Source organism: Pseudaeromonas pectinilytica (genome assembly GCF_054780855.1).
The window spans coordinates 1-57,671 of the sequence record NZ_BAAGVN010000360.1 but is presented as its reverse complement, the minus strand read 5'-3'; the positions used below and the strand labels follow the sequence as shown (position 1 = coordinate 57,671).

The window sequence follows — 57,671 nt, the reverse complement described above, 5'->3', positions numbered from 1 at the left end:
ACGCTCTCGCCGACTTGTGCGGCCAGTTCACGGGTTGGGGTCAACACCAATGCCCGCACGCGGTTGGGGGAGACTTTCTTGCGAGGCTGATCTGAAGCCCCCATCAGACGTTGCAACATAGGCAAGGTAAAACCAGCGGTCTTACCGGTACCGGTCTGGGCCGCCGCCATCAAATCACGACCATCCAGCACAGCTGGGATCGCCTGTAACTGGATCGGAGATGGGGTTTCATACCCCTGCTCGGCAACGGCGCGCAGCAAGGATTCGGAAAGACCGAGGGAGGAAAAACTCATAACAACCTACTTGAGAGTAATAAGGCAGCTCCGCCCCGTGGACGGATGATGCCGGACAAAAGAGGAAGTCCGGCCCTTTCTGCGGAATGGATCCGGGAGGAAGAGAAGACTTCAATCAACACAGTGGGGGGCTTGATTGATCGCAAAACATAGGGCGAGTTCAACCAGGCGCAGTATCAGCGAGGATACCCAGTGCGCGCGCAAGCTTACTCCCTTTGGCTTGGCGTGACGAGAAAAATGTGATCGCCTTCATTGTTTTGTCGTCAACCACAGGATCTCACGACACATCGGCTCAGATGTGACAGTAACAACATAGTTACTGTTCATGTGGATTTATCCTTTGTGTGGTGGCAGCACAGGATCCCAATCCAACCCATCATCAGACCTGATTCCCCACAAGGAGCTCATTCATGGAACCGACTCCGCAGCCATGGCACGCACAGGACTACGGCGCTATTTTGTCGACGCTAGAGAGCCATCCCGCAGGGTTGAGCCACGCCGAAGCGCAGTCGCGTTTGGCCACCCAGGGTCCCAACCGGTTGACACCGGCACCAGGAGTTCCCTGGTGGCAACGTTTTGCTCGCCAATTCCATAATCTGTTGATCTATGTTCTGTTATTCGCCGCCCTCTTAAGCTGGCTGTCCGGACACTGGACCGATGGTCTGGTGATCCTCGGTGTCGTGATCATCAATGCCATAGTCGGTCTGATCCAGGAAGGAAAAGCCGAACACGCTCTGGCGGCTATCCGCCAATTATTAAAAATTCGCTGCATGACGCTACGGGAGGGGCAACACCATCAGCTGGATGCCGAGCGGCTGGTCACCGGGGATATCGTTTTGCTGGAGTCTGGAGACAAGGTTCCAGCCGATCTGCGGCTGATGGAGGTCATCAACCTGCTGGTTCAGGAGAGCGCACTGACCGGCGAATCGCTGAGCATTAGCAAACAAGTTCAACCCCTGGCGGCAGAGACTCCGTTGGCCGAGCGTACCAACATGCTGTATGCCGGAACCCTGATCACACAAGGCCGCGCCAAAGCGGTGGTGGTCGCTACTGCCGATAACACCGAATTGGGACAGATCGGCCAGTTGCTACAGCACGTTGAACCCATGATCACGCCATTACTTCAGCAACTGGAGAGGTTAGCACGCCAACTCACCACCTGGATCCTGATCCTGGCCGTTACCACCTTTGCATTTGGCTGGCTGTGGCGTCACTACCCACTGGATCAACTCTTCATGGCAGCGGTCGGATTGGCTGTTGCCGCTATTCCAGAAGGACTCCCGGCCGTCATCACCATCACGCTGGCCATCGGGGTGCAACGGATGGCCAGCCGCAATGCCATCGTGCGCAGACTTCCGGCGGTGGAAACTCTCGGGGCTGTCACCATCATCTGTAGCGATAAAACCGGCACTCTGACCCGGAACGAGATGACGGTACAGCAAGTGGCGTTACCCGATGAACAGATCGCAGTGACCGGGGTTGGCTATTCGCCACAAGGTGAACTCAATAGCGCACACCTCTTACCCAACATCACGAGCCCCAAACTCACCGCCTATGAGCCTCGGCGCCTAGCGTCACCGTCAAAACACTCAGTGTCATCGTCCACAGGGGATACCCCTGACGCCCTTGGGGCGCTCCTTGAGGCGGCCATATTATGTAACGATGCCCGTTTCGAAGCCCAGGGCCAGGATGCCAAGCACCCACATCAACTCCATGGCGATCCGACCGAGGGAGCCCTGTTGGTGCTGGCAGCCAAAGCCGGAGTCGATGATCGGCAGTTACGGGCTGCCAATCCACGCCTGGCCGAATTGCCGTTTGAATCGACGATCGGCTATATGGCCACCCTCAACCAGCAACAGAATGGGCAGCAGCTGTTCATCAAGGGAGCACCGGAGCGGATCCTTCCACTGTGTGAGTCACCCGATACTTCCTCGCCGCAGACCCCGAGTTGGCAGCAACGAGCCGAGAACATGGCCGCAGAAGGCCTGCGCATACTGGCTTTTGCCACCTATCAAAACTACGACCCCACCACGCCTGTCGCAGGCCACCTTGCCAGCGAACAGCTCCCCGACAGCGGCTGGGAATTATTAGGTCTAGTCGGCATGGCCGATCCGGCCCGCGCAGAGGCTAGAGACGCGGTAGCCGAATGTCAGCGCGCCGGGATCCGCATCCTGATGATCACTGGCGATCACGCCGTCACTGCCCGCGCCATCGGCCAGCAGTTGGGATTGGCGAAAGACCCGATCGTCATCACCGGCTCCGAGCTGGATCAACTCTCCGAACCCGAGTTAGCGCAACGACTCAACGAGGCCCATATCATTGCCCGAGCAACACCAAGCCATAAACTACGCCTGATCAAGGCATTGCAAGCGGCAGGCCACGTGACCGCCATGACGGGTGACGGGGTCAATGATGCGCCGGCCCTCAAACGTGCTGATATTGGTGTGGCCATGGGGTTACATGGCACGGAAGCGGCGAAAGAAGCAGCCAGCATGGTGTTGGCTGATGATAATTTTGCCACCCTCCGTGATGCCGTGAGTGAAGGGCGCACCATCTATGAGAATCTGCGCAAAGCCCTGGTCTTTCTGCTACCGACCAATGGCGCCCAGGCGCTGGTGTTGCTGTCGGCCATCCTGCTGGGGATTGCCTTACCCATCACCCCGGTGCAGATCCTCTGGGTCAATATGGTCAGTGCTATCACCCTCTCGTTGCCCCTGGCATTTGAAAAACCCTATCCGGCCTTGATGTTACGACCGCCTCGCCGCGCCGATGAAGCGCTGCTATCTCCACAGCTCTGGTTACTGATCGTTGTCAGCGCGCTTCTGATGAGTGTGCTGACGCTGGGGATCTACTACTGGACTGTGCTGCAAGGCGTGGCCCTCGCCACCAGTCGCACAGTGGCGATCAATACGCTGATCGCGGCGGAAATGTTATTCCTGATCAATTGTCGCCAATTAGAAGCCCATACCTTCCACTGGCGGGCCTGGGCCGGCAATCATCTCGTGTGGTGGGCCATTGGCACCCTGCTACTGCTGCAAGGCGTGCAAACCTATGTCCCGTTGATGAATCAATTATTCGGCACAACCCCACTATCCTGGACACTCTGGATCTCTATTTTCTTGGCGGCATGCGGTTACTACCTAGCGATCGAGGGGGTGAAGTGGTTATTCAGGCGACTGACCCCGGCGACGCCGACTGGCAAGGCTTGAGCCATAGCAGCACAGTCGATACACTGCGCGCGCCTAGTTCAGGCCATTCTCGTCAATCAGCAAGGTTTTTATGTCTGCAGCACCAACCCCGATTCCACTCGAGATCGCCATCATTGGTGGTGGTCCCGCCGGCTTGATGGCCGCCGATCACCTCAGCGCCCGGGGATATAGCGTCGATCTGTTCGATGCCATGCCCTCGGTGGGCCGAAAGTTCCTGCAGGCAGGTAAAGGAGGCATGAACCTGACCCATGCCGAGCCCTTTGCTGAGTTTGTACAACGCTATGGCGACGCCGCAAGCTGGATCCGTCCTTTACTGGCCGATTTTGGTGCCGAGCAACTGCGGCAATGGGCACTGGGACTTGGTTTTGAAACCTTTGTTGGCTCCTCGGGCCGAGTCTTTCCGACCGACATGAAAGCGGCCCCCCTGCTGCGAGCCTGGCTGCAACGCCTGCGTGAGCAAGGGGTGCGTTTTCACGTTCGCCATCAATGGCAGGGAACTCTAGACAAAGATCGGCTGAGTTTTATCACCCCAGAGGGTATTCAGCACTATCAGGCGCGGGCGGTGTTATTTGCCTTGGGCGGGGCCAGTTGGCCGCGTCTGGGATCAACCGGTGCCTGGGTTGCTCCCTTCAGCGCCCATGGCATTGCGATGATGCCCTTGAAACCGAGTAATTGTGGCTTCGAGATGGCCTGGAGCGAGCATTTCCGTGACAAGTTTGCCGGAGCACCGCTCAAGAGCATAGTGCTAAGCCATACCAATGCGGCCGGAGAGCTGATCACTCGCCAAGGCGAATGTGTGATCACCCAGCATGGCATGGAAGGCAGTCTGCTCTATCCCTTCACACCCGCCTTGCGTCACGAGCTGGAGCAAAACGGTAGCGCCTGTTTCTATCTGGATCTGTTACCAGGGCGTTCCTTGGCGCGGGTTGAGCAAGAGCTGCGCCAGCCGCGGGGCTCCAAATCAATGGCCAATCACCTGCGAAGCCGCTTGAGCCTTGAAGGTGCAAAGGCTGGGTTATTGCGAGAATGTACCAGTGCCGAGGTGTTTGTCGATCCCACATTGCTGGCGGCCCACATCAAGGCGTTGCCCATTCATGTCCGCGCCACACGGCCGATTGACGAAGCCATCAGCAGTGCCGGTGGCGTACGACTCAATGGTTTGACCGACCAGCTGATGCTGGCAAATGAGCCCGGAGTCTTCTGTGCCGGTGAAATGCTGGATTGGGAAGCGCCGACCGGAGGCTATTTGCTAACCGCATGCTTCTCCACCGGCTTGCGTGCCGCATTAGGGATCGAGCAGTGGCTGCAACACCGTCCGACCGCCTGAGTCGTCAAGTTGTCATACTGATCGGCCATGATCAGTACAGGCTGATCTGACAGATCCCGACACCGTGATCGCTTATTGATAAGTTACTCGATCCAGGTCGCAAAAGTGGGCCCCCGCAGGCTTGTGATTTTGACAGTGAAGCCAATTTGTACAATAAAGATACGACTCAACCAAAAGAGGGATAACCGATGCAACGAATTGACTACCCACGCCTGAAAGACCAAGTGTTCGACGTGCTGGACAATTGTGGTTCTCCCTATCAGGAGACCAAGACCCTGTGTATCGACAATAAGCTGCCATTCGGCCTCCGCGAAGAGGAGATGGTTTCTTTGGCGATCAGTGAGTACCACGGCTGGCATTCAACCTCCCAGACCAGTTTCATGGGCTAACCTGCCCGCTCCTTTCATCGTGTTGAACATATGAAGAGGCTGCGCCTCTTCTTTTTTTGTCTGCGATTCAGACTCTCATCCAGTTCTATTGTCGGTAGAGGGTCCAGTAACCTGCGGCGAGGATCGGCAGACCGAGTCGGCCGTGTTAGAATCAGCAACCAATGTCTGTCGGTTTCTGACCCCAAACGCTCACCATGAACTCCGAGCAGAAACCCTTAACTTGTAGACGAGCAACCGCCGTGAATAACAGCCCGCAGCCCACATTCTACTTCCACGATTACGAAACCTTCGGCATCCACCCGGGACGAGATCGCCCAGCACAATTTGCAGGTATCCGCACGGATGCCGAGCTCAATCCGATTGGCGAGCCGCTGATGATCTACTGCCAGATGCCAGTGGACTATCTGCCCGATCCGGAAAGCTGCCTGATCACCGGGATCACCCCGCAGGTCGTGAATCAAAGCGGGCTCCCGGAAGCAGAATTTATGGCGCGGATCCACGCCGAGTTCAGCCAGCCCGAGACCTGCATTCTGGGTTATAACAACATTCGTTTTGACGATGAATTTACCCGCTATGGCCTGTATCGGAACTATTTTGATCCCTACGCCTACAGCTGGCAGCGCGGTAATTCACGCTGGGATCTACTGGATGTGGTACGCGCTTGTTATGCACTGCGTCCGGAAGGGATCAACTGGGTGTTTGATGGGGAGGGCAAGCCGAGTTTTCGCCTCGAACTGCTGACCAAAGCCAACGGCATTGGCCATGAACAGGCTCATGATGCCCTCTCCGACGTCGATGCCACCATCCAGATCGCGAGGCTACTGCGCACCAAGCAGCCGAAGTTATTCAACTACTTGTTCAGCATGCGCCAGAAAAACAAGATCAAAACCATGATCGATGTGATCGGCATGAAACCTCTGGTCCATGTCTCGGGCATGTTTTCGCCCTGGCAAGGCTGTGTCAGCTGGGTATCGCCGGTGGCATGGCACCCGACCAATGCCAATGCGGTGATCGTGGTGGACCTGAACAAGGATGTCAGCCCGCTGGTCACTCTCAGCGCGGAACAAATTCGCGAACGTCTGTATACCAAACGCGATGAGCTGGGTGATGAGCGCCCTATTGGTGTCAAGTTGGTGCATATCAACAAGTGCCCGGTACTCGCCCCTGCGGCCACCTTGAGTGAGCAACGAGCTGATGAGCTGGGCCTAGATCGGCAACAATGCCGGCAAAGTCTGAACCTGCTGCGCCAACATCCCGAGATCCGGGAAAAACTACTCGAGGTGTTTGCACCCTCTCCGGAGCATGAGGATCCGGTACAGCAAGAAGCAGAATTGCAGCTGTATGCCGGTTTCTTTCAGGATGGGGATAAAGCCACCATGGAGCTGGTACGCTCCACACCTCCCGAGCAACTGGCGGAACGTACGTTCGTCTTCAATGATGCCCGCTTGCAGCAGATGCTGTTCCGCTACCGTGCCAGAAACTACCCGTTGGGCCTATCGGCCAGCGAGCTGGCGGTGTGGCAACGTCATTGTGCGGATTATCTGAATCAACATGCCGATCAGTATGTCTTCAAACTGGAGTTACTGTTGGAGCAGCATGCCCAGGATGCCCGAAAAATGGCGATCCTGAAGGCGCTGGCTCGTTATCTGCAGCAACTCTAGCTTCCTTAGCTGATAGTCAGTCCCGCCAAGCGCGGATAAATAAGCCCGAAGTTTTGCTTCGGGCTTTTTCTCATCCGGCAGAATCAACGCATCAGGCTTGGGTTTTCTCTTTCCCCAGCTCAACCAGCTTCTGGCTCAGCTCGCGGCGCTCCTTGGAGAGCTCGGCATTGACGATGACATATTCATCGACCCGATCTTCATAATCGCTCTTCATGCTGGCGATGATGGCCTGGATTTCTTCAACACTCATGCCCGGCTTGATGTAATCAGAAAGGTTTTCCAGCAACAGCACCCGTTTCTGGTTGTCACGGATCTTCTTCTCGTTATCGACGATTTCGCGCTTCAGCTTGTTTTTGCGACGAGACATACGCACATATTCCAGTACATCGGTAAAAGTTGATTTGCTTACTTGTTCCATAGTAACCCCATGAACGATTGTGGATGCGGCGAACACAGCACACCCTGGCGATTGGAAAGCTTTTCAATACTACTTTAGGAAACAGCACCTTGAGCCGGAATGTCCCTTACTTTACTGAGTTTTTTGCTGGATACAACCAGGGCGCCAGACCATAACGCCTCTGTCATGTACCACCATAGCAAAAATGGCACGGTAAGCCTGCCATCGTTACCACAGCTTTGCGCAGTGTTACCTTTTGATACGCAATACAGCAGCTAAAAACGGCGCCTGCCCCAGACCCGATATCCGCCTCTGCTTGCCTCGCGCCAGCAGACCCCTATAATTCAGCGCCAGCAATAGGCAAGAGCATAAGGGGATCTTGATGAGTGAATTGAAGTTTCTGGCAGGATACCCGGCATCGATCCAAGCCCAGGTCCAAGAATTGATCTCGGCAGGTAAACTCACGGACTGGCTCACCCAGCGCTATGGGGGGCAAATCCACCCCATCAAGAGCGACAAGGCGTTGTACCAGTACACCATAGAGTTGAAAAATCAATATCTACGCAGCTCAGCGCCGATCTCTAAAGTTGCATTTGATAGCAAGATCAACGTGATCCAGCATGCCTTGGGTCTACACACCGCCATCTCCCGCGTTCAGGGTGGCAAGCTCAAAGCCAAGGCCGAAATCCAGATCGCCGCGCTTTTCAAGGAAGCACCGGCGCCATTTCTAAAGATGATTGTGATCCACGAATTGGCTCATCTGCGCGAGAAGGAGCACAACAAGGCCTTCTATCAGCTGTGTGAACATATGACGGCCGACTACCACCAATTAGAGTTCGACTTGCGCCTGTATTTGACCCAACTGCAACTCTTTGGTCCACTCGTTTAATACCCCCATCCTCTCTGCTTCGCCGGATAGAGGCGGATAAATTCCCGATATAGCTCTCACGCCGAAGCATAAACTCCGCTCTGCGCTTTGCAGCTTCGCCCTCGCCATCAATACTCATCGACAGACAGATCTGACCGCCATTACCCTGGCTACGGCAGGAGTTGCAGATGGAGAAGACTCGCTATGTCATCGCGCTGGATCAAGGCACCACATCCTCCCGCGCCATGCTGTTTGATCACGATATTCAGGTCATTGCCAGCGCCCAGCGGGAGCTGACCCAGTACTATCCGCAACCGGGTTGGGTCGAACAAGACCCCATGGAGATCTGGGCCAGCCAATCCTCCGTCCTGACCGAGGTCCTGGCCAAGGCCAATATCCATAATCAGCAGATTGCCGCCATCGGTATTAGTAACCAACGCGAAACCGTGGTGATCTGGGACAAAGAGACGGGCAAACCTGTCTATAACGCGATTGTCTGGCAATGCCGCCGCACCACAGCCCTGTGCGATGCACTCAAGGCTCAAGGACATGAGCCCATGGTCCGTGACCGTACCGGCCTGCGTTTGGACCCCTATTTTTCCGCCAGCAAGTTGCGCTGGATCCTCGACCAGATCCCGGGGGCGCAGGCCCGCGCAGAGCAAGGACAACTGCTCTGCGGCACGATTGATTGCTGGCTGCTGTGGAAAATGACTCAGGGCGAGGTGCACGCCACTGATCCGACCAACGCCTGCCGAACCCTGCTGTTTAACATTCACACCCAAAGTTGGGATCCACAGTTATTGCAGCTGTTTGGCATACCGGCGGCCATGTTGCCAGAAGTCCGCCCCTCCTCCGGGATCTTCGGACATACCCGTCGCGGCGGCGGCGCCGATATTCCCATTGCGGGTATGGCCGGTGATCAACAAGCCGCGTTATTTGGTCAGTTGGGTTTTGAGCCGGGGATTGCCAAGAACACCTATGGCACCGGCTGTTTCTTACTGATGAATACCGGCACCACCCCCATTCACTCCCGGCATGGTCTACTGACGACCCTGGCTATCGGCCCGCAAGGCTCGATTCATTACGCCCTGGAGGGCGCCATCTTCATGGAAGGAGCCACCATTCAATGGCTGCGGGATGAACTCAGGCTGATTGATGATGCGCGGGATAGCGGCTATTTCGCCAGTAAAGTCGAAGATACCGGCGGCGTCTATCTGGTTCCGGCCTTTGTCGGTCTGGGTGCTCCCTACTGGGCACCACATGCCCGAGGGATGCTGGTCGGTCTGACGCGAGGAACCAACCGCAACCATCTGATCCGCGCCGCGCTGGAGGCGATTGCCTATCAAAGCCGCGATGTTCTCGATGCCATGCAACAGGATGCCGGTATCAGACTCCATCATCTGCGGGTCGATGGTGGTGCAGTCGCCAACGATTTCCTGCTGCAATTTCAGGCGGACATCATGGGCACGCCGGTGATTAGGCCGCGACAGATTGAAAGCTCGGCCCTCGGAGCCGCCTTTCTAGCTGGATTGGCCGTCGGATTCTGGGCCAGCACCGATGAACTGGCTAAAAAATTTGGTGTGGACAAGGAATTCAACCCGCAGTTGAGTGCGCAGCAACGCCAGGCGTTGTATCAGGGCTGGCAAGTGGCGATCCAGTGCGCTCGACAATGGCCAGAGCCTGAGAGCACAACGGAATAAATAGTTACACTGCGGGTTTGACGAGAAACACTATGGCCGACAAACGTATCCCCTCGACGCCAGGAAGAACCAGCAAAAAAGCCGCCCGAGGCGGCTTTCCTTTGTCCGTGACAGTCGAGCATCAGAGCAGAATACGCGCCCGAATGGTTCCGTCGATCCCCTTGAGCATGGCCAGAGCTTCTTCACTGCGCTCACTTTCGATATCCACCACCACATAGCCAATATTGGCGCTGGTTTGCAGATATTGGGCGGCGATGTTGATCCCTTCGCTGGCGAAGGCCTGGTTGATGCGATTGAGCACGCCCGGCTGATTGTGATGGATGTGCAACAAACGGCTAACTTGGCCCTGTATCGGCAATGATACTTCCGGAAAATTGACCGCCGTCAGCGTGGAGCCATTATCGGAATAGCGGATCAGCTTGTTGGCCACTTCCGAGCCGATATTTTGCTGGGCTTCAAACGTCGAAGCGCCGATATGGGGTGTCAGCAAGACGTTGTCAAAACGCTGTAATGGCGAGCTGAATGGATCCTTATTGGTGGCAGGCTCCACCGGGAAGACATCGATCGCCGCGCCGGCCAGATGACCGCTCTCCAGCGCCGACACCAGAGCATCGATATCCACCACGGTCCCCCGGGACGCATTGAGGAAGATAGCCCCGGGTTTCATGGCCGCAAACTGCTCAGCCCCCATCATGTCCCGTGTTTCTGGTGTTTCCGGCACATGCATACTCACCACATCCGCCTTGGCCAGCAACTCGTGCAGGCTGGAGACTTGGCGAGCATTCCCCAAGGAGAGCTTGTTTTCGATGTCGTAATAACAGACCTGCATCCCCAAACTCTCGGCGATGATCCCGACCTGGGTGCCGATATGACCATAACCGACGATCCCCAAGGTTTTACCCCGCGCCTCGACCGAGTTGGCCGCACTCTTGTCCCACTCACCGCGATGAGCTTTGGCGTTCTTGGCCGGAATACCTCGGAGCAGCAACAGGTACTCCCCGGTCACCAGCTCAGCCACGCTGCGGGTATTGGAATAGGGTGCATTGAACACCGGGATCCCCCGCGACTCCGCCGCGCCCAAGTCCACCTGGTTGGTGCCGATACAGAAGCAACCAATCGCCACCAGCTTTTCCGCCCGGGACAATACCTCTTCAGTCAGGTGAGTGCGGGAGCGAATGCCTAAAAAATGCACATCGCGAATTTTCTCCTGCAATTCAGCATCATCCAGGGCGCCTTTGAGATATTCCACCTGGCTGTAGCCAGCCTGATGAAATAATTCAACGGCGCTCGGGTCTACTCCTTCGAGCAATAGCACTTTGATCTTGGATTTATCCAGGGAATAACGGGTCATCTGTGTTCCTCAACTGAGTTTCTGGTCGTGAGGCGCCGCTAGGACGTCTTTTGGTAAATTTACGACAGTTTGTATCCCTACTCGGCGGCTCACCACCCGGCAAGAGCCGCCATTTTCGTGTCGGTGATTCCGGTTTGGTAACAAAAAATAAGAATCACCTTTGAAATTACCTTGTCACAGCAAGATGTTACCCCCCAATTTAGGCACCAGGCACCTATGTTTGACAAGTAAAAATTTCATCCGCCATACGAGCTCTATGTAGTTGCGGGACGCCGGAAGGCGACAAATACTTGTAATCGAATTACATTTTGTCGTCATATCGTATAGCTAAAGGAGGACGCATTGCGTCATCGACGCTGTTTTCCCTGGTGGTTCACACTTCTGCATCCCGAACTCGGCTCGCACACCATAACCACACCATACTGACAACAGAACTGCGTCGGACAAGGAGGCTCGCATGGGGACACTCACATCGATCCCAGCTCATGGCTTGACAACCTCGCACTACGATGTGGTGGTGATTGGCGGTGGCATCAATGGCACCGGTATTGCCGCCGATATGGCAGGTCGCGGCCTGTCGGTTGCACTCTTTGAAGCCGACGATTTGGGTTGCGCAACATCTTCGGCGTCCAGCAAATTACTGCACGGCGGTCTGCGCTATCTGGAACATTACGAGTTCCGCCTGGTTCGTGAAGCCTTGGCAGAGCGGGAGATCTTGCTCGCACGCGCGCCCTATCTGGCGAGAGGCTTACGGTTTCGCTTGCCTTATCGAGCCCAATTACGCCCGGCCTGGCTGATCCGCATCGGATTGTTTATCTATGATCATTTAGCTAAACGGATCAGCCTGCCTGCCAGTCATGGTATTCGTTTTAGCCCCGAGGATGGTCTGAGAGCCGATGTGATAAGCGGTTTTGAGTACTCAGATGCCTGGGTTGATGATGCCCGGCTGGTGGTACTCAACGCTCTCGCGGCTCAAGAGCGCGGCGCACACATCGCCACTCGCACCGCATGTACTCGCGCCATTCGGCATGGCGATCACTGGCAGCTGGAGCTGATGTCGCAACCAGGCGGCCAAGCCAGAACCGTAACCTGCACGGCATTGGTCAATGCCACCGGCCCCTGGGTGCAAAACTGGTTCGAAACGGCGCTGCAAGCCCCATCACCCCGCCGGATCCGGCTGATCAAGGGCAGTCATATCGTCGTTCCCCGCTTGCACCCGGGACCCGAAGCCTACTTGCTGCAACATACCGATCGCCGCGTGGTGTTTGTGATCCCTTTCTTGGAGCATTACTCACTGATCGGGACTACCGATATGGAATATCAGGGGGATTTGCGTCAGGTGGTGATCAGCGATGATGAAATCCAGTACCTGTGTCAGGTGGTGAATAGCTACTTTAGGCAGCCGACCACACCGCAGGATGTGGTTTGGAGTTATGCCGGTGTGCGCCCGCTCTGCGATGATGAATCTACATCCCCCCAAGCCATCACCCGGGACTACACACTGAGCCTGCAGGATCGAGATGGAAAGGCCCCCTTGCTATCCGTGTTTGGCGGCAAGCTCACCACCTTCCGCAAGTTGGCGGAGGCAGCCAGTCACCAACTCGCCCCTTACTTTTCGGCTATGGGGCCAGACTGGAGTGCGCAACAGTTGCTGCCGGGCGGTGATTCGGCTCCGCTGGCCACCTTGATTCAGGAGTATCAGCACCATGCTCCCTGGTTGGACAGCGCCCAAGCGACTCGGATCGCAACGGCCTATGGAACTCGAGCCAGACTCTGGTTACCTCAGCAGCCGGTCCGATTATTAGGTGGCTGCTTGGCGCAAGAGGAGGTGGATTACCTGATGCAGCACGAGTGGGCGCGTAGCCCCGATGACATTTTGTGGCGACGTAGCAAACTCGGTTTGCAATTTCCCACGCCAGCTCGTGCAGAGTTAGTGGCCTATCTTGCTGCACGATCATAGGAAGCGAGCTGAGTCACTTCATCATGGGCACGCCTGAGCCGGGATTAACACACCCGCCAGGCTACCTTGTGATGTTGCATCAACTGACACAGGGTTTGCGGCGGTTCCGCATCGGTAAATAGCACATCCACCTGTGAAATAGAGCCCAGACTGACCATGGCATGACGGCCAAACTTGGCATGATCGGCCAGCATAAATAACGTGCGGGAGTGTTCCATGATGGCTTTTGTTACTCGCACCTCGGGGTAGTGGTGATTCAGCAGATCCCCCAGAGCATCGATTGCCGCGATACTCACGACACCAAAATCCATGCGAAATTGTGCGATAAAATCCCGCGTGGACTCGCCCACAATGCCTCCATCCCGGCTGCGGATCTCACCACCGGCGATGATGACAGTGAAGTCATCCCGCGCCGTCAAGATACTCGCCACATTCAAGTTATTGGTCACGATCCGCAAGTCGCGATGATCCAGTAAGGCTCTGGCCACCGCCTCACAGCTGGAGCCGATATCGATGAACAAAGAGGCTCCATCCGGAATCCGGGCCGCAACCAGCCGGGCAATACGTTCCTTTTCTTCCCATTGTGGCACCTGATGAGTGGCATACAGGCTGACGTTGCTAGAGCTTAGCGAAGCCCCGCCATGATGGCGCTGGATCTTGTTTTGCTGCGCCAACTCGTTCAAATCCCGGCGAATGGTCTGCGGGCTGACATCAAAATGCGTAACCAACTCTTCGGTCGATGCAAATCCACACTGACTTAGCAGCTCGATAGTTTCCTGATGACGCTGCGCTTGTTTCATTGCGGCCTCTCCTCCTATCACCCATCGGATGATTCACTACACTCACCGAATATCCATTCGGATGCGGGCACCCGCCCCGGGCTATGGTACCCCCGGCGCCTTGCTCCGCAAAGCGCCGGACAAAACAGCAGCACTTGGCCTGCTGCGCCAGAGATCGTAACATAGGGACCAGAACAAGATGCTAGACGACTGGTCTAGTCGTCAGCTAAAGTAGTCACTATGAATACAAAAACTGAATTCACCGACACCCGTCTGCACCTGCTGGAAACCGGTACCCGACTGATCCTGGGTAAGGGCTTTTCAGCCGTTGGCCTTGCCGAAATTCTCAGTACCGCAGGCGTTCCGAAAGGCTCGTTTTACCACTACTTTCGTTCCAAAGAGCAGTTTGGTATCGAGCTGGTGCAACACTATTTTTCTCTGTATCTGAGTCGTCTTGAGGCACTGTTTCAGGACGCAAGTCTGACGCCGAGTCAACGGATCATGGCCTACTGGACACGTTGGCACCAACTCTACCGGGATGGTAGTTGCGAGGAGCAGTGTCTGGTCGTCAAGCTCAGCGCCGAAGTCGCAGATTTGTCCGAACCCATGCGCCAAGAGTTACTGGCCGGAACGCAGCAGATAGTGACCCATCTGGCCAGGATACTGGAGCAGGCGCAGGCCGTGCATGAGGTGATTCTCCCTACTCCGCCTCGGGCGATGGCCGAAGAGCTCTATCAGCTCTGGCTTGGCGCCAGCCTGCTCACCAAGCTCAGACGCGATGATTCGGCACTCAGCGCTGCCTTGCTCAGTAGCCAGCGCTTGCTCGGCATTACCGGCTGATCCACCGAGTAATATCACGCTCACTGTGCTAGTTCCTTATTCGTCGGAGCTAATACAGTGAGCAAGCCGATATGGTGAACAATCAAACTTTACTACGACGTTCGCGTCGTTTTTTTAACGAAAGGCACTAGGCGACCGGTCTAATGCGTTAAGGCAAACTCGGGACCGCAGGCTAGCCACTATATTCAGCAGCAACTCCATTCAGATCAAGGAATCACCATGACTCAGAACTATCAACGCATCGTATTGGCATCCCGTCCTCATGGCACACCAACGCTCGATAATTTCCGACTGGAAGAGCTGCCACTGCCCGAGCTGCAAGACGGCGAGGTATTACTCAAGACTCTGCACCTGTCACTGGATCCTTATATGCGCGGCCGCATGAGCGAAGGTCCCTCCTACGCCGCCCCTGTGGCGTTGGGCGAGGTGATGGTCGGAGGGGCCATCAGTGAGGTGATCGCCAGTCGACATGCTGAATTTGCAGTTGGCGATCGGGTATTGGGCTATACCGGCTGGCAGAGTCATACCATCAGCACGGGTAGCGGTTTAACCGTCTTACCAGCCACCTTGGCTCAACCTTCCTGGGCTCTGGGCGTGCTGGGAATGCCGGGTTTCACCGCCTATATGGGGCTGCTGGATATCGGTCAGCCGAAAAGCGGAGAAACGGTTGTGGTTGCCGCAGGAACCGGAGCTGTCGGATCTTTAGTCGGGCAAATTGCTAAGCTCAAAGGCTGCCGTGTGGTCGGAATTGCCGGCGGTACAACCAAGTGTCGTTATGCGGTGGAAGAGCTGGGCTTTGACGCCTGTGTGGATCACCACAGCAGTACCCTACCAGCCCAACTGGCGCTGGCCTGTCCCGATGGGATCGACGTCTACTTTGAAAATGTTGGCGGCCCGGTGCTGCAAGCCGTGGTGCCGCTACTCAATACCAGCGCTCGTATCCCGCTATGCGGCTTGATAGCTCAATACAACAGTACCGAACTGCCCGCCGGGCCAGATTTCTCCCCTCTGCTCCTGCGCACCTTGCTCACCCGTCGGGTGACCCTCAAGGGTTTCATCATCTTTGACGATTACGGCCACCGCTACCCGGAATTTGCCGCACAAATGGGGGCCTGGTTACAAGAAGGGAAAATTCGCTACCGTGAAGATCATGTCCAGGGATTCGCCAGCGCCCCGCAAGCCTTTATCGGCCTGCTGGAAGGCAAGAATTTTGGCAAATTGGTCATCGATCTTTAAATTTTGAGGCTAATAACAAGGGCCGCACTTGGCGGCCCTTGCTTGACTGGACAACGACTGGCTCAGCGACGACGTGCGACCACGGCATCGGCCAGTTGACGCAGTAGTTGCTCGGTGTCGCCCCAACCGATACAGGCATCCGTGATGCTCTGACCATAGGTCAGATCGGCAGCTTGACCTTCAACCAAATCCTGACGTCCGGCCACCAGATGACTCTCCACCATGACACCGAACACCACCTGGCTGCCATGCGCTACTTGATTGCAGACATCGGTACAGACATCCATCTGTTTCTGGTACTGCTTGGAGCTGTTAGCGTGGCTGAAATCCACCATCACTTTTTGTGGTAAGCCGGCTTTGGCCAGATCGGTCGCCACCGCCGCCACATGTTCGGCGCTGTAATTGGGCAACTTGCCGCCACGCAGGATGATATGACAGTCCGGATTGCCACCGGTTTGTACAATCGCCGAGTGGCCAAACTTGGTCACCGACAGGAAACAGTGTGACGCGCTGGCAGCATTGATGGCATCAATGGCAACCTTGGTGGTGCCATCGGTGCCATTTTTAAAACCCACCGGACAGGACAAACCGGAAGCCAGCTCGCGATGCACCTGGGATTCTGTGGTTCTGGCGCCAATGGCTCCCCAGCTCATCAAATCCGCCACATATTGCGGACTGATCATATCGAGGAACTCGCTCGCTGTTGGCATCCCCAACTCGTTGAGATCCAGCAACAACTTGCGACCGATGCGCAGACCATCATTGATGCGATAGCTGCCATCCATGTACGGGTCATTGATCAACCCTTTCCAACCCACGGTAGTGCGTGGCTTTTCAAAATAGACGCGCATGACGATTTCCAGGCGGTCTTTGAGCTCTTCACGCAGAGCCAGCAGCCGCTGGCCATACTCGATACCGGCTTTGGGGTCATGAATGGAGCAAGGGCCGATCACGACCAGCAGACGATCATCGTCACCGGTCAGAATGCGGTGGATGGCCTCCCGAGCCTCAAAGACAGTATTGGTTGCGCGCTCGGTAGCGGGGTACTTTTCCAGTACGGCGATCGGTGGCAACAGCTCTTTGATCTCTTTGATACGAACGTCATCGGTTTGATGCTGCATGTTTACTACTTCCCATAGGTTTGGTGCCGCATAGAGCCCATACGAGGGTCAACCGGGTTCCAGTTACTCCGGGCTCCAATCACTTAAGTGCAACAGCGAAGTGAACGTCAGGTCACCGGGTTACGGGCAAACGCCCCAACCGGACCGACAACCGCGTTGCAACCCAGTATCAGAAGCCGAAATAGGGCTCTGCTCCCTGGCGACAGTGTCAATCGAAGGGACAATCTAGAAGTTTTGCCGCGCCGCTGTCAACGCCATTACCGAACCAGAGGGGCGAATTCATCGGGTTCCGGCAAGAAAAGTCGCGCCACCTTTCCCCATGTCGTAGAATAGCGGCGTTATTTCTAGAGCCCTTTACCATGAGTGGCGAGCGTCGTCTCATTGCCGATGCCTCGCGATTCTCAAGACCATGCGTCTTTTTACTTCGGAGTGTTACCTTGCGTTTTGACGAGCTGTCATTGAATCCGCGCCTGTTGCAGGCCATTAATCATCTGGGCTTTATCGAAGCCACCGAAATCCAGCAACGCGCAATTCCTCAAATTCTGTCCAGCCATGATTTGGCGGCCTCGTCGAAAACCGGATCAGGCAAGACCCTGGCCTTCTTGCTGCCCATGGTACAACGGCTGATGACCAGCAAGGTGCTGAGCAAGCGTGGACCGCGAGCCTTAATTCTGGCGCCAACCCGTGAACTGGCCAAACAGGTTTATGGTCAATTGCGTCTACTACTGGCAGGCACCAACTACAAGGGCGCGCTGATCCTGGGTGGTGAAAACTTCAACGAGCAGATCAAGCAATTGCAACGCCAGCCCCATGTGCTGGTCGGCACGCCAGGGCGTATCGCCAACCATTTGAGTGAACGCAGTCTGTTTATCGATGGTCTGGAGATGCTGATCCTGGATGAAGCGGATCGGATGCTGGATCTCGGCTTTGCCAACGAGCTGAAACAAATTCATGAAGCCGCCAACCACAGGTTGCGTCAGACCCTGATGTTCTCAGCTACTTTGGCTCACACCGAATTTGAAGAGTTGGCCACGGTACTGCTGGATGCACCACGCCGGATTACTGTGGGTCAGGAGCTGGCGCCACACGAGGACATCGAACAACGCTTCTTGTTATGTGACCATCTGGATCACAAGCAGGCACTGCTAGAACATCTGCTCAACCATGAGTCTTATCAGCAAGCCATCATTTTCACCGCCACCCGCGCCGATACCGAGCGTCTGGCGCAACTGTTCCAGGAAAAAGGGCTGAGTACCGCGGCCCTGTCCGGCGAGCTGAAGCAGACGGCCCGTAACAACATCATGGATGGCTTCAGCCGTGGCCATTATAAGCTGTTGTTTACAACCGATATTGCATCCCGGGGACTGGATCTGGTCAATGTCTCTTTGGTGGTCAACTTCGACATGCCCAAGGCGGCGGAAGAGTTTATCCACCGTATCGGCCGGACTGGCCGCGCTGGTGCCAAAGGATTGGCCATCTCCCTGGTCGGTGCCAAAGATTGGGCCAGCTATCAGGCAGTGAAGAACCTGTTGCAGTTGGAGATCCCGTTCAGTGAAATCCCCGGTCTCAGCGGCAAGTTCAAGGGCGTCTTCAGCGCTCCCCGTCGAGGCCCCAAAGCGGCACATCCACTGTTGGCCGCCAAGGAGCCGAAAGCCGGCAAGAGCAAGCCGCCCGTGCGCAAGGCCCGACCAGCTAATGAAAAAAATCGCCCAGCCAAACAACAACCCAGAGCCGAGCTGGAGCAGGATGGCTTTTCCCCACTGCGTATACGCAAACCCAGCCTCGAAGCCTGACATCCAGACTCTTGGCAATCACCAAAGAACAACCAGAAGGGCCCTCGGTGGCCCTTCTGCCGTTGTATTCGGCTTCAACTGACTTCATGCATTAAATTTACTGCTTCAATTTCGGGTATCAGACCACCAAGCTAGCCAGCCTTCGTTACACTCAACTCAAGAATGTCATCGCCTTACGGAGTGTCGTGTGCTCAGCTATCTGCATGTCACCGGCCGCACCCTGATCATGGGGGATCTGCACGGCTGTTATCAGCAACTCCTCACTCGCCTGAGTCGCTTGGACTTTGCCCCCGAGCAGGGTGATCGCCTGATCGCGTTGGGGGATCTGACCGACCGTGGAGCAGATAATCTGGCCTGCCTGCGACTGCTGCGACAACCCTGGTTTCATAGCATCCGTGGGAATCATGAACAGTTGATGCTGCTGGCTTTGCTGGGCGGCAGCCGTCATGCCAGACAACTATGGTTTAGCAATGGTGGCTGTTGGTACGAACAACTCGCCGAAATCGAACAGGCTGAAGTGATGGCCTTGTGTCAGGAGCGGATCCAGCACCTCTCGTACGCCATGGAGATCACCAGCCGCGACCGCCACCGGATTGGTCTGGTGCATGCCGATCCAGTCTTCAACCAGTGGCAACAATTGGTAGAATGCTTGCGCGCACCCAGTCCGGATCCCGCCATTCTGGAGCAACTACTCTGGCAGCGAGAGCGACTGAACCAGTTGCGACAATTGCCCCGGGGGCCGCATCACACGCCATGCCTTTCAAAGACCGACCATTTCGACCTCGACCGGATTGCCGGAATTGACTTGGTCTGTATGGGACATACCCCACTGAGCGGTGAAGCGCCTTGGGGGACAGGCAATATGCTCTGGCTGGATAATGGCACCTGCGCCGGATTTGAACTGGTGCTCCTGGATGCCGATGACTGGCTCAAACATCACCCCCAATCCAGCGCCACTAACACGCATGCGTATGGCTAAAAACAGCAAAGCCCCGCATGGCGAGGCTTTGTTTGGCTGTAACCCGATATCGAGCAGAGACGACCCGGAAAGCAAGAACGATAAACAAGATGACAAAGAGTGCGACAGTTTCAGACACCAATTGCGACTGTCAACACACCAAGAATCCGCATGAAACGATGTCTCCCGCTGAAACTTGTTTCTCCCTACTGAGATTAGTCACGCCAGAACGGTTTGTTGCTCTCGACGAATCGATCGGACTCGGTCAGGCCAATATCCTTCAGCAAGTGCGGCGGCAACTCGGCCAGCTCGCGACGGCTGCGGGCCCGTTCGAACCAGGTCATCAACATCATCTTGCCGCGATTCAACAGACTGCTGGTATCCAGGGATTGTACGCTATGGGTGCTCATGTGAGTTGCCATTTTTAAATCTCCACTCTCTTGGTCTGCAGAAAGTCTAGTCGTCATCCCCCGCCCTCACAATTGACCTTTTTTCCACTTTCGGATTAGATTTTTTAATGGGTGAGCACGTTCACACTTTACCGGAACTCGGTCCAATGAGCGCGACACCAATCTCATATGGCAATCTTTTATTGCTTATATAGGTTATTGATTTAGTTAATGTTGTGTAAATGAAACAGGCTGAACGTGATGTAAGTCAACAAAGTGTATTTATTCTAGTGCAAATAGACCACTCATCTAGCATCCGAGCTTCTCGATTAAAAAATAACTATTTAAAATGCACGAGCTCTCGTCGCCACCCCGGCTTGCTCGGGCCACACTCATAAAATTAATGGATAACAGGCATGGACACTGTCGCGCTGTATCATCACACAGAAACCGGCTCAACCGCCCACCACTCCCCCAGTTGGTGGGTCAAGCAGACTACCCGTCTACGTTTTAATGGCAAGATGGGTTTCCTGTTAATTTTGGTATTGCTCTGTACGTTACTCGGTAATCTCTACTCGGCTTTTTCGACTCGGGACGCAATCCGCGAGTCCATCGATGCAGGCCTGATCGCTCAGGTCAGCGGAGTCCACCAATTGCTGCAGCAACAGTTGAGCAAGGATCCGGTGCATTTTTTACAAACCAGCCGTGAATTGCTCACCGGATTACGCTGGGGCGAACAGAATTCGGGCTACTTTTTCCTGGCCGATCGTCAGGGGCGCCTGCTGATCTATCCGCCCAAAGCGGCTAAAGAAGGCAACTTCCTGGATCCGGTACAAGTCATCGAGACCAATGAAGAGGTTTCCCAAGCGTTTGCTCGCATTGGCCGGGGTGATGAAGCCACACTCATTCACTATCCCTATATCAAACCGGGTAGCACCACCAAGACTCTCAAGGCTGCCTATGTAGCCCCCATCGGCGATTACTTGCTGATTTCCGGGGTCTATATGGATGCGGCTGATACCGCCTTTAGCCAGTATCTGATCAACAGCTCGCTGGTTCTGATCGCCACTTTGCTGGTCATGGTGCTGGTGATTGCCATCATCAGCCGCGCTATCAACTCCCAGGTTCGTCAATCCCTCAACGAGCTGCGGCTGATCGCCAACCGCAATCTGAGCCATACCATTTATGGCATGGGCCGTGACGAATTTGCCGATATCAACCGCGAATTGGAACACACCCGTCGTAATCTGTGCGAACTGCTCTCCGGCCAACGGGATACCTCAGTGACCCTCTCTGCGGCATCGGCGCAGATCAACCATGGCATGCATCAGGTAGGGACTGCGGTGCAGGATCAGCGGGAACGTCTGGATGCCCTCGCCGCCGCTATGGAAGAGATGTCTGCCACCATCCGCGATGTGGCGCTCAATGCCCAGCAGAGCGCCCAAGACAGCAATGAGACCGACCGCATGGTGCACCGTGGAGTCACGCAACTGGCGCACTGCATTGATTCCATTCGCCAATTGTTTACCAACTTGGGAACCAGCTCAGATTCGGTCAGCCAGGTTGAATCGGAAGTCAGCGCCATTAGTTCGGTCGTCAGTACCATCAGCAGTATCTCCGAGCAAACCAACCTACTGGCACTCAATGCCGCCATCGAGGCCGCACGCGCCGGAGATCAGGGCCGTGGCTTTGCCGTAGTCGCCGATGAGGTGCGCCAGCTGGCACGTCGTACCCAGCAGGCGACTCACGAAATTGACGAGATGATCAACAGCCTGCAGCAAGGTACTCGTCAAGCCGTGCAGCAGATGACGGTCAGCGTCAGCAACGCCGAATCCGCGATGCAAGATGCCGAGGCCGCGAATTTCGAGTTTGAATCTATCGCGACCCAGATTGGTCAACAAGCCCAGCGCGGTGACATGATTGCCGCCGCCGCTGAACAACAAAGCCATGTTGCTTCCCAGGTCACTGATAGTCTGGTGGTGATCCGTGATGCCGTGGAAGAGACCGAACATGTGGTGCGCGAACTCAGCCAAGCCAGTCAGAGCCTGCACCATGAAGCGCAGACACTGGAAAATATGGTCAACAGCTACCAACTGTAATCGATGAGGAAGTAGCGGCGACCGCAAGAGCCGTTTACAACGAATGGCCGAAACCAAGGGATTGGTTTCGGCTTTTTTATGCCCGGAACACAATAAACGTGTGCCGTTTACACCGTGAGATAGGTACGGATCAGCGACTCATCCAGTTCAGTCATGGCGCCAGAGGCCACATTGCGGCCTCGATCCAGCAAACAGAAGGTGTCCCCTACCTTGCGGGCAAAGGGTAATTTCTGCTCCACCAGCAGCACCGTCAGGCCAATCTCCCGATTCAGGCGGCGAATGATATCGCCAATTTCCGCCACCACATTGGGCTGAATGCCTTCGGTGGGCTCATCCAGGATCAGCAGTTTCGGATCCAGCACCAGGGCACGACCGATGGCCAGCTGTTGCTGCTGACCGCCGGAGAGATCCCCACCTCGCCGCTGTTTCATTTCCTTGAGCACCGGAAACAGCTCGTAGATGAACGCCGGGATCTGCCGCTGATTATCACGACGCGAAGGCAAGCCGATGCGCAGATTCTCCTCGACCGTTAATAACGGGAAGATCTGTCGCCCTTGCGGCACATAACCAATCCCCAGCTCGGCTCGCCTCTCCACCGCCAGCGGGGTGATGTTCTGACCATCAAACCAGATCTGCCCGCTCTTAAGCGGTAACTGTCCCATCAAGGCATTGAGCAGCGTGGTCTTACCCACACCGTTACGGCCCATCAGACAGAGGCATTCCCCCTGCTGTAACTCCAGGCTCAGATCCCACAGGGTATGAGACTGGCCATAGAATTGATTCACCGCATCAATTTTCAGCATGGGCTCTCCCCCAGATAGACTTCAATCACCTTGGGATCAGCCTGTACCTGGGCCATGGTTCCTTCGGCCAGCACAGATCCCTGATGCAACACTGTGACGCGATTGGCGATGCTGCGTACAAAATCCATATCATGTTCCACCACGACCACCGAATGTTCTCCGGCCAGCCCGGTCAGTAATTCTGCGGTCCGCTCCATCTCCTGATGGGTCATGCCGGCCACCGGCTCGTCCACCAGCAGCAGTTGCGGACGTTGCATCAGCAACATACCGATCTCCAGCCACTGCTTCTGGCCGTGGGAGAGCACCCCAGCCAGCCGCTTGCGCTCTGGAACCAGGCCGATGAGCAGTAACACCTGATCCAGATAGTCCCGCCCCTCGCCGCGCAGCTGACTGCGGAAGGTGTGCCACACCCGCTTGTTACCCGCCATGGCCAACTCCAGATTCTCCTCCACGGTCAGCGGCTCAAACACGGTCGGTTTCTGGAACTTGCGACCGATGCCGACCTCGGCAATCGCCGGTTCATCCAGACTCAGTAGGTCGATGTTCTGCCCGAACCAGGCGGAGCCGGAATCCGGCCGCGTCTTGCCGGTAATCACATCCATCATGGTGCTTTTCCCGGCGCCGTTCGGACCTATGATGCAGCGCAGCTCGCCAGCCTTGATGTAGAGATTGAGGTTATTGAGTGCCTTGAAACCATCAAAGCTGACGCTGATATCTTCCAGATAGAGGATCATGCCGTGGGTCAGGTTCAAGTCCGGTTGCTGCCGTGGCGAGAAACGTTCACGCCAATAGTCGGTAGAAAACAGCTCTCGGGTATTGGCTAACATATTCATGCTTCTGCCTCCTTGCGTTGTAACAGCCCCATGACACCCCGTGGCAAAAACAGCGTCACCAGCACGAACAGAGCGCCCAAGGCGTAGAGCCACTCATCGGGTAGCACGCCGGTAAACACCGACTTGGCATAGTTGACCAGCAGGGCTCCCAACACGGCGCCATAGAGAGTCGCCCGCCCGCCGACCGCGACCCAGATCACCAGCTCGATGGAGTTGAGCGGGGAAAACTCGCCCGGATTGATGATGCCCACTTGTGGCACATACAGGGCACCGGCAATGCCAGCCAGCATGGCCGAGAAGACAAACAGCGCCAGCTTGAACCACTCCACCCGGTAACCGATAAAGCGGGTGCGACTCTCGGCATCGCGGATCGCCACCGCCACTCGCCCGAGCTTGGAGCTGACGATGAGACGACAAGCCACATAACCCAGGGTGAGCGCTAGAGCAGAGAGCACAAACAGCGTGATCCGTGTCCCGGGTGCCGTCAGGGAAACCCCCAGCAGATCCTTGAAATCCGTTAGGCCGTTATTCCCCCCAAAGCCCATCTCGTTACGGAAAAAGGCCAGCATCAGGGCATAGGTCAATGCCTGGGTCATGATGGAGAGATAGACGCCGGTGACCCGGGAGCGGAACGCCAGAAAGCCGAACACGAACGCCAGAATGCCAGGCACCAGCAGGATCAGCAGCAGCGCCACCGGGAAATGTCCAACACCCTGCCAGAACCAGGGCAACTCGCTCCAGTTGAGAAACACCATGAAATCTGGCAGCTCGGCATTGCCGTAGACACCCCGATCACCGATCTGGCGCATCAGGTACATGCCCATCACATAACCGCCCAAGGCAAAAAAGGCGGCATGCCCCAAACTCAGGATCCCCAGGTAACCCCACACCAGATCCAGCGAGACCGCCAGCAGGGCGTAACAGAGATACTTGCCCAACAAGGTGATGGTATTGCTGCCCACATACAGGACGCTGCTCTCCGGCAACAGCAGGTTGGCCGCCGAAGCCAGCAACACCCCCAGCCAGATCAGGGCCAGCAGCAGCATGCCCCTCTTATCCTGTAACAGTGATTTCGCCATATGCGTTGCGGCTGAATGAGACAAGGCCATGCGTTAACCCTCCACGGCGCGGCCGCGCTGCGGAAACAGACCGCGCGGACGTTTTTGAATAAACAGTATGATGGCGACCAGGATCAGGATCTTGGCCAGCATGGCACCGGCGACCGGCTCTAACAGCTTGTTAGCCACCCCGAGCGTCAAACCGGCAACCAGCGTGCCCCACAGATTGCCAACCCCGCCAAACACCACCACCATGAAGGCATCGATGATGTAGCTCTGACCCAGATTCGGCCCCACATTGGTCAATTGCGACAGAGCGACCCCGGCAATCCCGGCAATCCCCGAGCCCAGACCGAAAGTCAGTGCATTGACCCGGGCCGAACGCACCCCCATGTTGCGGGCCATGGCCCGGTTCTGGGAGACAGCCCGCACTTCCAACCCCAACCGACTGCGCTTGAGCAACCACATCAGTCCGGCAAATACCAGCAGACTGAAGCCGATGATCACCAAGCGGTTGAGCGTGAGGGAGAGAAAGTCGTTAATGACCCAGGTGCCGCTCATCCAGCTCGGCATCACCACTGTCTGATTCAGGGGCGAGAAGATGGAGCGCACCGCCTGCTGCAACAGCAGACTGATGCCGAACGTCGCCAGCAGAGTTTCCAGTGGGCGGCCATAGAGGAAACGGATCACCGAGCGCTCGATGAGAATGCCGACGGCCCCGGAGACCAGAAATGCTGCCGGTACCGAGAGCAACAACGCCAGGCCCGGTTGCTCCGGCAGCCATTGCTGCAATACGAAGGTGGTATAGGCGCCCAGCATCATCAGCTCGCCATGGGCCATGTTGATGACACCCATGACGCCGAAGGTGATCGCCAGACCGATCCCCGCCAGCACCAGCACAGATCCCAGACTGATGCCGAAATAGAGGGTCTCGATACCTGAGTAGAACTGTTCAGAATGCTGCAGACTCTTGAGCGCCTGCCCCGCCTGATGCCGCACCTGGGCATCGCTATCCGATTGCGCCAGGGATTTGAATCGCTCCAGCACGAGCGGATGACGCAAAGGAGCCAGCTGGTCGATTGCCGTCAAGCGCGCCTCACGCGTTGGCGCATCCAGTTGGCTGAAGGCGATAACGCCCGAGAGCCATTGTTTGACTTGCGGATCAGTTTCCTGACTCAAACGCTGCTGCAGGGGGGCCAGATGTTGTGACGATAACTTGCCCAGCATGGACTTGACCGCATCCAGACGCTTGTCCGCATCCGGATCGCTCAAGGCCAGTCCAGATGCCAGCGCCGCGAGCTGCTCGCGCAGTGCATTGTTAAGCCCGACCCGTTTAAAATCCCGTGGCTTGCCCTCTATGGCGGTACCACTTTGCAAGCCGATAAACCGGCTCTCCTCACGCACCACCAACTGCTGATCGGCCTTGCGATAGTAGAGGTTGCCACTATCCAAGGCGGTAAACAGGGTGGCGACATAGGGCTGGCCACTGCTGGCGAGCACACTAATCGCTTGCTCTTTTTCGGAGAAACTCTTCCCTGTCAGCACCACCAGAGCCTCATCCGGACTCATAGTGTCGGCTGCCAGGCTGGTTGGAACCCACAGGGAAAGGATCAGCCCGAACAGTGCCATCAGGCCATAGCGAAGATTGACGACTAGACCGCGAGCCCGTCGTCCCCTTCTGAGGTGGGGTACTTGCCTTATGCTCCATGCTTGCATCTTGGCGTCCTTCAGTTGAATGAAACGATATGATGAAACGCGATGAGGTGGATGGCTCAACGCCATCAGGCCTAACCGCCTCTCACCAGGAGGTACCCCCAGCTTTCGCGCAGGGATACCCGTTACTGCTTGTATCAGCCGCCGAGCCAACCCAGTGGCGCGACTCGGCGACTTTACCTCGACTTACTTGCCGCTACCGCCACACTTGCCGGTTTTGACATTGAAGTTGCCGCAGGCTAAGGGCTTGCGCCAATCGGCGATCAGATCCTTGGATCCCGGCAGATAATCGGACCACTCGTCACCCGCCACAGTACCCTTGGTTTCGGAGACTACTTCAAACTGGCCATCGTCCTGGATTTCGCCAATCAGCACCGGCTTGGTGATGTGATGGTTTGGCAGCATGGCCGCATAACCACCGGTCAGATTCGGTACGGCAACCCCGATCAGCGCGTCCTGTACTTGCTCCGGATCCGTGGTTCCCGCCTTCTCGACCGCCTTCAGCCACATGTTGAAGCCAATGTAAGTGGCTTCCATCGGATCATTGGTGGTGCGAGTCTCTTTACCGGTGAACTTGTGCCACTGCTCGATAAAGGCACTGTTCTCGTCGGACTCGACGCTCTGGAAGTAGTTCCAGGCAGCCAGGTGACCGACCAGCGGTTTGGTGTCGATACCGGAGAGCTCTTCCTCACCGACCGAGAAGGCAACGACCGGGATATCCTTGGCCGATACGCCCTGATTACCCAGCTCCTTATAGAACGGCACGTTAGCATCGCCGTTGATGGTGGAGACTACGGCGGTCTTTTTGCCCGCCGAGCCGAACTTCTTCACATCGGAGACAATCGATTGCCAATCGGCGTGGCCGAACGGGGTGTAGTTGACCATGATGTCGGAAGCAGGTACGCCCTTAGCCTTCAGATAGGCTTCAAGGATCTTGTTGGTGGTACGCGGGTAGACATAGTCAGTCCCGAGCAGAGCCCAACGCTTGACACCATTGGCCATCAGATAATCCACAGCAGGGATAGCTTGCTGGTTGGGTGCGGCACCGGTGTAGAACACATTCTTCGAGGATTCTTCACCTTCATACTGCACCGGATAGAACAGAATGCTGTTGAGCTCTTCCACCACCGGCAGCACTGACTTACGTGAAACCGAAGTCCAGCAGCCAAAAATGGCCGCCACTTTCTCTTTCTGGATCAACTCACGGGCCTTTTCGGCAAATAATGGCCAGTTGGACGCCGGATCCACGACCACAGCCTCGAGCTTCTTGCCCAGCACACCGCCTTTTTTGTTCTGCTCGTCGATCAGCATCAACATGGTGTCTTTGAGCGTGGTCTCGGAGATCGCCATGGTGCCGGAGAGCGAATGCAACACACCGACCTTGATGGTGTCATCGGCGGCAAACGCACCGGCAGAGGCCATGGCCAATGCCAAGAGGGACAGACGGGATACTTGCTTGAATGTTGTGGTTTTCATGAAACATCTCCTTGTTCAATGAAAGGTCTCCGCACAAACGCTTGTGGGGCTTACCTTGTTCGTAGGCACAGATGAGATCTGGCCCGCTACCATGTCGCGTTAGTTGGTCATGCACTCGTTATTGTCGGGATCGTCGTTATCGGTGAAGCAATTGAGCTCTCATCCTGCCGCTGACTCCGCTCGCGAGCGGCATGCAGCATATGCAGGGTGATTTTGCGCACCTCGGCCTTGCTGGCCTCGATGTGCGACTTCAGTAACCGCAGCGCTTCTTCGCTACGGCGTTTGAGAACGGCACCCAAGATGGCGCCATGCTCGCTGTAGGTGGCTGCAATCCGCGGCCCCTGGGTAAAATCCAGACGCCGGATGATGCGGATGCGTTCGCTGACACTCTGGTGCACCGCGGCCATTTCCCGATTGCCGGCCGCCGCCACCAGTAAACAGTGAAACTGCTCATCCAGTCGGGAGACCAGTTGGCCATCGGCCAGGCGCTCGGCTTCTGCCACCAACCAGGTCTGCTTGAGTTGCTCCAGCTCAGCTCCCTGTTGCAGGCCATCACATAAGCGCCGCACCGCCGCCTCCTCCAGCACGATGCGCAGATCGTAGAGATCCTCGAAGTAGGCAAAGTCGAAGGGGCGAACCTGCCAACCACTGCGGAAATAGACCTCCACATAGCCCTCTTGCTGCAAACGGTAGAGAGCATCGCGCACCGGAGTGCGGCTCACCTCCATGCGCTCGGCCACTTCGTTTTCACTGAAGCGATCTCCTGGCAACAGGGAAAAATTGAAGATCTGATCCTTGAGCTCGGCATAAACCCGATCCGCCATATTCACCGGTCTGGGTTTAGGCTCTCCCAATCTCCGCTTACGGGTTTGTTGCGATTCCATAGCCTTATCCTTATTTTGTGGCACCCGTGCCGATTGGTACCGATGGATCCCTTTAGTCCACCAGCTCCGGCTCACCGGCCTCGATATAGAGCAACGCATCGCCGGCCTGCACCGGACGCCCCGCCTTGCAGCTGATGCGGCTAACCACACCATCGACCGGGGCATGGATCGCAAACTCCATCTTCATCGCCTCGACAATCAGCAGCGCCTCACCGGCTTTCACGCTCTGCCCGGGCTCCACCAGAAGTTTCCAGATGTTGCCGCTGATATCGGCCTCGACGGCATGGTGATTTTCGGGGACCGCATCAGTCTCGCTGGTGATTTCGCCGAGCTCGGCCAGCTGCTGCTCTTCGCTCTGCCACAAGGCCACCTCACGGGTGAAGGCTTCCTGCTGGCGACTCTTGAACGCGGCTATGCTCTGCTGGTTGTCATGGATAAACTGCTCATAGGCCCCAAGGGAGAAGATCTCCTCCTCGATGCAGATCTGAGCCTTGCCCTCGCGGAACTGCTCGCGCAACACATCTAGCTCCGCCTCGCTGACCGGGTAGAACTTCACCTGGTCGAAGAAGCGCAACAGCCAGGGCTCACCGGCAGCAAACTGCGGGTTCTTCAGGAATTTGTTCCAGATTGGCAGGGTACGCCCCACCAACTGATAACCGCCGGGTGAGTCCATGCCATAGATGCACATATAAACGCCGCCAATACCCACGGTCCCTTCGGCGGTATAGGTACGGGCCGGATTGTATTTGGAGGTCAGCAGGCGATGGCGCGGATCGACGGGCACAGCACAGGGAGCCCCCAGATAGACATCCCCCAACCCCAGCACCATGTAGCGGGCATCAAACAGGATGTCGCGCACCTGCTCGCGGCTCTCCAGCCCATTGATACGCTGGATAAAATCGACGTTATTCGGTAGCCAAGGGGCCGTATCCCGAACCGACTGGCGGTAGCGAGCCACAGCATCCAGAGTGGCGGAATCTTCAAAGGCCATGGGCAGATGCACCACACGGCTACGAACCTGCAAGCTGCTGACCGGCGGCAGCAGGCTCTCACGCTCCAGCAAGGCCGCAATCAGATCTTGCTGATGGATCACCCGGCTGTCGTAGCGGATCTGCAAGGAGCGCACACCGGGCGCCAGTTCGGCGATCCCGGCTATTGGCGTGGCCTTGAGCGATTCCATCAGGGCGTGGATCCGCATCCGCAACCGCAGATCCAGCACGTTGTCGCCATACTCCAACAGCAGGTATTTATCACCCGCCTGCCGGTAAGCAACGCCGGGATGGTCGCCGCAAGCCGGTAAGGCATTGATCACGCAGGCCGAAACCGTGTGATCAGGCTGCAAGCTTGCCGGATGATGAGAGGGCAATTCAGGGTCCTGCAGAACGTCGATGGCGCCATCCCAGGCCAACTCACGGGCTAGAGCCTCATCAAAATTCATCGCTTTGAAACGGATCTTGTCGCCAGGTTTGACTTGGCCCACTTTCCACAGCTCGGCCTTGGCAATGGTCACCGGGCAGACAAAACCGCCCAGGCTGGGGCCGTCGTGAGTCAGGATCACCGGCATATCCCCGGTGAAGTTGATGCTACCGATGGCATATTCACAGTCATGAATATTCGAAGGGTGCAAGCCCGCTTCGCCACCGTCGGTACGAGTCCAGCTCGGCTTGGGCCCCACAAGACGCACCCCCAGACGGTTGGAGTTGTAGTGCACCTGCCATTCAGTAGCAAAGAACTGGTTGATAGAGTCGGTGGTGAAGAAATCCGGTGCACCATGCGGGCCATAAAGCACGCCAATTTCCCACACCAGAGCTCCCTCAACGGCTTCGGGGAACTCACCAAATCCGGGCTGCAGCAACCCGGGCAGGGTGCCGGTAAAAGGTTCAGTCTCTATCTGTGCGGCCAGAGGCAATACATCCCCAATCCGCAAGGGGCGACCGGCATGACCGCCAAATTGACCTAAGGCGAAAGTGGCTCGGCTGCCCAGATAGACCGGCAGATCCAGTCCACCACGGATCGCCACATAGCTGCGACACCCCTGGGCCACCTTGCCCAGCACCAGCAGTTGCCCGGCCTTGACCGCAACAGCACTGTGATAGGCCACCGGCTCGCCATCCAGAGTGGCAGGCGATGGGGCTCCAGTCAGCGCAATCACGGTATCGGTATGAAAACGCAGGCTGGGGCCAAGAATGGTGCACTCAAGTCCTGCCGCATCAGCACTATTGCCCACCAGGCGATTGCCTAAGCGGAAGGCTCTGTCATCCATAGGGCCGGAAGGCGGAACACCAATATCCCAGTAACCGACACGGCCTGGATAATCCTGCACCGTGGTATAGGTACCGGCGACAACCACCTCCACCGCAGCGGGCAAGAAGGTGACGCTATTGAGCGCTTGGGTGGCCACATCACCGGCCAGGAAGCGATCCCAACGGCTGATCTGGCGCAGATAATCCAGGTTGGTGGCGATGCCGCCAAGGCGCGTCTGAATCAGCGCCTGTTGCAGCCGCTCTATGGCCTCGGCACGGTCTTTCCCATACACAATCAGCTTGGCCAGCATGGGATCATAGTGGGCCGAGACCTCGGAGCCCTGCTCTATCCAGCCATCCACCCGCAGATCCGGCCCCTGGGGCGGGAATACCACCTCGGTCAGAGTGCCTGGTGAAGGTTGGAAGTTCTTCAGCGGATCCTCGGCATACAGACGGACCTCGATGGCCGCCCCTTGGGGCTCAGGCAACTGCTGCATATCCGGTGGTGTCCCGGCGGCAATCAGCAGCATCCACTCCACCAGATCGATGCCCGTCACCCGCTCTGTGATGGGGTGTTCAACCTGCAGACGGGTGTTGACCTCCAAAAAGTAGAAATCATCTCGTTGGCCGTCATAGATAAACTCCACGGTGCCGACCGACTGGTACCCCACCGACTGGCCCAGACTCACCGCTGCGGCCAGCATGCGCTCGCGCGTCACGGCCGGCAGACCTGGAGCGGGCGTCTCTTCCACCACCTTCTGGTTACGGCGCTGCAAGGAGCAATCCCGCTCACCCAGCGCCACGACTGTGCCCTGCCCGTCGCCTGCGATCTGCACTTCCACATGGCGGGCGGCTTCCACGAAGCGCTCGATAAACAAACCCGCATCGTTAAAGAACTGCTCCCCCAGCCGCTTGACCGAGGCAAACGCGTCTTCCAGCTCGGCCGGGCTATCACAGCGGGTCATACCGATGCCACCGCCGCCCGCCGTGCTCTTGAGCATCAGCGGATACCCAACCCGCTCGGCTTCGCTCAGCGCATGGGTGACCGAATCTAGCAAGCCTGAGCCGGGAGTCAGCGGTACCTGGGCCGCTTGTGCCAGAGCTCGCGCCTCATGCTTGAGGCCAAACTGCCGCAGTTGGGTCGGCGTTGGCCCGACAAAGACGATGCCCGCAGCGGCACACTGCTCGGCAAAACCAGCATTCTCCGAGAGAAAACCATAGCCGGGGATCACAGCCTCAGCACCAGTAGCCTTGGCAGCCGCCAGGATCAGATCGCCGCGCAGATAGCTCTCAGCCGGGCTATTGCCCCCTAAAGCGACGGCTTCATCGGCCAATTGCACCGCCAGGGAGTGGCGATCGGCATCGGAGTAGACGGCGACGCTCTTTACCCCCAGACGGCGCAGGGTTCGGATGATACGGACCGCGATTTCCCCGCGATTGGCAATCAAGACTTTGGTAAACATCGGCAAATTCCTTTTTAGTGAGCAGTGGCATTCAAGCTGCGGATAAAAGCCCGCCAGCCGCCAAATTCGGTGATGTTGCGGGCCTCGGATAGGGTGCCTGGCTCGCAGATAAATCCTTTGACCCGGCGGCCATCGGCCAGCAGCACGGTTCCCAGCCCCAGCGGCGTCGGGATCCCGGCCAGAAAATCGGCCCACTGACTCTTGGGCAGCGCCCAGAGCTCCAGCTCGATGGCGGCGGTGGCAGTTTCGGCCTCAGTAGCCGCGACCAGCGCCGGTTTGGGCGGTACACTCCCGGCCAAAGCGTAGAGTTGGTAGTGACTGGCACTGCGGGTACGCTCGAGCAGATAGGCGCCGCGGCTGGTCAACTCATGATTGAGCGGCATGCCGGAGAGATGAGCTCCCACCACGGCAATCGGGTAATAATCCGCGCTGCATGCCGCAGGTATACGCTCACCGGCTGGCGGCAAAGCACGAGCAGTCGCCCCCAATGGCAGCTGTAACTGCTGCTGCCAACGGTGACCAAACTCGGCCATGGCGGACTCCTGCCAGGCTGGCGCAATCAGGGTGATGCCGGCCGGTAAGCCATCGGCACGGAACCCGGCCGGTAGCGCCAGGGCGCTGCAATCGGCCAGATTGACGAAATTGGTATAGGCACCCAGCCAGGAGTTGACGGTGACAGGGGCCTCGGCCACCTGGGCCTGAGTTGGCAACAACGGCGCCGTCGGGACCAGCAAGGCATCAAACTCGTTAAAGACGTTCAAGATCTGACGCTGCAGCGCCATGCGCTGATATTCGGCCCTATGGGCCGCGGTGGCACTTTGTCCTTGGGCTTGGGCGACGATAGAGGCTACCGTCGGGTCCATCTGATCCGCCTGCTCGGCCATGAAGGACTCCAGCACCGCATGACGCTCCGCCACCCAGGGCCCCTCATAGAGCAAGCGCGCCAGAGCATACATGGGGGAAAAATCGATGGCAGTCAGCTCGGCGCCCTGAGCCCGCAGCTGATCACAGGCCTGCTCGAAGGCGGCTGCTTGTTGTGCATCGCCGTGCCACTCCATGACGCTTGGCAAGGCAAACCGGGGTCGAGGGCCCCAGCTAGAGCGCAGCGGCGTTACGGGTTGTGGACGGGAGTAGATATCGGTGGCATCGAAGGCACTCATCTGCGCCGCCAGCAACTGGGCATCCGCCACGGTCAGTGCAAAGATGGAGACGCAATCCAGGGAGCGGCAGGCGGGCAATACCCCTGTGGTGCTAAAGGCGCCGCGCGTCGGTTTCCACCCCACCAGATTATTAAATCCCGCTGGCACGCGACCGGAGCCTGCGGTATCGGTGCCCAAGGCAAAGGGCACCAGGCCGCGCGCAACCACAGAGGCAGAGCCCGAGCTGGAGCCGCCGCTGATATAGGCGCTATCGAAGGTATTGGCGACGGCGCCGTAAGGAGAGCGGGTGCCGACCAGGCCGGTGGCAAACTGATCCAGATTGGTTTTGCCCAGCACTATGGCCCCGGCGGCCTTCAGGCGCGCCACCACAGTGGCATCCTGGGTTGGTTGGTAGGCAAAGGCCGGACAGGCTGCTGTCGTGGTCAGCCCTGCAACATCAATATTGTCTTTCACCGCAAACGGAATGCCGTACAGAGGTAACCGGGAGAGATCCTGTTGCACCGCCGCCAGACGTCGGGCCAGATCGCTGAGTTGCTGCTCCAGTTGCTCCCGCGTGATGCGGCTGATCCAGGCGTTATCCTCCGGCGAGAGGCTCGCCACCAGGGGTGCCAGCAGTTCCATGACCTGAGCGCCCTGCTGGCGGTAAGCCTGTTGCCACTCTTGAATCGTCCATCCCGTTGTTTTCATCCCTGCACCCACTTAGCATTCCAACTTGTATACAAGCAGGTATTACAAGTCGCATGCCAAAAGCTGACTCAGGAATTAACTGATTTTTATATTGTTTAAATTCAATTAGTTATGATTGATAGCTAGGCAATTATTAGGAATATCCCCCGCAACAGGCGAGACATTCCTTTGCACTGAACTACGGCACAGTGAAATCTACTGGTGCGCAATAATAGGGAGGCAAGTGACTCTGCACCTAAATGGCGCAGCCATCTGGCATAATGGCAGAGACAAAAAAGCCGACGCAGTGGTCGGCTTGAAATTTCATTTTTTAGAACCAGATTGGTCGTCGCAACTTAGAAGCCCAAGGGCCAGGTGACGATATGATCTTCCCACTCACCGGCAAAGCGTTCGTGGATCACCTTATTGCGGATGGAATGACCAGCGGCATGCATGGCGGACCGGCTGCCAGTCAGCAGTGGATGCCAAACTGGTAAGGGATCGCCCTCTGCTAACAGCCGGTAAGCGCAGGTGGTTGGCAGCCAGTGAAATTCGGCAATCTTGTCGATAGTCAATTGCAGACAATCCGGCATCTTCTTGAAACGATTGGGATAGTCGCCGCACTGACAGGTCTTGAGATTCAACAGGTCGCAAGCGACGTTGGTGAAAATCAGCTCGCCACTGTCAGCGTCTTCCAATTTAACCAGACAGCACTTGCCGCAACCATCGCACAGGGATTCCCACTCGCTCTGGCTCATCTGCTCCAGGCTCTTGTTCTCCCAAAAGCGTTCATTTTCAGCCAACTGTGTCATGATTTCCCCACGATGCGATCCGCCAGATAGCCCACGGCGACCACAAAATAGTTAGAGCGGTTCCAGCCCATCAGCGCCTTGTAGTTGTCATAGGCCAGGTAAGCTCGGCCCTCTTTGTCATCGGGCATCACGAGTGACGCTTGTTGAACAACCGCTGGTAAGGATGAGCCATCCAGATTGACCACCCCCAAAGCGCGCCACTCACTCACCGGCTTACTGACCGTCAAACCAACCTGGGCCGGATCCAGGGTTTGCGGGGCGCGCACACGACGAGCCCAATTCTCTTCCCCTTTCCAGCCGTGCTGCTGCAGATAGTATGCGGCGGATGCGAACACATCGGCCTGGCTATGCCAGAGATCTTTTCGACCGTCGCCATCCTGATCCACGGCATAGGCGAGGAACGAGCTGGGCATGAATTGCACCTGCCCCATGGCACCGGCCCAGGAGCCCTTGAGAGTTTGCGGTGTAGCATGGCCCTGTTCAATGATGCGCAGGGCAGCAAACAGCTCCTTTTTAAAGAAGGCTTCGCGGCGCCCTTCATAAGCCAAGGTGCTTAATGCCGAGATCAGTGAATACTTACCGGTCAACTTACCAAAATTGGTTTCTATGCCCCACAGAGCAACGATAAAACGCGGTTGCACGCCGTATTGCTCGCCGATCTGCTGCAACAAGGCATAATGCTTACGGTATAACTGCTGAGCCTGACGTACCTTCCATTCCGGCACGGCCTTGGGGAGATATGTATCCAGCGTCAGTTTGAATTCCGGCTGATTGCGGTCATTCTTCACGGCGCGTTCGATAAAGCGCACATCGACAAATGAGGCATCCACGGTCGCAGCCGAGATCCCTTGCGTCCTGGCCTCTTGTTTCAAATTCTGCACATAGTCGGGAAATGAAATAGCAGGCGATGCCTGCAAGGAGGTGACTGACAGCAAGCCAGCCACGAGCAATAGTTTGTTCATCAGACTTTATCCAGTCCTAGCTGTTGGCGATGCTGTTTGAGCAAGTCCGGCTCTGGCGGCGGCAGTTGCAGAAAATAACCCTGGGTCGCAAGAGCCTCCAGCAACCGTTCTGGTTCGACAAACGCCAGTGGACGAGTCTGTTTGAGTGAAAGCAACATGACGAATTGCGGCTTGCCGAAAACAGTCAGCAAGGAGTCAGGGATGCGTGAAAAATCATCGCGACGCTCCACGAAGAGATAGGTAGCGTCTTTTTTTGGACTTTTATATACGGCACAGATCATGGATCGCGTTAAAATTCACGGGGTTTATTGCCTGAAATGGTGGCTGACTATACCATGTGGAACTCAATAACTATAAGGGTTTTCCTCGTCAACGGAGTGCTGTAAATGGCCGATACCGGCATTGAACTCAAGGGTAGTACTTTCACCCTGTCTGTCTTGCATTTGACGGATACAGATCCACAGCAAATCAAGGAATTGTTGGAAACCAAGGTGGCGCAAGCCCCCCAGTTCTTCAACTTTGCCCCCCTCGTGGTGAACGTCGAACGTTTGGAAAACACTCCTGATTTTGAAGCTTTGAAAGAGACCATAGAGCGGGAAGATTTCGTTCTGGTTGGCGTCAGTGGTGCCCGCGATGAAGCCACCAAGGTAGCCGCCAAAGCGGCAGGGCTCGCGGTCATGACCGCTGGCAAGGTGATTACACCATCAGCACCTGAACCTGTCGTCACGGCCGAAAAAGATAATGAACCGACTGTGACTCCGACCCGGGTGCATCATGGTAATGTCCGCTCTGGACAACAAATTTACGCTGCGGGTGGCTCTTTGGTCATCATCGGCACCGTAGGTAATGGCGCAGAAGTCATTGCCGACGACAGTATCCATATTTACGGTTCACTGCGAGGTCGTGCTCTGGCTGGTGCCCGAGGCAATACCCAGGCTCGCATTTACTGCCAGGGGCTGGATCCCGAATTGGTTTCCATCGCTGGCACCTACCAGCTTAGTGACGCGCTTCCAACGGAAATGACGGGACAAAACGTTTATATCCGTTTGGAGCAAGATAAGCTTATCTTCGAAAAATTGCAGTCTTAACGGTTTACAAGGAAAGCACCCATGGCTCGTATTATCGTCGTAACTTCGGGAAAAGGCGGCGTTGGTAAGACCACCAGTAGTGCTGCCATCAGCACTGGGTTGGCGCAGCGCGGATACAAAACGGTGGTCATTGACTTCGATGTCGGCTTACGGAATTTGGACCTCATCATGGGGTGCGAACGCCGTGTCGTATATGACTTCGTCAATGTCATCAATGAAGAAGCAAATCTGAATCAGGCCCTGATCAAAGATAAGCGTGTGGAGAATCTGTTCATTCTTCCCGCCTCGCAGACTCGCGACAAGGAAGCACTGAATCGCGAAGGCGTCGAGCGAGTGATTGGCAAGCTCAAGGATATGGGGTTTGACTATATCCTCTGCGACTCCCCGGCTGGCATCGAAACTGGCGCCTTGATGGCACTCTATTTTGCCGATGAGGCGATCGTCACCACCAACCCGGAAGTTTCATCCGTGCGTGATTCGGACCGGATCCTGGGGATCCTGGCCTCCAAATCTCGCCGTGCCGAACTGGGTCTGGAGCCTATCAAGGAGCACTTGTTGCTGACCCGTTACTCGCCTAATCGGGTCAATCGGGGCGACATGTTGAGCGTGGAGGATGTGCAGGAAATTCTGGCTATTCCACTGCTCGGGGTGATCCCTGAATCCCCTTCCGTCCTGCGCGCTTCTAACGCAGGTGAGCCGGTTATTCTGGACGCAGAGTCCGATGCCGGTCAGGCCTATGACGACGCAGTTGCCCGTCTTCTCGGTGAGAAGCGTGATTTTCGCTTCCTGGTCGAGGAGAAGAAAGGCTTCCTGTCTCGCTTGTTTGGGAGCTAAGCCATGTCCTTACTCGATTTTTTCCTGCGTCCGCGCAAAGATAACACCGCCCGGGTTGCCAAAGAGCGCCTGCAGATCATCGTTGCCCATGAACGCAGTACCCGGGGCGGCCCGGATTATCTGCCACAACTGAAACAGGATCTGCTGGATGTGATCCGCAAATATGTGGAAATCAGCCCGGATCAGGTCAGCGTCCAGCTGGATAAGAAAGATGACTTGTCCGTTCTGGAGCTCAACATTATGTTGGGTGGCGAACGTAAACCCGGTGATGACAGCGATGATTAATTTCTGAAGCACCGGCAATAGAAAAAGCGCGGAATTCCGCGCTTTTTTATTGGTTCGCTCATGGCTTGGTTATTGGGTCAAATCACCCAGCAACTCTTTGCGCCACCCCGTTAACAGACGTGGCATTTTACCATCCTGTTTCTGTTCGTCGGCACATTTCCACAGCCAGCTCAGGTATTGATGGATGGTCTTTTTCGAGGCTAACAACTCCACCGGTAAGCGCTGTGCATTGGCCACGGCTTCCACTTTAGCCCGCAGACGCTTGAGTTCCGATTTATAGTGCGGGAAATCGACTAACCGCTGCAACCGCTGAGGCCAGCTCTGGGGATCACTATTCTGGGCCTCCTCAATCAGGCGCAATAGTGTCTTGCCATGATTACGGATCTCCGGTTGTAACAGACCCAGTTGTTCCAAATCCCGTAATGTCTTCGGCATCCGCTCGGCACATTTGAACAGGTGTAGCTCTTTGACCACAAAATTTAACGCCAAGTCCCGGCGTTTGGCCTCACTCTCGCGCCACATCGCCAGCCGTTGCAGTACCGCCAATTCCTGACGACCCAACTGCCAGGCATTGCCAATATCCTTATACGCTTGCTCACTCAGCTCCTGGGGACGTTTGCGCTCCACCAGCGCGGCACACTCCTCTTCGAACCAAGCGATGCGCCCTTCATGCTGCAAACGTTCCAGCAGTTTTTCATAGATAGGGAGCAGGTAGAACACATCAGCTGCCGCATAATGCAACTGCTTTTCCGTCAGGGGCCGCGCCAACCAGTTGGTCCGAGCCTGATCTTTATCCAACGTCACCTGCAGCAACTCCTGGGTCATGGCATTGAAACCAATCGATAGCCCGGAGCCAGTAAACGCCGCCGCCAACTGGGTATCATGGGTATGAAACGGCATGGCCCCCGCTTCATGATGGATCAACTCCAGATCTTCACTGGCCGCATGGAGTACAGTGATTTGATCGGGCCGTTGCAACACGCGCCATAACGGTGATAGATCGGGGATCGCCACCGGATCAATCAGTGCCAATTGTTGACCATCAAATAACTGGACCAAGCCCAGCTGGGGATAGTAAGTGCGGGTTCGAACGAATTCAGTATCAATCGCCAGAGGCGCGGCGCCCAATTCGGCGCAAAAGGCGGCAAGCGCCTCGGCGTGGATAATAGTTTGGTAGTGCATGGTCAATCCATGTGGCTTGAAACAACGAGCGGTGGTCGCAATACCGTCTCAAGGGGCCGTCGGTTTGACACTTTCATCGCGTAAGACACGACGCAATATCTTGCCGACATTCGATTTAGGCAATTCTGCGCGGAATTCTATCAGCTTCGGCACCTTGTACGCAGTCAAATGTTTACGGCAATGGGCAATCAGGGTGGCCTCATTCAACGAGGCATCACGCTTAACCACATAAATCTTCACCATCTCACCGGTTTGTGGGCTGGGGACGCCAACCGCCGCCACCTCTAACACCTTGGGATGCATGGCGACTACATCCTCGACTTCATTCGGATACACATTGAACCCGGAGACCAGGATCATATCCTTCTTGCGATCGACGATGCGGATAAAACCCTGTTCTTGCCACACCACCACATCCCCGGTACTCAACCAGCCATCTTTCATGACTTCCGCCGTCGCCTCCGGCCGTTGCCAGTACCCCTTCATGACCTGGGGACCCCGGATCTGCAATTCGCCGGATTGCTCCAGCGCCAGTATCTCCCGCCCCTCATCATCAACGATCCGCGCCTCGGTGGAACAAACCGGCAGGCCAATTGAGCCGTTATACCCTTCCAGATCATAAGGGCAGACCGAGACCAGGGGTGAGCATTCGGTCAAACCATAGCCCTCGAGTAGTTTAGTGCCAGTGATGGTTTGCCAACGCTCGGCCACCGCATGCTGCACCGACATACCCCCACCAATCACCAAGCGCAAATTGGGCATCGGCTGCTGACAAAATGTCTCATTATTCAACAACGCATTGAATAACGTATTAACCCCTATGATGCAGGTCGGCTGATATTGTTTCAGTTCACTGACAAAACCGGGAATATCCCGCGGATTGGTGATCAGCAGGTTGCAGCCACCCAAGCGCATGAACAACAAGCCATTCACCGTCAGCGCAAAAACGTGGTACAGCGGCAGAGCCGTGACCACCAACTCCTGTCCCTGGTGCAGTACCGGGCCATACACCCCCAGGCACTGCTCGACATTGGCCAGCATATTGCGATGGGTCAGCATGGCGCCCTTGGCCACCCCGGTCGTGCCACCTGTGTATTGCAAGAAGGCAATATCCCCGGGCTGGATCCGTGGTTTGATATATTGCAAATGCTGGCCCTTATTCAAAGCGCGCTGAAACGAGATGGCATTGGGCAAGTGATACTTGGGAACAAGCTTCTTGATGTATTTGACGACGAAATTCACCAATGTGCCCTTGGCAAACCCGAGATGATCGCCCATGCGAGTCAGGATCACATGCTGCACGCCAGTCTTGAACACCACCTGCTCCAGGGTGTTGGCGAAATTAGATACAATCACGATGGCCTTGGCACCCGAGTCTTTCAGTTGGTGTTCCAACTCTCGGGGGGTATACAAGGGGTTGACGTTCACTACTATGAGGCCGGCACGCAAGACCCCGAACAAGGCTATTGGATACTGCAACAGATTGGGCATCATCAGAGCAACCCGATCCCCTTTCTGCAATTTCAATTTGTGCTGTAGATAGGCGGCAAAAGCTCTGGATTGTTGCTCTAGGCCACGGTACGTCAGAGTCTGCCCCATATTGAGATAGGCCGGCAGATCGCCATATTGTGCGGCAGACGCCTCAAACATCTCCACCAACGAGGGATAGATGTCAGGATTGATCTCGGCCGGAACTCCTGCGGGATAACGCTTCAGCCAAAACTTTTCCACGATGTACTCCTGCTCTTCTTCATCGCCCAGAGGTGAATTAAACACATGTTTAACTCCTGCACTAAGGCTAGTTGTTAATCAGCTGTTAACAAGCAACGCGAGCGAAAATCTCTCGCCGCAAAAAACCGGGAATTTTACTGGGATCTGCCGGTTGGTCGATAAAATTCCGCAGAATTTCCCCAACTTTGCCGCACAAATCCGCACTTGCACGGAATTTCACCAGTCAGGGAACTTTTAGCAGACCGGCTGAAAATGTTGCTGCAGACGAGTAACCGTTTGCTGGATCAGCGGGGTGATATCGCGCAGTAACGGCACGGCCGTCTCGGCGTGTGCGAGCCGACAAGCCGACTCCAACGCAGAGGCGGCATGAAACAAGGCCATAGCACCCAAGGCACCGGCACTGCTCTTGATGGCATGTGCTGGCGCTACGGCCGCCTGCAGATCCATGGCGTTAAGCGCGGAGTCGAGCGCCTTGCCATGCACCCCGACCTCCTGAATAAATAACTCCACCACCTGCAGGAGAACTTGTGGCGTGGTTTCCTGCTGCAAGCCATCGAGTATGCTGAGCTCCAGGATCGGATAGGTGATCCAGAGTGGCGGCGATTCAGGTACTGGGTGAACAGCGAGCGGAGCCGACGCTAACCATCGGCTGACCACTTCCTGCAGTCGTTCCCGTTGCAGCGGCTTGCTCAGATAATCATTCATTCCCGCCGCCAGGCAGCTAGCTCTGTCCTGCGCAAGGGCATGAGCGGTCATCGCCACGATAGGCAGTTGCACATAGTCGGCACCCAACTGACGGATCCGCTGGGTCGCCTCCATACCATCCATTCCCGGCATCGAAATATCCATCAAGACCAGATCGAACATCTGATGTTGCACCGCAGCAATCGCCTGCGCCCCGCTCTCGGCAACGGTCACCTGACAACCCAGTTTTTCTAATAACGCACAGGCCACCATCTGATTGGTCGGACTATCTTCCACCAAGAGAATATTTCCGCCCGCAGTCGGCAGAGGCAGAGACTGGGGTGCAGTCAGAGTGCGAGAGGTCAGCACCGGGAGTACAAACCAAAAACGACTTCCCTCTCCCAGGCAGGAGCTCATCCCCAAGGAGCCCTTCATGCCATCCACTAGCCGAGCCACAATCGCAAGGCCAAGGCCAGTCCCGCCAAAGCGGCGGTTTAGACCAGAATCCAGCTGATGAAACTCCTGAAATAAACCCGCCTGATGCTCCTCGGCGATACCAATTCCGCTATCTTCCACCATGAAACGCAATTGCTGCGCTCCAGGGGCTAGAGGTTCTGGAGTCACGGTGACGCGAATGAAGCCGTGATCGGTAAACTTGAGAGCATTCGATAGCAGATTGTGCAAAATCTGCCGCAGACGGGATGGATCCGTCTCAATCACCTCCGGTAACTGTGGATCCAACTTAAACTCGAAGCTCAATCCCTTCTCGGTTGCCTGTTTGCCATATAAATCTCGCACCCCATCCAGGAGCGAGCCCAAGTGAAAGGGCTCGGGGATGAACTCCAGCTTCCCAGCTTCGATTTTTGAAAAATCCAACACATCATTGACCAATTGCAGTAACGCCTGCCCTCCCGAGCAGATGCCGTTGAGCAGGCGATGCTGGTGATCGCTGAGCTGGGTTTCAGCCAGGAGTTCGGAGAGGTTGAGTACCGCATTGAGGGGGGTCCGGATCTCATGGCTCATGGTAGCCAGAAAATAACTTTTCGCCTTATTCGCCGATTCAGCCTCGTCTCGCGCCTTGGCCATGGCATGTTTGGCAATCCGGAGCGAGTCATATTGCTCGCAGGCCTGGATGGCGAAAGCCAGCTTATCCACCAGCGGGCCGACCTCCATATACAACGGATAGGCAAACGCATTGCTACGCCCTAACAGGAGAATGCCGGTTTCTTTGAGGCGCCAGGCATAGTAAAGATGCTGTTCAGCTTGCTCCATGAGCGGGATGGCAAATGCCTGACCCGAGGTATGCAAGTCGATGGCCTTGGCCATGGCCTGATGCAAACCACGGTTGCGCATAGCCGCATGGGGCAATATGCATTTGGGGGTGAAGAAACCACATTCTCCATCCTGCAAAAGGACGGCCGCCGTACAACAACCCAAACCACGGACAAAGATAGGTAAACACTCCCGCAGCATGTCTCCCAGATCAAGGCTGATGCCAATCGACATCGCGATCTCGTGCAGAACTTCCTGTTCGATCAGACTGGTATTGGCCATGTTCAGAGCAACCCCACAACCGATGTCTTGTTAAACAACTCCAGATAATCTTGACCGCTGTTGGCGATCTCTCCCAAAGTCAGCGCCCCCATCATCGGCAACCCACTCTGACGCACCGCCGCCATTTCTTGTGAAAAATCAGCCCCTAAAAACAGGGAGCGAGAGACACAATTGACAAATAGCATGGCTCCGGGGCTGGCATGACCAAATGATGCCGATGCCAGCTCACTGGCTTGGCGTGCAGCCTGGATCAGCTCTGCAGCTTTACCATGCATCACATGCACATAGGCGCCTCGCCGTACCTCGCCGACACATAACAGGCTGCCGTCAAGACACTGCACCGGATCCCGGATCACCATCTCCTGACCCAGTTTGGCAATACCAAACGGGTAGGCTTTGGCCAGATCACGAAAACTGGATCCCGCGAACGAGGCTCCGGCATGGGACTCAACCACCTGCCGATACACCTCGAACGCCGGTATCCAATCCAGAGAGATAATCCGATTACCATCAGCTTCAGTAACCTTGAAAGCCCCGGAGATCGGTTGCCAACCATGAGCCACCCCAACACCGCTATGACAACGCGCCAGAGCAAGAACAGCCGCATTCTGCAGCACTCCCAATGGCGTTATGACACAAGGAATAGACTCAAAAGATGCGGTTCCACACCCACCGCCAATGTAATTGAGCTCCAATCCATATTGATTGAACAGAGCCGCAATCAGTTTGTTGATCTGACTGGAACAACCGTCAACAAAGGTAAACAGCGTTTCGCGCGCGCCATCATCCAGCGACAGGGCCTCCTGCAAGGAAGCTTCCAGGCTCTCCTGATGCAAATCCTCAAGAACCGCCCAACGAACCTCACAGCTCAGCCCCAGCATCACGGCTCCGGTGCCATACTGCTCGCCTTCCCACATCACAGATGGAAATATGCCCCCAAAAATCGGCTTGTTGGCATGCTTGAGCAACGGCTCTAGGGACGAAACCGGGAATGTATTCCCGGAGGCGACCATGAGCAAAATACCATTCACATCCGACCTGGCTAGCAGGCTGCGAAGATGGTGCTCTATGTCGGCTAAAGAATCTTCAGCTACACACGCGATCTGCATAACCACTCCTTGCACTGACTCATTCATAGCCTCAGATCATCCCCATGTGGACTAACTCATGCCCATGTTATTGTTTCACCCATAGTCGACAATCCCGCCACTAAACCTTGTCATTTTTCAGACAGGATCACATCTGGCCGCAGGATTTGATGAGCACACCCCAATCTGCGATTCGCGATCTGTCACTGCAATTTGCAATTTGCAGCGGCGTCCACTCCGCCACTCTTGCATCCGAAATCGTTATCCCTCTGAAATATAACTATTAATTTCACCATTCCATCTTGGCATCATTCCTGCCTAACCCTGTCTACCCCGCTTCATCACTAGCGGGATTGGGGGCACATATGAAACAAAAACGAGATCTGATTATTATCGCTACCGATTGGCTCAGTTGCCCAGCTTCCAGCCGGGAGCTGTTTTTACGCCTAGCCAAGAATCGCAAGGTATTATGGGTTGCAACCCGTGCCGGATCCGAGACTGCACCATCCCCCATCTACCATCTGAATCTTCGCTCGCCATTCGGCAGCGACATCTCTTGGTTGCAGGGGCTGCGTCAATTCTGGCTGGCGAAGCAAATTCGCGATACTCAGCACTACCTGAACATGCATGCCCCTGTGTTGGTATTTTTAAATCCGGATGCCAACCGTCTGGCAGAAAATCTGGGGATTCAATCGATCGTCTATTATCGGGATGAATACTCGCTCCCCCAGCCGGATGACGATTCGGCGCAGTGGCTTGAAACGCAACTGATAGCCAAAGCCAGTCTGCTGATTGCCCCCTCCCGGCAACAGGCGGCCAAGTTACCCGCCTACAAGACGGTGTTGCTAGATCATGAAAACAAGACCTCCTGGCAATCTCGTCCTCGTGACCTGCCCAAGGGACGCCCCATCATCGGTTTTCATGGCCCCTTGTCGGAACAACTGGACTGGGAATTACTGGAAAGCGCCGCTAAACGCCGTCCCGACTGGTATTGGGTGTTGATCGGCCCCCGTCAGAGTCCGCAACTGGATCGCCTGTTGCAGCAACGTAACGTGTTCTGGCTCGGAGAAAAGAGTGTCGAACAGTTGCCAGCTTATCTGCAACACTGGCAAGTCACCTTATTGCCTTACCACAACACAGCAGAAATTTGCCAATGTCCTCCCTTGCAACTGGAGTGGGCCTTGCGCAGTGATACTCCTTTAGTCGTGACGGCTCATTTTAAGGGGCTTCCGTGTTTCAAACCCTTGCTCAGCCGGATCAATACCATGCATGAGCTGTGCGAATTACTCCCTATAGTCGGAGGGCCGCCACCCCATCCTTCGCATGCCCCGGTGATGCCGCCTATTGGCTCGGGTCTGGAACAAAGGCGCAGCTCACCCCCAGGATCTTGTACGAAACATTGGGACGCCGATGAATTGGGCTTGCTCCTCGATAGCATGCAATGACAAGGGCTGATTGCCCTCGTCCGGTTAATGCTCCTCTGACTCCCATGCCAGTCGTTTGCGATAGATGGTCGAGGGACTCAACTCCAGCAGGCTAGCAGCCTGGGGGATGTTGCCCCCGCATTGGTTAATCGCATGTTCGATAGTCTCTTTTTCCACCAACCACATGGGGCGGATCGGTGAGTCTGCGACGGGTAACTCAGCGGGAGCTTCCCGTGTGAAACGCTCACTGGGGATCCATTGATTCAAGGGTGGCGGTAGCATGCCCGGTTGCACCACATCCCCTTCATGCAACACGACAATATTGCGCACCACATTCTGCAACTGTCGAACATTGCCCGGCCACGCATAGCCGAGCAGTATGGATTCAGCTTCATGACTAAAACCGGTGAAGTGCTTGCCCTCTTCGGCAGAAAACTGGCGGAGAAATTGCCGAGCAATCTGTAACACATCCTCACCCCGCTCCCGCAACGGTGGTAGCACCACCGGGATCACGTGCAAACGATAGTAGAGATCTTCACGAAAACGTCCGGCTTGCACCTCGACCAGGGGATCCCGATTGGTCGCACACACAAAGCGCACGTTCACAGTATCCAGCTTGCTACCACCAACCCGCTGATAACTCCCGGTCTGGATAAACCGCAGCAGCTTGCTTTGCAAATCCAACTCCATCTCGCAAATTTCATCTAGGAACAGGGTCCCGCCGTCCGCACGCGCCGCGGCCCCCAGCCGATCGGCGAGCGCACCGGTAAATGCCCCTTTCACATGACCGAAGATTTCGCTTTCGATCAGATCCCGCGGAATAGCGGCACAATTGAGCACCACCAGCGGCTGATCGCGGCGCGGGCTGAGCTTATGCAGAGTTTCGGCACACACCTCTTTACCGGTGCCGCTTTCCCCGGTGATAAAGACAGTGGCTTTACTCGGGGCCGCGCTTTCCAGCATATGGTAGACCCCTTGCATGGGCAGGGAGCCGCCTATAAAGCCACCGAACTCATTCCGGTCATAGTTGGCGCGATAGGTCTCGACCAGATAGGTGAGTTGCTGGTGGCGGGCCGCGTTACGCGCCGTGGTGCAGAGTCGTTTGCCATCAAATGGCTTGGTGAGAAAATCAAAGGCGCCCTGACGCATGGCATCGACCGCGATATCTACCGAGCCATGGGCTGTCACCATCACCACGGTACAGGGAATATGCCGTTCATTGATAAAGCGCAGTATCTCCATCCCCGAGATATCCGGCAGTTCCAGATCCAGCAGTACCACCTGGGGCAACTGTTTTTCCAGTTGCTCGAGAACCGGTAGTCCCTGAGCAAAATGCACCACATCAAACGGTTCACTGCGCAGATAATCCTGATACAGCAAGGCGAGTGTCAGGCTGTCTTCAACCAAAAAAATCAGGGGACGAGAAGAGGTCACGACGATGCTCCGGTCAACAGGTTGCTCTATTGGGTCTAACAGAGAGTAGGAGCAACAACAAGCAAGAGCCGCGTCTTATTCTGCTTGTGTTAATGGGATCATAGTTGGCCGTGACCTCGCCAACCGTTGTTTCATGCGGCCAGTGGCAAGCTGTAGCGATTGGTACCCACCGCGCGTTGATAGCGTAATGCCGGAAGAGTGACCCTCAGCAACGCCAAGCCATAGCCCGAGACTCGCAGCCTCGTACCCTGATGCCAGGTTCGGTAGGCCAGATGAGCGTGCCTGATGGGATCAAAGGCGCCACCGTCATCTTCCAACTCCAACCAGATGACCTTGTGTTGCCGGCACAGGACGAGATGCATTCGATGGGCTGATGGCTTGGCGTGGCGCACTACGTTGGTCATCAGCTCGCTGATGCCCAGCAGTAACTGTTGCTGGCAGTCAGGCGCCATGCCCAGAGTCACCAGCATAGTCGCCAACTCCTGGCGCAAAAAACGGATCCCCTGGAGTGTCGCGCAACCGTGGCACTGCCAGATGAGCTGCGCATCAGGATACACGCTCATACGGTACCATCCGTTATCCCCTGCTGATAATCGGTCACCGAGCCATAGCAGGGCACACTGCGGTCGATATGCAGCAGTCGCAGCAGCTCTCTGGGTTGCCCGGGTTTACACACCAGATGCAGATAACAACCGGCGTTGAGCAATCGTTTGTAGAGAAACACCAAGGCTCCGATGCCGGATGAATCAATGAAGTGCACTTGGCTCATATCGACCAGCACCTCTTCCGCGCATCCCGGCATGCGTTCCAGGATCGGCGTTAACTCTTCACAGGCCAGAGCATCAAAGTCCCCTTCCAGAGTCAGGACTTGAGTCGACTCCAAAAAGGACAGCTGGTTTTTCATGATGAACCTCCACGAGTACGCAGTCAGTCTGCGCTTTGCTTGCCAACTCCTGAGGCTATCGCAAAGGTCATGCCAGGCCCCAAAGAGCTGTTTCGGGGAATATTGATCCCCAAAAAGCCTCCGGAGAGGCTTTTTGCTGTGCAAATTGCAACACCAGGACCCTCGAGCTGCATTTTGCAACGTCAGAGCACTAAACGTCAGAGCACTAAACGTCAGAGCGCTATGAGTTATCGACTCCAGTCCCGCGCACTGGCTTCACGCCAGATCACCTCCAAGCCAGCATCGCGAATCGAACGGGCCACTCGCTGGGCAGGACGCTCGTCATGAATGGCAAATTGCTCCAACTCTTGTTGAGGGCGAACATACCCCCCCGGTTGGGTACTGGAGCCCGCGCTGACGCTGGTGATCCCCAACGGGATCACGCCATCACGAAACTCAGCCGACTCCCGGGTCGAGAGCGAGAGCTCCAACTCGGGATCCAGCAACCGCCAGGCGCAGATCAGTTGCACCAGTTGCCGATCGCTCATCGGATGTCCCGGATTGAAACCGCCGGTACAGGGACGCAATCGGGGAAACGACATCGAGTAGCGGCTGGTCCAGTAGCGTTTGCGCAGATACTCCAGATGATGGGCCAGCATCAAGGAGTCGGTGCGCCAATCAGCAAGCCCGAGCAGGGCGCCCAGCCCGATCTTGTCGATGCCAGCCGCACCGAGGCGATCCGGAGTCTCCATCCGCCAGCGCATATCCTGCTTCTTGCCCCGCAGGTGATGCTCGGCGTAGGTGGCTTGATGGTAGGTCTCCTGATACACCATGACCGCATCCAGTCCCAATTCAATCAGCTCTTGATACTCCTCCGTGGCCAGCGGTTGAACTTCCATCATCAGGTAGCTGACATAGGGTTTGACGACCGGCAACATGCGCCGGAAATAGTCCATGCCGCCCTTGGTCTCATGCTCGCCGGTGACCAGCAGTAGATTCTGATAGCCCATCTGCTGGATCACCGTGCATTCGGCACGAACTTCCTCCTCATCCAGGACTTTGCGCTTGAGTTTATTGCTCATGGAAAAACCGCAATAACTGCAGTCATTGGCGCATAGATTGGTCAAATAGAGCGGCAAATACATGCTGACGCCCTGTCCGAAGCGCTGCCGCGTCAATCGCTCCGCCTCGGCCGCCATCTGCGGCAAAAAAGGCTCGGCAGCAACCGAGATCAGCGCGGCAAAATCGGCTAGATCCCGGCGCTCGCGATACAAGGCCCGCTCGACATCCGCCGGGGTTGATTCCGTGATGGCCTGCTGCAACCCTGTCCAATCCAGCTGTTGCCAGATATCGTAAAAGCTCATCGCCACTCCTCAGCTTAAGGAAGCCAGAAAACTACTCAATGGGCTGGATGCCTCGGCCACCACGCGCCTCGACGCCAGACCCGCCTCATAGGCCAACCTTCCGGCCTCGACTGCTAGACGAAACGCCTGCGCCATCTGCTGCGGCTGGCTGGCGACGGCAATCGCGGTATTGACCAGGACCGCATCCGCCCCCAGCTCCATGGCCTCGGCCGCATGGGAAGGAGCCCCAATGCCAGCATCAACCACCACCGGAACGCCAGATTGTTCGATGATAATTTTCAGCATCTCCCGGGTGCTGAGCCCCTGATTTGAGCCAATCGCTGCCCCGAGTGGCATCACAGCCGCACACCCCACCGCCTCCAGATGCTTGCACAACACGGGATCCGCGCTGCAGTAAGGCAACACCACAAAGCCATCGGCCACCAGTTGCTCGGCGGCTTGCAGAGTGGCAAGGGGATCGGGCATCAGGTAGCGCGCATCGGGATGGATCTCCAGCTTCACCCAATTCGTCCCGAGGGCTTCACGGGCCAGATGGGCGGCATAGACAGCCTCTTTTGCCGTTCTGGCTCCGGAGGTGTTCGGCAGCAGATGTACCCCCAGTTGCGTCAAGGGCGCCAGGATCTGCTCGTCCTGTCTCTCCAGTTGAACCCGGCGCAAGGCCATGGTCACCAGCTCAGAGCCGGATGCAGCAATGGCGCTCGACATCATCTGTGCCGAGGCAAACTTACCCGTCCCGGTGAAGAGCCGGGAGCCGAATCGTCGACCGGCAATAATCAGCGGTGTTGTCCTTGATTGATCAGTCATGGTTAGCCTCCTGCGATCGCTTGGAACAGTTCAACCTCATCCTCTGGCGCAACAAGCCGTTGCGCCCAGGTTGAACGCGGTACCACCTGTTGCCCGATGGCAACGGCCACCCCCCCACGTATTGACGCGGTACAACTGCCGTCTGATTGCGCCGCCTCGGGTATTGGGGTGATATAACCCTCCTGCCGCAGTAACGTTTCCAGCGTCAGTTCCGGTTGCCAAACCCGAGGTTGGCCATTCAATACAAAGTTCATCGGCGGTACTCCATCGATTCTGTGGCTATCGGCATTGCATGGTTCTTCTTGGTGGGAGGATTCGGTGACCGACAGATCGGACAGCAGGGATCGGCCCGCAAGCCGACGCGCTGCCAACGGCCACTGAGGGCATCAATCTGCTGCAGGTGCCCGACTGCCGGGCTCGAAAGGCCGAGCAGGAATTTCATTGCCTCCAGTGCTTGCAGTGCACCGACCATACCGGCAAGCGGCCCGATAATTCCGGCACTCTGACAGTTCAAGATGGGCTCCTCCTGCAATGGATACAGGCAGTGGTAACAACCAGGATCATGCTCGTTTGCCGAGATGGCACTCGCGCGATAATCGAACAACAGCAAGGAGCCTTGCCAACCCGAGACGGCGGCACTGAGCAGCGGGATCTGCAGCTCAACGCAGCAGCGGTTGAGTAACTGGCGCGTGACCATGTTATCGGAGCAGTCCAGTACCAGATCGACGGCTTGACCATCTGGTTGTAACAGCTGCTTGCCATTTGACTCAGCAAAAGCGGTAACGGCATAACATCTGATATTCGGATTAAGCTGTGCCAGACGCTTGCGGGCAGCATTGCGTTTGGGTTGCTGCAGATCGGCAGAGGTATAGAGGATCTGGCGCTGCAGATTGCTTGTCGCCACCACATCATCATCACTCAGCCAGAGCTGGCCCACGCCACCTGCGGCCAAATAGAGGGCCGCCGGTGAGCCCAATCCCCCCAGCCCGATGATCAGCACCCGGGCTTGCCCCAGGCGTTGTTGCCCGGGCTCGCCAATTTCTGGCAGCAACATCTGCCGACCGTAGCGGCGCCAACTCATCTCATCCTGCGCTGCGAAAGGCTCTGCCGCTTGCGGCGTCCCCATCGGCGATTGCTTAGTCATGACAAGCCTCCGCGGAGCCATGGATGTGCTCTTGCTGCAGGGGCTGGTCAGGATAGCTGGCTTGTGCAGCAGTTGGTGTGGCGACGACATAGGACACAACAGCATCAGACAGAGCGGTATCCGGCGACAGAGTATCCCCTGCCCCCACCTGTGCCAGCAAGGCGCGAGTCACCGCGTGCGGATCGGCGGCCTCGGTGATCGCCGTGACCAAGGCCACTGAGCCGACGCCTGCCGCAAGTACAGACGCCACCCGAGCTTGACTGATACCGCCAATCGCCACCGTAGGAATATCCGACAAAAGCTCCGCGTAGCGGCTGAGCCGCAGCAGCCCCTGGGGTGCCGAGGGCATCTGCTTAGTGGTTGTGGGGAAAATATGGCCTAGCGCGATGTAGGAAGGGCGCAGAGCCAGGACACAGGCGATTTCATGGTAGCCATGGGTTGAGAGCCCTAACCGTAGTCCGGCACGCTGAATAGCCGCCAGATCGGCCTGTAGCAGATCCTCCTGCCCCAGATGCACGCCATAGGCACCATGCCGAATGGCCAGTTGCCAATAGTCGTTGATAAACACCTGGGCCTGATACTGCTGGCCCAAGGCGATAGCCTCCTGGATCTCCTGCTCCAATCGAGGATGGTGCGGATCCTTGATGCGCAGTTGCACGGTACGCACGCCCCAGGCCAATAATTTTTCGATCCAGACCGCTGAATCCACCACCGGATAGAGCCCTAGCCGACGCGGACATGGTGCAAATGACTCGGCCGGTAACCTGGCAATCGATGCCTCCGTCGCTGCAAAACCGAGCGGCGATACACCGCATAGTCCTAATGTTCGGGACAAGGCACTGCCCGGCAGCACTAACTGCGGAAAATACTCTCGTGTCGCAGGCCAGCCGAGATGGGCAATCGGCCCAGGCCCCTGCCCGATACCCTGGGCTGCTGCTAGCCCTTGTTGCACATAGGCGCGGGCCAGGGTGACGGCATCCACCAGCTTATAGCCCTGGGCCACCAGCGCGGCAATCGCCGAGGCGTAGCAACAGCCGGTTCCGTGCCCATGCCGGGTGTCCAGCCGTGGCAGCGCCAGCCAGAAGCTCTGCTGCTCATCGCAGAAATAATCCAGACACCAATCCCCTTGCCAGCTGGCATGCCCCCCTTTGACCAGCACCGCCTTGAGACCGCGGCGACGCAGTTGCTGCGCCGCGTCCACCAACTGCTGGGGCGACGAGATGGCAACGCCGGTCAAGCGCTCTAGCTCAGGCTGGTTGGGGGTGAGCAAATCCAGCTGCGCAAACAGCATATCCACGCTCTGAAGCAAGTCCGGGCTCGCCATGGCCTGGCCCACACTGGCGATGGCCACCGGATCATAAACCACGAACGGAGTCTTGCCGGATGTCACGTTCTGGGACGAGGTTGAGTCAACCTTGCTGGCTCGCCAATGTGCCAATCGCTTGGCAAGAACCTCCAGATGCAGGCGCGTGGGCAACAAACCAATCTTGATGCCATCGGCCGGTAGATCGGCCTCCAACGCATCGAGCTGACTGACAAAGGTTTGCATCAACACGGCGTCCACCCCGACCACCCGAGTGGAATTTTGTGCCGTGATGGCCGTAATCACCGAGCAGCCATGAACCCCCAATTGATGGCAGGTCAGCAGATCGGCCTGGATACCGGCACCCCCGCCGGAATCCGAGCCCGCAATGCTCCAGACGATCGGCCGCGGGCTCACCGGATAAGTCTCATGTGGCTTGCTCATACCTGTACCTCTGGCCCGCTTACTGGCTGAGACTGATACAGTTCGGCGCCCTGTTCACGAAACCGCGAGGCCTGTTCGGCCATGCCCGCTTGTTGCTGCTGTGCCAATTTGGCGGCTTCCAGATCCCGCACTTCCTGACTGATCTTCATCGAGCAGAATTTAGGGCCACACATGGAGCAAAAATGCGCGACCTTACCGGACTCTTGCGGCAAGTCCGCATCGTGATAGGCGCGCGCCGTCTCTGGATCCAGGGCCAGATTAAACTGATCCTCCCAACGAAACTCGAAACGCGCCTTGGACATGGCATCGTCCCGCAGGCGGGCCCCAGGGTGACCCTTGGCCAAGTCGGCGGCATGGGCGGCAATCTTGTAAGCAATCAGGCCTTGTTTGACATCCTCCTTGTTCGGCAATCCCAGGTGCTCTTTGGGCGTCACATAACAGAGCATGGCGCAGCCGAACCAGCCAATCATGGCGGCACCAATTCCGGAGGTGAAATGATCATACCCAGGGGCGATATCGGTGGTCAGCGGTCCCAGGGTATAAAATGGCGCACCGTGACAATGCTTGAGCTGCTCATCCATGTTCTCCTTGATGAGATGCATGGGCACATGACCCGGCCCTTCGATCATCACCTGAACGTCATATTCCCAAGCAATTTGGGTCAACTCCCCCAGAGTTCTGAGCTCGGAAAATTGCGCCTCATCGTTGGCATCCGCAATGGAGCCTGGCCGCAAGCCATCGCCCAGCGAGAGCGCCACATCGTACTGGGCACAGATGGCGCAGATCTCGCGGAAATGCTGATACAGGAAATTTTCCTGGTGATGGGCCAGACACCATTTGGCAACGATAGAGCCGCCCCGGGAGACGATCCCGGTAACCCGCTTGGCCGTCATCGGCACATAGGCCAGCAGCAGACCGGCGTGAATGGTGAAATAATCCACGCCCTGTTCGGCCTGTTCGATCAGGGTATCCCGCATCACCGCCCAACTGAGGTGTTCGGCGATGCCGTTGACCTTTTCCAGCGCCTGATACATGGGGACTGTGCCTATCGGCACCGGGCTATTGCGCAGTATCCATTCCCGGGTCTGATGGATATGACGCCCAGTGGACAAGTCCATCACGGTATCCGCGCCCCAGCGAGTGGACCAGACCAGTTTCTCCACCTCCTCCTCGATGGAGGAGCTCACTGCCGAATTGCCGATATTGGCGTTGATCTTGACCAGAAAATTGCGGCCAATGATCATGGGCTCGGCCTCAGGATGATTGATGTTAGCCGGAATAATGGCGCGCCCGGCCGCGACCTCGGCACGCACAAATTCGGCAGTGATCCCCTGCTCGCCAGCTGCCAGCTGTCGCTGATTTTCCCGCAGCGCAATAAACTCCATCTCCGGGGTGATGATGCCGGCTCGGGCATAATGTAACTGGGTGACACAAGCCCCCGCTCGTCCCCGGCGCAGGTCAGTTCGCCGTTGCATCACCGGAACCTGAGGCGCCAGGTTGTCTTGTTGTATCCGGGTGTAATCCGAGGTGGGTTGCGGGATGATCTCGGTATCCTGACGCTCGGCAATCCACGCTGCTCGCAGTGCCGGTAGACCCCGAGTCACATCGATGGGCTGCTCCGGATCACCATAGGCGCCCGCGGTGTCGTAGATCAACACGGGGGCATTGGGCTCATAGCGCGGCGCATCGGATGAACCACCCACCAGCGATGACGCAAGGTGGATGCGTCGCATCGGCACGCGAATATCAGCGCGCGATCCCGGCAGATAGATCCGATCCGAATTGGGGAATGTCTGACCCACTAATTGGGTAATGTAATAATGTGCCTGTTCCCGTCGGACGCGACGTGAAGGCGATGGAGAGCTGGTAGGCTCGGAAGATATAGCTCTAGAGATAGAGGTCGACATAGCAAAATTCACCTTATGAAAAGAGGGCGTGATTTGCTTGTCTGGAGTCGTGTTGGCTGGGAGTAACAATCTGTGGTGTGCAGATTTCAACCGCGGTACAGCCGGTTGCGGCAGGGAGTTATTCTGCTTGCATCCGGACATTCTGGATCACAAGAAGGCGGGAAACTCTGATGCCTTACCCTTGTATCCCTTCGCAGGTTCTAGCCTGATCAGGTTCAACGGATCCCGAATTAACGGTCTCAGCCCAGTGGGGCACTCCGACAAGATGGGCTCGAGTATGCCGTGACTGGATCAACCGACACAAGTCGGATCAGCAAGTTTTTTGCCGTTGTCCCCTATCCTCCTGCCGCCGCCCCACCATCACATCGCCATGCGATCCATCGTGGTTTGCCGATCCGCATGCCGATATACTCCCTGCTCAACGACCGTTCGTTCATCCTCAGAGAGTCCTATGAAAGCATCTTGTATCCTGCTGTTATCCTTGCTGACGAGCAGCATCAGCCACGCCGTAGTCCTGTCAGAAACCAAGCTACCGGATGGCCGCCAGATCCAGATCCATGATGATTTCACCTGGAGTTATGTCCTCACCGAGGTGTTCGCCAAATCCGCGCCGGTAACCCAGAGTCCCGGCGCAGCCAGTACGCAGACTCCGTCTGCCGTACTCACCCCGCAAGCCATCGCCGATCCAGCCATGCTCGGCACCATAGCCGCAGATGGCGTCAAATTAACTCTGCAGGATACACAACAAGGTGACGATCAGCTGGGACTGAACATTCAAGTCAGCAACCTAGCCACCGGCAGCGTGGTCAAGATCCTGGGTCGGGTCAGCTTCTACTCCCAACAAGGCCAGTTGCTCGCGCAGCATGAGGTTTCGTTCTGGCAAGCCGAATACCGGCTACCCGATACCTACCTGCGAACCCAGCAGACTCGCCCATTTCGCACGCTTTGGTTACCAATGCCTGACGGGAACCAGGCTCCGCTGATCCGCCTGGAGATAACCCGCATCGAAAGGCGCTCGTGACATAACAGATGCACAATCGCATTTATTACGTTAAATATATCAATGGATGCGACCCGGTGACTATTAGTTCCGGGTCTAACGTGATTAGCAGAAGGCTACTATCGATCTGTACTGATGCAATGTGCGCGCTCGATAGGGGGCAAAACTTCCGCGGCTTGTTGCCCTGAGCGGTAAATCCACTGACTGCGCCAAGGAGGAGCCATGAAGCTCTCTGGCCAATATTCTAGTTGCTTGACGATCTTACCCTTGTGCACCGTACTGAAGGTGATCGCTCTGGCCTGTTGGACACCGTCAGAAATAAATACATTGGTCACCACCTGATCGCCCTGTACCAACAGATTCTCGATCTTGAATTGCCAAGGACCAAACGATGGGTAATGAATATTGATCATCGCGTAATTCCACGCCCCTTGGACGACCTCTCCGGATTGGGGCCATGTGCACTCAAAGCCGTCCCCTAACCATTCCGTGGCCCCAAAAAAATCATTCATATCCATCCGCTGCCAAAATGCCAGCACCACCTCTTTGGCATCCATATTCACCTCCCCCCCATTACCAACCAGAACATTGACTGAATATATACGTTCTGAGTCCTTAGATTGTTCTCAGCTTTCACTCGAAAGTCAATGTAGCCCCCCCGAACTGGCAACATCTGACAGGTTCCACCCAGTCAGCTGCAAGCTCTGGCAGTCGACTGGATGGAAAATCAATTTTTCTTGCAAATTCAATCACAAAAAAAAGAGCGCCGGAGCGCTCGAAGGCAGATTCGAACAGAAGCCTAGTTAGCCCGGAATTGGTTGCAAACCGGATCATAGTGGTAACCGATTTCTCCCATGCGCTGCGCTAATTGCTGGCGATCAAAATTGAACATGGCCAGCAGTTCGTCCAGGCTATCGCATTCCAGACGCAGTTTTTCATTGATGATTCCGAGCAGTATGGTGGCGTCCATTCGTAAATAGGCACTTAAATCCACTTGATTACCACCATGATTCAGCCCTTCAGGACTACACTTAAAGGGTTCTGTTCTGGAGGGTTAAATCATGGCCAGAAACAA

General features: G+C 56.3%; 49 protein-coding genes and 1 riboswitch (1 of these 50 running past the window's edge). Of the genes, 17 read left to right on the top strand and 32 right to left on the bottom strand.

Translation table 11 applies throughout. The features are described 5' to 3' along the window. Window positions 1-293: the 5' portion of a DEAD/DEAH box helicase gene (locus ACYVG7_RS20070; RefSeq protein WP_460884878.1), read on the bottom strand. 1,126 nt of this gene lie to the left of the window's left edge; the window shows 293 of its 1,419 coding nt (coding positions 1-293); the start codon lies at window positions 291-293; its stop codon lies off the left edge, out of view. A gap of 410 nt (window positions 294-703) precedes the next feature. Between ACYVG7_RS20070 and ACYVG7_RS20065 the strand changes: the two genes are divergently transcribed. From ACYVG7_RS20065 to sbcB, 4 genes are all read left to right on the top strand, one after another. Beyond that, on the top strand, window positions 704-3,502 hold the full coding sequence (locus tag ACYVG7_RS20065) for a cation-translocating P-type ATPase (RefSeq protein ID WP_460884877.1): 2,799 nt from the start codon (window positions 704-706) through the stop codon (window positions 3,500-3,502). A gap of 70 nt (window positions 3,503-3,572) precedes the next feature. Beyond that, window positions 3,573-4,829 carry a TIGR03862 family flavoprotein gene (locus ACYVG7_RS20060; protein ID WP_460884876.1) on the top strand — a complete coding sequence of 419 codons (1,257 nt, stop codon included), beginning with the start codon at window positions 3,573-3,575 and terminating at the stop codon, window positions 4,827-4,829. A 188-nt stretch (window positions 4,830-5,017) separates the two neighbouring features. Then, window positions 5,018-5,218 carry a hypothetical protein gene (locus tag ACYVG7_RS20055; RefSeq protein ID WP_460884875.1) on the top strand — a complete coding sequence of 67 codons (201 nt, stop codon included), beginning with the start codon at window positions 5,018-5,020 and terminating at the stop codon, window positions 5,216-5,218. Window positions 5,219-5,412: 194 nt separating this feature from the next. Further along, the gene (sbcB, locus tag ACYVG7_RS20050) at window positions 5,413-6,879 is read left to right on the top strand and encodes an exodeoxyribonuclease I (RefSeq protein WP_460884874.1); all 1,467 of its coding nucleotides are present in this window, start codon (window positions 5,413-5,415) and stop codon (window positions 6,877-6,879) included. A 91-nt stretch (window positions 6,880-6,970) separates the two neighbouring features. Here sbcB and tmaR read toward each other — a convergent pair whose 3' ends face one another. Continuing rightward, window positions 6,971-7,297, bottom strand: a complete 327-nt coding sequence (gene tmaR / locus ACYVG7_RS20045) for a PTS system regulator TmaR (RefSeq protein WP_460884873.1) — start codon at window positions 7,295-7,297, stop codon at window positions 6,971-6,973. A gap of 361 nt (window positions 7,298-7,658) precedes the next feature. On the opposite strand from tmaR, the gene ACYVG7_RS20040 reads away from it, so the two are divergent. Next, the gene (locus ACYVG7_RS20040; RefSeq protein WP_460884872.1) at window positions 7,659-8,165 is read left to right on the top strand and encodes a YgjP-like metallopeptidase domain-containing protein; all 507 of its coding nucleotides are present in this window, start codon (window positions 7,659-7,661) and stop codon (window positions 8,163-8,165) included. A gap of 167 nt (window positions 8,166-8,332) precedes the next feature. Then, window positions 8,333-9,844 carry a glycerol kinase GlpK gene (gene glpK, locus ACYVG7_RS20035; RefSeq protein WP_460884871.1) on the top strand — a complete coding sequence of 504 codons (1,512 nt, stop codon included), beginning with the start codon at window positions 8,333-8,335 and terminating at the stop codon, window positions 9,842-9,844. A 121-nt stretch (window positions 9,845-9,965) separates the two neighbouring features. Here glpK and serA read toward each other — a convergent pair whose 3' ends face one another. After that, entirely contained in the window at window positions 9,966-11,195 is a 1,230-nt protein-coding gene (gene serA / locus ACYVG7_RS20030) for a phosphoglycerate dehydrogenase (RefSeq protein ID WP_460884870.1), read from the bottom strand. A gap of 457 nt (window positions 11,196-11,652) precedes the next feature. On the opposite strand from serA, the gene glpD reads away from it, so the two are divergent. Further along, window positions 11,653-13,155, top strand: a complete 1,503-nt coding sequence (glpD, locus tag ACYVG7_RS20025; protein ID WP_460884869.1) for a glycerol-3-phosphate dehydrogenase — start codon at window positions 11,653-11,655, stop codon at window positions 13,153-13,155. A 44-nt stretch (window positions 13,156-13,199) separates the two neighbouring features. On the opposite strand, the gene ACYVG7_RS20020 is transcribed toward glpD, so the two are convergent. Beyond that, window positions 13,200-13,955 (bottom strand): DeoR/GlpR family transcriptional regulator, encoded by a 756-nt coding sequence (locus ACYVG7_RS20020; protein ID WP_460884868.1) that lies wholly within the window; start codon window positions 13,953-13,955, stop codon window positions 13,200-13,202. Between the two features lie 219 nt (window positions 13,956-14,174). On the opposite strand from ACYVG7_RS20020, the gene ACYVG7_RS20015 reads away from it, so the two are divergent. Then, a complete protein-coding gene (locus ACYVG7_RS20015) occupies window positions 14,175-14,774 on the top strand; it encodes a TetR/AcrR family transcriptional regulator (protein ID WP_460884867.1) in 600 nt (199 codons plus the stop codon). 219 nt (window positions 14,775-14,993) lie between these two features. After that, on the top strand, window positions 14,994-16,010 hold the full coding sequence (locus ACYVG7_RS20010; RefSeq protein ID WP_460884866.1) for an NADP-dependent oxidoreductase: 1,017 nt from the start codon (window positions 14,994-14,996) through the stop codon (window positions 16,008-16,010). A 62-nt stretch (window positions 16,011-16,072) separates the two neighbouring features. On the opposite strand, the gene aroG is transcribed toward ACYVG7_RS20010, so the two are convergent. Then, window positions 16,073-17,131: a 3-deoxy-7-phosphoheptulonate synthase AroG gene (gene aroG / locus ACYVG7_RS20005; RefSeq protein ID WP_460884865.1), complete on the bottom strand. Its 1,059-nt coding sequence runs from the start codon at window positions 17,129-17,131 to the stop codon at window positions 16,073-16,075. A gap of 437 nt (window positions 17,132-17,568) precedes the next feature. Between aroG and ACYVG7_RS20000 the strand changes: the two genes are divergently transcribed. Continuing rightward, window positions 17,569-18,924 carry a DEAD/DEAH box helicase gene (locus ACYVG7_RS20000; protein WP_460884864.1) on the top strand — a complete coding sequence of 452 codons (1,356 nt, stop codon included), beginning with the start codon at window positions 17,569-17,571 and terminating at the stop codon, window positions 18,922-18,924. Between the two features lie 187 nt (window positions 18,925-19,111). After that, window positions 19,112-19,903 carry a metallophosphoesterase gene (locus ACYVG7_RS19995; RefSeq protein ID WP_460884863.1) on the top strand — a complete coding sequence of 264 codons (792 nt, stop codon included), beginning with the start codon at window positions 19,112-19,114 and terminating at the stop codon, window positions 19,901-19,903. Between the two features lie 194 nt (window positions 19,904-20,097). On the opposite strand, the gene ACYVG7_RS19990 is transcribed toward ACYVG7_RS19995, so the two are convergent. After that, the gene (locus ACYVG7_RS19990; RefSeq protein ID WP_460884862.1) at window positions 20,098-20,304 is read right to left on the bottom strand and encodes a DUF1127 domain-containing protein; all 207 of its coding nucleotides are present in this window, start codon (window positions 20,302-20,304) and stop codon (window positions 20,098-20,100) included. 383 nt (window positions 20,305-20,687) lie between these two features. On the opposite strand from ACYVG7_RS19990, the gene ACYVG7_RS19985 reads away from it, so the two are divergent. Further along, window positions 20,688-22,370, top strand: coding sequence for a methyl-accepting chemotaxis protein (locus tag ACYVG7_RS19985; protein ID WP_460884861.1), 1,683 nt, complete (start codon window positions 20,688-20,690; stop codon window positions 22,368-22,370). 107 nt (window positions 22,371-22,477) lie between these two features. Here the strand turns inward: ACYVG7_RS19985 and urtE are convergent, their stop codons facing one another. The 11 genes from urtE to ACYVG7_RS19930 form a co-directional block, all read right to left on the bottom strand. Continuing rightward, window positions 22,478-23,173 carry an urea ABC transporter ATP-binding subunit UrtE gene (gene urtE / locus ACYVG7_RS19980; protein ID WP_460884860.1) on the bottom strand — a complete coding sequence of 232 codons (696 nt, stop codon included), beginning with the start codon at window positions 23,171-23,173 and terminating at the stop codon, window positions 22,478-22,480. Continuing rightward, window positions 23,167-24,006, bottom strand: a complete 840-nt coding sequence (gene urtD, locus ACYVG7_RS19975) for an urea ABC transporter ATP-binding protein UrtD (RefSeq protein WP_460884859.1) — start codon at window positions 24,004-24,006, stop codon at window positions 23,167-23,169. The genes urtE and urtD overlap by 7 nt, the downstream gene beginning before the upstream one ends. Continuing rightward, on the bottom strand, window positions 24,003-25,052 hold the full coding sequence (gene urtC, locus ACYVG7_RS19970) for an urea ABC transporter permease subunit UrtC (protein ID WP_460884858.1): 1,050 nt from the start codon (window positions 25,050-25,052) through the stop codon (window positions 24,003-24,005). Before urtC ends, urtD begins: the two co-directional genes overlap by 4 nt. Before the next feature lie 66 nt (window positions 25,053-25,118). Continuing rightward, a complete protein-coding gene (gene urtB, locus ACYVG7_RS19965) occupies window positions 25,119-26,780 on the bottom strand; it encodes an urea ABC transporter permease subunit UrtB (protein ID WP_460884857.1) in 1,662 nt (553 codons plus the stop codon). Between the two features lie 183 nt (window positions 26,781-26,963). Then, entirely contained in the window at window positions 26,964-28,253 is a 1,290-nt protein-coding gene (gene urtA, locus ACYVG7_RS19960; protein WP_460884856.1) for an urea ABC transporter substrate-binding protein, read from the bottom strand. 107 nt (window positions 28,254-28,360) lie between these two features. After that, the gene (locus ACYVG7_RS19955; RefSeq protein ID WP_460884855.1) at window positions 28,361-29,137 is read right to left on the bottom strand and encodes a GntR family transcriptional regulator; all 777 of its coding nucleotides are present in this window, start codon (window positions 29,135-29,137) and stop codon (window positions 28,361-28,363) included. 52 nt (window positions 29,138-29,189) lie between these two features. Continuing rightward, window positions 29,190-32,843: an urea carboxylase gene (gene uca, locus ACYVG7_RS19950; RefSeq protein ID WP_460884854.1), complete on the bottom strand. Its 3,654-nt coding sequence runs from the start codon at window positions 32,841-32,843 to the stop codon at window positions 29,190-29,192. A 14-nt stretch (window positions 32,844-32,857) separates the two neighbouring features. Continuing rightward, complete coding sequence (atzF, locus tag ACYVG7_RS19945) at window positions 32,858-34,690, bottom strand: allophanate hydrolase (protein WP_460884853.1); 1,833 nt, start codon at window positions 34,688-34,690, stop codon at window positions 32,858-32,860. Between the two features lie 335 nt (window positions 34,691-35,025). Continuing rightward, a complete protein-coding gene (locus tag ACYVG7_RS19940; RefSeq protein WP_460884852.1) occupies window positions 35,026-35,481 on the bottom strand; it encodes a YcgN family cysteine cluster protein in 456 nt (151 codons plus the stop codon). Continuing rightward, a complete protein-coding gene (locus tag ACYVG7_RS19935) occupies window positions 35,478-36,443 on the bottom strand; it encodes a lytic murein transglycosylase (protein ID WP_460884851.1) in 966 nt (321 codons plus the stop codon). The genes ACYVG7_RS19940 and ACYVG7_RS19935 overlap by 4 nt, the downstream gene beginning before the upstream one ends. Further along, window positions 36,443-36,724: a YcgL domain-containing protein gene (locus ACYVG7_RS19930; protein ID WP_460884850.1), complete on the bottom strand. Its 282-nt coding sequence runs from the start codon at window positions 36,722-36,724 to the stop codon at window positions 36,443-36,445. Before ACYVG7_RS19930 ends, ACYVG7_RS19935 begins: the two co-directional genes overlap by 1 nt. Window positions 36,725-36,829: 105 nt before the next feature. Here ACYVG7_RS19930 and minC point away from each other — a divergent pair, with 105 nt between their 5' ends. The 3 genes from minC to minE are packed head-to-tail and all read left to right on the top strand — an operon-like array spanning window position 36,830 to window position 38,650. Then, window positions 36,830-37,531, top strand: a complete 702-nt coding sequence (gene minC, locus ACYVG7_RS19925; RefSeq protein ID WP_460884849.1) for a septum site-determining protein MinC — start codon at window positions 36,830-36,832, stop codon at window positions 37,529-37,531. Window positions 37,532-37,552: 21 nt separating this feature from the next. Continuing rightward, on the top strand, window positions 37,553-38,365 hold the full coding sequence (gene minD, locus ACYVG7_RS19920) for a septum site-determining protein MinD (protein WP_460884848.1): 813 nt from the start codon (window positions 37,553-37,555) through the stop codon (window positions 38,363-38,365). 3 nt (window positions 38,366-38,368) lie between these two features. Then, window positions 38,369-38,650 (top strand): cell division topological specificity factor MinE, encoded by a 282-nt coding sequence (gene minE / locus ACYVG7_RS19915; protein WP_460884847.1) that lies wholly within the window; start codon window positions 38,369-38,371, stop codon window positions 38,648-38,650. Between the two features lie 69 nt (window positions 38,651-38,719). On the opposite strand, the gene rnd is transcribed toward minE, so the two are convergent. The 4 genes from rnd to ACYVG7_RS19895 form a co-directional block, all read right to left on the bottom strand. Next, entirely contained in the window at window positions 38,720-39,832 is a 1,113-nt protein-coding gene (gene rnd, locus ACYVG7_RS19910) for a ribonuclease D (protein WP_460884846.1), read from the bottom strand. A 48-nt stretch (window positions 39,833-39,880) separates the two neighbouring features. Then, window positions 39,881-41,608, bottom strand: coding sequence for a long-chain-fatty-acid--CoA ligase FadD (fadD, locus tag ACYVG7_RS19905; protein ID WP_460884845.1), 1,728 nt, complete (start codon window positions 41,606-41,608; stop codon window positions 39,881-39,883). Window positions 41,609-41,797: 189 nt separating this feature from the next. Beyond that, on the bottom strand, window positions 41,798-43,801 hold the full coding sequence (locus tag ACYVG7_RS19900; protein ID WP_460884844.1) for a response regulator: 2,004 nt from the start codon (window positions 43,799-43,801) through the stop codon (window positions 41,798-41,800). Between the two features lie 2 nt (window positions 43,802-43,803). Then, window positions 43,804-44,910: an FIST signal transduction protein gene (locus tag ACYVG7_RS19895; RefSeq protein WP_460884843.1), complete on the bottom strand. Its 1,107-nt coding sequence runs from the start codon at window positions 44,908-44,910 to the stop codon at window positions 43,804-43,806. Window positions 44,911-45,254: 344 nt separating this feature from the next. On the opposite strand from ACYVG7_RS19895, the gene ACYVG7_RS19890 reads away from it, so the two are divergent. Beyond that, entirely contained in the window at window positions 45,255-46,334 is a 1,080-nt protein-coding gene (locus tag ACYVG7_RS19890; RefSeq protein WP_460884842.1) for a glycosyltransferase family protein, read from the top strand. 24 nt (window positions 46,335-46,358) lie between these two features. Here ACYVG7_RS19890 and ACYVG7_RS19885 read toward each other — a convergent pair whose 3' ends face one another. The 9 genes from ACYVG7_RS19885 to thiC all read right to left on the bottom strand — a co-directional run bounded on the left by ACYVG7_RS19885 (window position 46,359) and on the right by thiC (window position 55,596). Further along, window positions 46,359-47,747 (bottom strand): sigma-54-dependent transcriptional regulator, encoded by a 1,389-nt coding sequence (locus tag ACYVG7_RS19885; RefSeq protein WP_460884841.1) that lies wholly within the window; start codon window positions 47,745-47,747, stop codon window positions 46,359-46,361. A gap of 131 nt (window positions 47,748-47,878) precedes the next feature. Further along, the gene (locus tag ACYVG7_RS19880; RefSeq protein WP_460884840.1) at window positions 47,879-48,310 is read right to left on the bottom strand and encodes an ATP-binding protein; all 432 of its coding nucleotides are present in this window, start codon (window positions 48,308-48,310) and stop codon (window positions 47,879-47,881) included. Continuing rightward, window positions 48,307-48,651 (bottom strand): STAS domain-containing protein, encoded by a 345-nt coding sequence (locus ACYVG7_RS19875; RefSeq protein WP_460884839.1) that lies wholly within the window; start codon window positions 48,649-48,651, stop codon window positions 48,307-48,309. Before ACYVG7_RS19875 ends, ACYVG7_RS19880 begins: the two co-directional genes overlap by 4 nt. Window positions 48,652-48,878: 227 nt before the next feature. Continuing rightward, window positions 48,879-49,994, bottom strand: coding sequence for a 2-iminoacetate synthase ThiH (thiH, locus tag ACYVG7_RS19870; protein ID WP_460884838.1), 1,116 nt, complete (start codon window positions 49,992-49,994; stop codon window positions 48,879-48,881). A 9-nt stretch (window positions 49,995-50,003) separates the two neighbouring features. Then, window positions 50,004-50,798 carry a thiazole synthase gene (locus ACYVG7_RS19865; RefSeq protein ID WP_460884837.1) on the bottom strand — a complete coding sequence of 265 codons (795 nt, stop codon included), beginning with the start codon at window positions 50,796-50,798 and terminating at the stop codon, window positions 50,004-50,006. 2 nt (window positions 50,799-50,800) lie between these two features. Then, entirely contained in the window at window positions 50,801-51,052 is a 252-nt protein-coding gene (gene thiS, locus ACYVG7_RS19860) for a sulfur carrier protein ThiS (RefSeq protein ID WP_460884836.1), read from the bottom strand. Beyond that, a complete protein-coding gene (locus tag ACYVG7_RS19855) occupies window positions 51,049-51,942 on the bottom strand; it encodes a HesA/MoeB/ThiF family protein (protein WP_460884835.1) in 894 nt (297 codons plus the stop codon). The genes thiS and ACYVG7_RS19855 overlap by 4 nt, the downstream gene beginning before the upstream one ends. Next, entirely contained in the window at window positions 51,935-53,689 is a 1,755-nt protein-coding gene (thiE, locus tag ACYVG7_RS19850; protein ID WP_460884834.1) for a thiamine phosphate synthase, read from the bottom strand. The genes ACYVG7_RS19855 and thiE overlap by 8 nt, the downstream gene beginning before the upstream one ends. Further along, complete coding sequence (gene thiC, locus ACYVG7_RS19845) at window positions 53,686-55,596, bottom strand: phosphomethylpyrimidine synthase ThiC (protein WP_460884833.1); 1,911 nt, start codon at window positions 55,594-55,596, stop codon at window positions 53,686-53,688. The genes thiE and thiC overlap by 4 nt, the downstream gene beginning before the upstream one ends. Window positions 55,597-55,764: 168 nt before the next feature. Continuing rightward, window positions 55,765-55,866, bottom strand: a riboswitch (TPP riboswitch). A gap of 181 nt (window positions 55,867-56,047) precedes the next feature. Between thiC and ACYVG7_RS19840 the strand changes: the two genes are divergently transcribed. After that, window positions 56,048-56,617 (top strand): DUF3157 family protein, encoded by a 570-nt coding sequence (locus ACYVG7_RS19840; protein WP_460884832.1) that lies wholly within the window; start codon window positions 56,048-56,050, stop codon window positions 56,615-56,617. Between the two features lie 98 nt (window positions 56,618-56,715). On the opposite strand, the gene ACYVG7_RS19835 is transcribed toward ACYVG7_RS19840, so the two are convergent. Both ACYVG7_RS19835 and ACYVG7_RS19830 read right to left on the bottom strand, forming a co-directional pair. Continuing rightward, on the bottom strand, window positions 56,716-57,153 hold the full coding sequence (locus ACYVG7_RS19835; RefSeq protein WP_460884831.1) for a nuclear transport factor 2-like protein: 438 nt from the start codon (window positions 57,151-57,153) through the stop codon (window positions 56,716-56,718). A gap of 242 nt (window positions 57,154-57,395) precedes the next feature. Next, window positions 57,396-57,590 (bottom strand): DUF4250 domain-containing protein, encoded by a 195-nt coding sequence (locus ACYVG7_RS19830; RefSeq protein WP_460884830.1) that lies wholly within the window; start codon window positions 57,588-57,590, stop codon window positions 57,396-57,398. Window positions 57,591-57,671: the final 81 nt, after the last annotated feature.

Coding starts and splice junctions, on each gene's coding strand:
- ACYVG7_RS20065 (WP_460884877.1), top strand. CDS start 704: ATGGAACCGACTCCGCAGCCATGGCACGCACAGGACTACGGCGCTATT.
- ACYVG7_RS20060 (WP_460884876.1), top strand. CDS start 3,573: ATGTCTGCAGCACCAACCCCGATTCCACTCGAGATCGCCATCATTGGT.
- ACYVG7_RS20055 (WP_460884875.1), top strand. CDS start 5,018: ATGCAACGAATTGACTACCCACGCCTGAAAGACCAAGTGTTCGACGTG.
- sbcB (WP_460884874.1), top strand. CDS start 5,413: ATGAACTCCGAGCAGAAACCCTTAACTTGTAGACGAGCAACCGCCGTG.
- tmaR (WP_460884873.1), bottom strand. CDS start 7,297: ATGGAACAAGTAAGCAAATCAACTTTTACCGATGTACTGGAATATGTG.
- ACYVG7_RS20040 (WP_460884872.1), top strand. CDS start 7,659: ATGAGTGAATTGAAGTTTCTGGCAGGATACCCGGCATCGATCCAAGCC.
- glpK (WP_460884871.1), top strand. CDS start 8,333: ATGGAGAAGACTCGCTATGTCATCGCGCTGGATCAAGGCACCACATCC.
- serA (WP_460884870.1), bottom strand. CDS start 11,195: ATGACCCGTTATTCCCTGGATAAATCCAAGATCAAAGTGCTATTGCTC.
- glpD (WP_460884869.1), top strand. CDS start 11,653: ATGGGGACACTCACATCGATCCCAGCTCATGGCTTGACAACCTCGCAC.
- ACYVG7_RS20020 (WP_460884868.1), bottom strand. CDS start 13,955: ATGAAACAAGCGCAGCGTCATCAGGAAACTATCGAGCTGCTAAGTCAG.
- ACYVG7_RS20015 (WP_460884867.1), top strand. CDS start 14,175: ATGAATACAAAAACTGAATTCACCGACACCCGTCTGCACCTGCTGGAA.
- ACYVG7_RS20010 (WP_460884866.1), top strand. CDS start 14,994: ATGACTCAGAACTATCAACGCATCGTATTGGCATCCCGTCCTCATGGC.
- aroG (WP_460884865.1), bottom strand. CDS start 17,131: ATGCAGCATCAAACCGATGACGTTCGTATCAAAGAGATCAAAGAGCTG.
- ACYVG7_RS19990 (WP_460884862.1), bottom strand. CDS start 20,304: ATGGCAACTCACATGAGCACCCATAGCGTACAATCCCTGGATACCAGC.
- ACYVG7_RS19985 (WP_460884861.1), top strand. CDS start 20,688: ATGGACACTGTCGCGCTGTATCATCACACAGAAACCGGCTCAACCGCC.
- urtE (WP_460884860.1), bottom strand. CDS start 23,173: ATGCTGAAAATTGATGCGGTGAATCAATTCTATGGCCAGTCTCATACC.
- urtD (WP_460884859.1), bottom strand. CDS start 24,006: ATGAATATGTTAGCCAATACCCGAGAGCTGTTTTCTACCGACTATTGG.
- urtC (WP_460884858.1), bottom strand. CDS start 25,052: ATGCTGCTGCTGGCCCTGATCTGGCTGGGGGTGTTGCTGGCTTCGGCG.
- urtB (WP_460884857.1), bottom strand. CDS start 26,780: ATGCAAGCATGGAGCATAAGGCAAGTACCCCACCTCAGAAGGGGACGA.
- urtA (WP_460884856.1), bottom strand. CDS start 28,253: ATGAAAACCACAACATTCAAGCAAGTATCCCGTCTGTCCCTCTTGGCA.
- ACYVG7_RS19955 (WP_460884855.1), bottom strand. CDS start 29,137: ATGGAATCGCAACAAACCCGTAAGCGGAGATTGGGAGAGCCTAAACCC.
- uca (WP_460884854.1), bottom strand. CDS start 32,843: ATGTTTACCAAAGTCTTGATTGCCAATCGCGGGGAAATCGCGGTCCGT.
- atzF (WP_460884853.1), bottom strand. CDS start 34,690: ATGAAAACAACGGGATGGACGATTCAAGAGTGGCAACAGGCTTACCGC.
- ACYVG7_RS19940 (WP_460884852.1), bottom strand. CDS start 35,481: ATGACACAGTTGGCTGAAAATGAACGCTTTTGGGAGAACAAGAGCCTG.
- ACYVG7_RS19935 (WP_460884851.1), bottom strand. CDS start 36,443: ATGAACAAACTATTGCTCGTGGCTGGCTTGCTGTCAGTCACCTCCTTG.
- ACYVG7_RS19930 (WP_460884850.1), bottom strand. CDS start 36,724: ATGATCTGTGCCGTATATAAAAGTCCAAAAAAAGACGCTACCTATCTC.
- minC (WP_460884849.1), top strand. CDS start 36,830: ATGGCCGATACCGGCATTGAACTCAAGGGTAGTACTTTCACCCTGTCT.
- minD (WP_460884848.1), top strand. CDS start 37,553: ATGGCTCGTATTATCGTCGTAACTTCGGGAAAAGGCGGCGTTGGTAAG.
- minE (WP_460884847.1), top strand. CDS start 38,369: ATGTCCTTACTCGATTTTTTCCTGCGTCCGCGCAAAGATAACACCGCC.
- rnd (WP_460884846.1), bottom strand. CDS start 39,832: ATGCACTACCAAACTATTATCCACGCCGAGGCGCTTGCCGCCTTTTGC.
- ACYVG7_RS19900 (WP_460884844.1), bottom strand. CDS start 43,801: ATGGCCAATACCAGTCTGATCGAACAGGAAGTTCTGCACGAGATCGCG.
- ACYVG7_RS19895 (WP_460884843.1), bottom strand. CDS start 44,910: ATGCAGATCGCGTGTGTAGCTGAAGATTCTTTAGCCGACATAGAGCAC.
- ACYVG7_RS19890 (WP_460884842.1), top strand. CDS start 45,255: ATGAAACAAAAACGAGATCTGATTATTATCGCTACCGATTGGCTCAGT.
- ACYVG7_RS19880 (WP_460884840.1), bottom strand. CDS start 48,310: ATGAGCGTGTATCCTGATGCGCAGCTCATCTGGCAGTGCCACGGTTGC.
- ACYVG7_RS19875 (WP_460884839.1), bottom strand. CDS start 48,651: ATGAAAAACCAGCTGTCCTTTTTGGAGTCGACTCAAGTCCTGACTCTG.
- thiH (WP_460884838.1), bottom strand. CDS start 49,994: ATGAGCTTTTACGATATCTGGCAACAGCTGGATTGGACAGGGTTGCAG.
- ACYVG7_RS19865 (WP_460884837.1), bottom strand. CDS start 50,798: ATGACTGATCAATCAAGGACAACACCGCTGATTATTGCCGGTCGACGA.
- thiS (WP_460884836.1), bottom strand. CDS start 51,052: ATGAACTTTGTATTGAATGGCCAACCTCGGGTTTGGCAACCGGAACTG.
- ACYVG7_RS19855 (WP_460884835.1), bottom strand. CDS start 51,942: ATGACTAAGCAATCGCCGATGGGGACGCCGCAAGCGGCAGAGCCTTTC.
- thiE (WP_460884834.1), bottom strand. CDS start 53,689: ATGAGCAAGCCACATGAGACTTATCCGGTGAGCCCGCGGCCGATCGTC.
- thiC (WP_460884833.1), bottom strand. CDS start 55,596: ATGTCGACCTCTATCTCTAGAGCTATATCTTCCGAGCCTACCAGCTCT.
- ACYVG7_RS19840 (WP_460884832.1), top strand. CDS start 56,048: ATGAAAGCATCTTGTATCCTGCTGTTATCCTTGCTGACGAGCAGCATC.
- ACYVG7_RS19835 (WP_460884831.1), bottom strand. CDS start 57,153: ATGGATGCCAAAGAGGTGGTGCTGGCATTTTGGCAGCGGATGGATATG.